General features: G+C 69.0%; 45 protein-coding genes. 30 read left to right on the top strand and 15 right to left on the bottom strand.

All coding sequences use genetic code 11. From position 1 onward, the window contains the following. Positions 1-244: 244 nt before the first annotated feature. Positions 245-712: a MarR family winged helix-turn-helix transcriptional regulator gene (locus B5X82_RS23805; RefSeq protein WP_235862789.1), complete on the bottom strand. Its 468-nt coding sequence runs from the start codon at positions 710-712 to the stop codon at positions 245-247. Positions 713-795: 83 nt separating this feature from the next. Between B5X82_RS23805 and B5X82_RS23800 the strand changes: the two genes are divergently transcribed. From B5X82_RS23800 to B5X82_RS23790, 3 genes are read left to right on the top strand one after another with little or no spacing between them, the layout of a single operon-like run. After that, positions 796-1,599 (top strand): cyclase family protein, encoded by an 804-nt coding sequence (locus B5X82_RS23800; RefSeq protein WP_079650848.1) that lies wholly within the window; start codon positions 796-798, stop codon positions 1,597-1,599. Beyond that, positions 1,592-3,718, top strand: coding sequence for an indolepyruvate ferredoxin oxidoreductase subunit alpha (locus tag B5X82_RS23795; protein ID WP_079650844.1), 2,127 nt, complete (start codon positions 1,592-1,594; stop codon positions 3,716-3,718). The genes B5X82_RS23800 and B5X82_RS23795 overlap by 8 nt, the downstream gene beginning before the upstream one ends. Beyond that, the gene (locus B5X82_RS23790; RefSeq protein WP_079650842.1) at positions 3,718-5,202 is read left to right on the top strand and encodes an indolepyruvate oxidoreductase subunit beta family protein; all 1,485 of its coding nucleotides are present in this window, start codon (positions 3,718-3,720) and stop codon (positions 5,200-5,202) included. Before B5X82_RS23795 ends, B5X82_RS23790 begins: the two co-directional genes overlap by 1 nt. Positions 5,203-5,312: 110 nt before the next feature. On the opposite strand, the gene B5X82_RS23785 is transcribed toward B5X82_RS23790, so the two are convergent. From B5X82_RS23785 to B5X82_RS23765, 5 genes are read right to left on the bottom strand one after another with little or no spacing between them, the layout of a single operon-like run. Beyond that, complete coding sequence (locus B5X82_RS23785; RefSeq protein ID WP_079650841.1) at positions 5,313-6,884, bottom strand: phytoene desaturase family protein; 1,572 nt, start codon at positions 6,882-6,884, stop codon at positions 5,313-5,315. Beyond that, positions 6,881-7,672, bottom strand: coding sequence for an SDR family oxidoreductase (locus B5X82_RS23780; RefSeq protein WP_079650839.1), 792 nt, complete (start codon positions 7,670-7,672; stop codon positions 6,881-6,883). The genes B5X82_RS23785 and B5X82_RS23780 overlap by 4 nt, the downstream gene beginning before the upstream one ends. Continuing rightward, complete coding sequence (locus B5X82_RS23775; RefSeq protein ID WP_079650838.1) at positions 7,669-8,253, bottom strand: cysteine hydrolase family protein; 585 nt, start codon at positions 8,251-8,253, stop codon at positions 7,669-7,671. Before B5X82_RS23775 ends, B5X82_RS23780 begins: the two co-directional genes overlap by 4 nt. Next, positions 8,250-8,738: an aromatic-ring-hydroxylating dioxygenase subunit beta gene (locus B5X82_RS23770; protein ID WP_079650836.1), complete on the bottom strand. Its 489-nt coding sequence runs from the start codon at positions 8,736-8,738 to the stop codon at positions 8,250-8,252. The genes B5X82_RS23775 and B5X82_RS23770 overlap by 4 nt, the downstream gene beginning before the upstream one ends. Beyond that, the gene (locus tag B5X82_RS23765) at positions 8,735-10,030 is read right to left on the bottom strand and encodes an aromatic ring-hydroxylating dioxygenase subunit alpha (protein ID WP_079650835.1); all 1,296 of its coding nucleotides are present in this window, start codon (positions 10,028-10,030) and stop codon (positions 8,735-8,737) included. The genes B5X82_RS23770 and B5X82_RS23765 overlap by 4 nt, the downstream gene beginning before the upstream one ends. 111 nt (positions 10,031-10,141) lie before the next feature. On the opposite strand from B5X82_RS23765, the gene B5X82_RS23760 reads away from it, so the two are divergent. The 11 genes from B5X82_RS23760 (at position 10,142) to B5X82_RS23710 (ending at position 23,496) form a co-directional block, all read left to right on the top strand. Further along, entirely contained in the window at positions 10,142-11,098 is a 957-nt protein-coding gene (locus tag B5X82_RS23760) for an AraC family transcriptional regulator (RefSeq protein ID WP_079650833.1), read from the top strand. Between the two features lie 34 nt (positions 11,099-11,132). Continuing rightward, positions 11,133-12,092: a 2-hydroxyacid dehydrogenase gene (locus tag B5X82_RS23755; protein ID WP_079650832.1), complete on the top strand. Its 960-nt coding sequence runs from the start codon at positions 11,133-11,135 to the stop codon at positions 12,090-12,092. Positions 12,093-12,138: 46 nt separating this feature from the next. Beyond that, positions 12,139-12,909, top strand: coding sequence for a kinase (locus B5X82_RS23750; RefSeq protein WP_079650847.1), 771 nt, complete (start codon positions 12,139-12,141; stop codon positions 12,907-12,909). Positions 12,910-12,982: 73 nt separating this feature from the next. After that, a complete protein-coding gene (locus B5X82_RS23745; RefSeq protein WP_176152686.1) occupies positions 12,983-13,453 on the top strand; it encodes an Lrp/AsnC family transcriptional regulator in 471 nt (156 codons plus the stop codon). A gap of 108 nt (positions 13,454-13,561) precedes the next feature. Then, entirely contained in the window at positions 13,562-14,584 is a 1,023-nt protein-coding gene (locus B5X82_RS23740; protein ID WP_079650829.1) for an alpha/beta hydrolase family protein, read from the top strand. Between the two features lie 214 nt (positions 14,585-14,798). Then, positions 14,799-17,606, top strand: a complete 2,808-nt coding sequence (locus B5X82_RS23735; RefSeq protein WP_079650827.1) for a TonB-dependent receptor domain-containing protein — start codon at positions 14,799-14,801, stop codon at positions 17,604-17,606. 34 nt (positions 17,607-17,640) lie between these two features. Next, positions 17,641-19,083, top strand: coding sequence for a metal-dependent hydrolase family protein (locus B5X82_RS23730; protein ID WP_235862788.1), 1,443 nt, complete (start codon positions 17,641-17,643; stop codon positions 19,081-19,083). Further along, a complete protein-coding gene (locus B5X82_RS23725) occupies positions 19,068-20,396 on the top strand; it encodes a phosphotriesterase family protein (protein ID WP_079650824.1) in 1,329 nt (442 codons plus the stop codon). The genes B5X82_RS23730 and B5X82_RS23725 overlap by 16 nt, the downstream gene beginning before the upstream one ends. After that, positions 20,393-20,920: a GNAT family N-acetyltransferase gene (locus B5X82_RS23720; protein WP_079650823.1), complete on the top strand. Its 528-nt coding sequence runs from the start codon at positions 20,393-20,395 to the stop codon at positions 20,918-20,920. Before B5X82_RS23725 ends, B5X82_RS23720 begins: the two co-directional genes overlap by 4 nt. A gap of 48 nt (positions 20,921-20,968) precedes the next feature. Continuing rightward, positions 20,969-22,198, top strand: a complete 1,230-nt coding sequence (locus tag B5X82_RS23715) for a diaminopropionate ammonia-lyase (RefSeq protein WP_328588206.1) — start codon at positions 20,969-20,971, stop codon at positions 22,196-22,198. Positions 22,199-22,203: 5 nt separating this feature from the next. After that, positions 22,204-23,496, top strand: a complete 1,293-nt coding sequence (locus B5X82_RS23710; RefSeq protein WP_079650819.1) for an MFS transporter — start codon at positions 22,204-22,206, stop codon at positions 23,494-23,496. Positions 23,497-23,521: 25 nt separating this feature from the next. Here B5X82_RS23710 and B5X82_RS23705 read toward each other — a convergent pair whose 3' ends face one another. The 4 genes from B5X82_RS23705 to glpD form a co-directional block, all read right to left on the bottom strand. Then, positions 23,522-24,130 (bottom strand): TetR/AcrR family transcriptional regulator, encoded by a 609-nt coding sequence (locus B5X82_RS23705; RefSeq protein WP_079650818.1) that lies wholly within the window; start codon positions 24,128-24,130, stop codon positions 23,522-23,524. Positions 24,131-24,301: 171 nt separating this feature from the next. Continuing rightward, a complete protein-coding gene (locus tag B5X82_RS23700) occupies positions 24,302-25,027 on the bottom strand; it encodes an MIP/aquaporin family protein (protein ID WP_079650816.1) in 726 nt (241 codons plus the stop codon). Beyond that, positions 25,024-26,553: a glycerol kinase GlpK gene (gene glpK, locus B5X82_RS23695; RefSeq protein WP_079650815.1), complete on the bottom strand. Its 1,530-nt coding sequence runs from the start codon at positions 26,551-26,553 to the stop codon at positions 25,024-25,026. The genes B5X82_RS23700 and glpK overlap by 4 nt, the downstream gene beginning before the upstream one ends. Continuing rightward, the gene (gene glpD, locus B5X82_RS23690) at positions 26,550-28,082 is read right to left on the bottom strand and encodes a glycerol-3-phosphate dehydrogenase (protein WP_079650813.1); all 1,533 of its coding nucleotides are present in this window, start codon (positions 28,080-28,082) and stop codon (positions 26,550-26,552) included. Before glpD ends, glpK begins: the two co-directional genes overlap by 4 nt. 286 nt (positions 28,083-28,368) lie before the next feature. On the opposite strand from glpD, the gene B5X82_RS23685 reads away from it, so the two are divergent. From B5X82_RS23685 to B5X82_RS23640, 10 genes are all read left to right on the top strand, one after another. Further along, the gene (locus tag B5X82_RS23685) at positions 28,369-28,743 is read left to right on the top strand and encodes a nuclear transport factor 2 family protein (protein ID WP_079650812.1); all 375 of its coding nucleotides are present in this window, start codon (positions 28,369-28,371) and stop codon (positions 28,741-28,743) included. 31 nt (positions 28,744-28,774) lie between these two features. Next, a complete protein-coding gene (locus B5X82_RS23680) occupies positions 28,775-30,436 on the top strand; it encodes a carboxylesterase/lipase family protein (RefSeq protein WP_079650810.1) in 1,662 nt (553 codons plus the stop codon). After that, entirely contained in the window at positions 30,433-31,359 is a 927-nt protein-coding gene (locus B5X82_RS23675; RefSeq protein WP_235862786.1) for an SMP-30/gluconolactonase/LRE family protein, read from the top strand. The genes B5X82_RS23680 and B5X82_RS23675 overlap by 4 nt, the downstream gene beginning before the upstream one ends. 97 nt (positions 31,360-31,456) lie before the next feature. After that, the gene (locus B5X82_RS23670) at positions 31,457-33,256 is read left to right on the top strand and encodes a hydantoinase B/oxoprolinase family protein (RefSeq protein WP_235862785.1); all 1,800 of its coding nucleotides are present in this window, start codon (positions 31,457-31,459) and stop codon (positions 33,254-33,256) included. A 12-nt stretch (positions 33,257-33,268) separates the two neighbouring features. Then, on the top strand, positions 33,269-35,341 hold the full coding sequence (locus B5X82_RS23665) for a hydantoinase/oxoprolinase family protein (protein WP_079650807.1): 2,073 nt from the start codon (positions 33,269-33,271) through the stop codon (positions 35,339-35,341). Beyond that, positions 35,322-36,143, top strand: coding sequence for a fumarylacetoacetate hydrolase family protein (locus B5X82_RS23660; protein WP_235862784.1), 822 nt, complete (start codon positions 35,322-35,324; stop codon positions 36,141-36,143). Before B5X82_RS23665 ends, B5X82_RS23660 begins: the two co-directional genes overlap by 20 nt. Positions 36,144-36,156: 13 nt before the next feature. Continuing rightward, entirely contained in the window at positions 36,157-36,960 is an 804-nt protein-coding gene (locus B5X82_RS23655) for an SDR family NAD(P)-dependent oxidoreductase (RefSeq protein ID WP_079650804.1), read from the top strand. Positions 36,961-37,099: 139 nt separating this feature from the next. Continuing rightward, entirely contained in the window at positions 37,100-38,086 is a 987-nt protein-coding gene (locus tag B5X82_RS23650) for an alpha/beta fold hydrolase (protein ID WP_079650802.1), read from the top strand. 30 nt (positions 38,087-38,116) lie between these two features. Next, positions 38,117-39,286, top strand: a complete 1,170-nt coding sequence (locus B5X82_RS23645; protein ID WP_079650800.1) for an alpha-hydroxy acid oxidase — start codon at positions 38,117-38,119, stop codon at positions 39,284-39,286. A gap of 73 nt (positions 39,287-39,359) precedes the next feature. Further along, positions 39,360-41,690: a TonB-dependent receptor gene (locus B5X82_RS23640; RefSeq protein WP_079650798.1), complete on the top strand. Its 2,331-nt coding sequence runs from the start codon at positions 39,360-39,362 to the stop codon at positions 41,688-41,690. A gap of 68 nt (positions 41,691-41,758) precedes the next feature. Here the strand turns inward: B5X82_RS23640 and B5X82_RS23635 are convergent, their stop codons facing one another. The 3 genes from B5X82_RS23635 to B5X82_RS23625 all read right to left on the bottom strand — a co-directional run bounded on the left by B5X82_RS23635 (position 41,759) and on the right by B5X82_RS23625 (position 45,655). Further along, positions 41,759-43,354: a M28 family metallopeptidase gene (locus B5X82_RS23635; RefSeq protein ID WP_079650796.1), complete on the bottom strand. Its 1,596-nt coding sequence runs from the start codon at positions 43,352-43,354 to the stop codon at positions 41,759-41,761. Then, the gene (locus B5X82_RS23630) at positions 43,342-44,421 is read right to left on the bottom strand and encodes a dipeptide epimerase (RefSeq protein WP_079650794.1); all 1,080 of its coding nucleotides are present in this window, start codon (positions 44,419-44,421) and stop codon (positions 43,342-43,344) included. Before B5X82_RS23630 ends, B5X82_RS23635 begins: the two co-directional genes overlap by 13 nt. A 304-nt stretch (positions 44,422-44,725) precedes the next feature. Beyond that, entirely contained in the window at positions 44,726-45,655 is a 930-nt protein-coding gene (locus tag B5X82_RS23625) for a MurR/RpiR family transcriptional regulator (protein ID WP_079650792.1), read from the bottom strand. A 204-nt stretch (positions 45,656-45,859) separates the two neighbouring features. Between B5X82_RS23625 and B5X82_RS23620 the strand changes: the two genes are divergently transcribed. The 6 genes from B5X82_RS23620 to B5X82_RS23595 all read left to right on the top strand — a co-directional run bounded on the left by B5X82_RS23620 (position 45,860) and on the right by B5X82_RS23595 (position 54,254). Then, positions 45,860-47,965, top strand: a complete 2,106-nt coding sequence (locus tag B5X82_RS23620) for a TonB-dependent siderophore receptor (protein WP_235862783.1) — start codon at positions 45,860-45,862, stop codon at positions 47,963-47,965. Further along, complete coding sequence (locus B5X82_RS23615) at positions 47,962-49,455, top strand: amidohydrolase family protein (protein WP_079650788.1); 1,494 nt, start codon at positions 47,962-47,964, stop codon at positions 49,453-49,455. Before B5X82_RS23620 ends, B5X82_RS23615 begins: the two co-directional genes overlap by 4 nt. After that, positions 49,452-50,498, top strand: a complete 1,047-nt coding sequence (locus tag B5X82_RS23610; protein WP_079650786.1) for a DUF1611 domain-containing protein — start codon at positions 49,452-49,454, stop codon at positions 50,496-50,498. Before B5X82_RS23615 ends, B5X82_RS23610 begins: the two co-directional genes overlap by 4 nt. Further along, positions 50,486-52,114, top strand: coding sequence for a serine hydrolase domain-containing protein (locus B5X82_RS23605; RefSeq protein ID WP_079650784.1), 1,629 nt, complete (start codon positions 50,486-50,488; stop codon positions 52,112-52,114). The genes B5X82_RS23610 and B5X82_RS23605 overlap by 13 nt, the downstream gene beginning before the upstream one ends. Then, entirely contained in the window at positions 52,111-53,439 is a 1,329-nt protein-coding gene (locus B5X82_RS23600; protein ID WP_079650782.1) for an erythromycin esterase family protein, read from the top strand. Before B5X82_RS23605 ends, B5X82_RS23600 begins: the two co-directional genes overlap by 4 nt. Before the next feature lie 86 nt (positions 53,440-53,525). Then, positions 53,526-54,254, top strand: a complete 729-nt coding sequence (locus B5X82_RS23595; RefSeq protein ID WP_079650780.1) for an META and DUF4377 domain-containing protein — start codon at positions 53,526-53,528, stop codon at positions 54,252-54,254. Here B5X82_RS23595 and B5X82_RS23590 read toward each other — a convergent pair. Beyond that, positions 54,251-54,997 (bottom strand): 2OG-Fe(II) oxygenase, encoded by a 747-nt coding sequence (locus B5X82_RS23590; RefSeq protein ID WP_079650778.1) that lies wholly within the window; start codon positions 54,995-54,997, stop codon positions 54,251-54,253. The two genes, B5X82_RS23595 and B5X82_RS23590, sit on opposite strands and share 4 nt — an antisense overlap. 105 nt (positions 54,998-55,102) lie before the next feature. Then, positions 55,103-55,279 (bottom strand): enoyl-CoA hydratase-related protein (locus B5X82_RS23585; RefSeq protein ID WP_235862790.1); only part of this gene is annotated, 177 nt, incomplete at its 5' end.

Genomic DNA, 55,279 nt, shown 5'->3' with positions numbered 1-55,279 from the left:
GCTGGATCGTCCCGCCCGGCAAGCCCGACACCGCAGAGATCACACGCCGCGCCAGGGCAGCCGCGAAGCTCGCCGCCTAACCCGTCATCCCGGCGGAGGATCGTAGGCGGACAGCGGACTGCCGGGGGCAGTCCGCAGCCGGAGATCGGCTCGCAAAGCGAGCCGGGGGATCTCGGGAGGCTCCTGCGATAAGCCCATCTCCTCTCTCCTGAGCCCCCGGCCTCCGCCGGGGCGACGGCGGGATTCAATCCAGATTGTCGTGGAGCCGGTTGAGCATGTCGATCAGCAGGCCGAAATCCTCGGCGCCGAAGCCGCGGATCAGCTTGCGGTAGATCGGTGCGGTCACCGCGCGGGCGGCGGTCAGCTTCTCCTGTCCGGTGGCGGTCAGGAAGATCTCGGTCACCCGGCCGTCCTCGCTGCTCGGCCGGCTGTCGATCAGCCCGGCGCGAGACATCCGCTCGACGATCCGCGCCATGGTCGAGATGTTGATCACCGTCGACCGCGCGACCTGCGCGATCGGGCGCGGCGCTTTCTCGCCCAGCACCATCAGCACCCGCCAGGTCGGGATGTCGATGCCGATCGCCCGCAGCTCGGCCTCGATCACGACATTGTAGCGGCTCACCGCCCGGTTGAGCAGGTAGAAGGGATAGGCATCGACCCGGAACTCCTCCGAGCCGGGATCGCCGAGGGGGCGCAGGTCCTTGGTCATCATGTCCTTTTTCAATGGCCTGAAAATACTTGCACATGCAAGTTTATTGATGCAGCATCCGGATATCCGACGAGAGGATGACCCTGATGTCCAATTCCCGCAATGACGTGCTTTCGCAACTGGTGGCCGCGATCGGCTCGGGAGGGGTCGAGGTCGTCGATCTCACCCAGACCCTGTCCGAGGCCACCCCCGTGCTGGTGCTGCCGCCCGAGTTCGGCCAGTGCGCGCCCTTCTCGCGCGAGGTGATCTCACGCTACGACGAGCGTGGCGTCGCCTGGTACTGGAGCAACTTCACGGTCTGCGAGCATACCGGCACCCATTTCGACGCGCCGGTCCACTGGGTCTCGGGCAAGGACCTGCCTGCCAACAGCGTCGACACGATTGCCCCGGCCGATTTCGTCGCGTCCGCGGTCGTGATCGATTGTTCGGCGGAGGCCGAGACCGATCCCGACTTCCTGCTCGACCGCTCGCACATCGAGGCGTGGGAAGCGGCCCACGGCCCGGTTCCCGCGCGGAGCTGGGTGCTGTTCCGCACCGACTGGTCGAAGCGCGACGTCGACGCCTACACCAACCGCCGCGAGGACGGCGCGCATACGCCGGGCCCCAATGCAGAGGCGGTCCGCTACCTGATCGAGGAGCGCGACATCATCGGCTTCGGGGTCGAGACGATCGGCACCGACGCCGGCCAGGCGCACCTGCTGACCCCGCCCTATCCGGCGCACACGCTGCTCCACGGCGCCGGTCGCTACGGCCTGCAATGCCTGGAGAATCTCGATCGCCTGCCGGCGACGGGGACGGTGCTGGTCGCCGCCCCGCTCAAGATCGAGAACGGCTCGGGCAGCCCGCTGCGCGTGCTCGCGCTGGTCGCCAAGACTGGCGGCCATGGCTGAGCGGTCCTTCGCCGCCGAGGTCGAGCTGCTCAAGCTCGGCGAGGGCGAGACCTTCACCGGCGAGGGCATCCTCGCGGTCACCAAGGCGCTGCTCCAGTCGGGCGTCGCCTATGTCGGCGGCTATCAGGGATCGCCGATCAGCCACCTGATGGACGTGTTCGCCGACGCCAACGACCTGCTCGCCAGCCTCGGCGTCCATTTCGAGGCGAGCGCGAGCGAGGCGACCGCGGCGGCGATGCTCGCGGCCTCGGTCAACTATCCCTTGCGCGGCGCGGTCGCGTGGAAATCGGTGGTCGGCACCAACGTCGCGTCGGACGCGCTCTCCAACGTCGCCTCGGGCGGGGTCACCGGCGGCGCGCTGGTGATCGTCGGCGAGGATTATGGCGAAGGCTCCTCGATCATGCAGGAGCGGACCCACGCCTTCGCGATGAAGTCGCAGATGTGGCTGATCGATCCGCGCCCGAACCTGCCGAGCATCGTCGACGCGGTCGAGCAGGCGTTCCGGCTGTCGGAGGCGTCGAACACTCCGGTGATGCTCGAGCTGCGCGTCCGATCCTGCCACATGACCGGCAGCTTCGTCGCCAAGGACAATCGCCGCCCGGCGATGACCGTCGACGAGGCGGCCGCCGCGCCGGTGCGCGACACCAGCCGCATCGTGCTGCCGCCCGCCAATTTCCTCCACGAGGTCGAGAAGGTCGAGAAGCGCTGGCCCGCCGGCATCGCCTTCGTCCAGGAGAACCGACTCAACGAATGGTTCGGCCCCGATGAGGGCGAGGTCGGGTTGATCGTCCAGGGCGGCCTGTTCAACAGCCTCAACCGCGCGATGGAACTGCTCGGCCTGTCGGACGCGTTCGGCGCCGCGCGGCTGCCGGTCTATTGCCTCAACGTCACCTATCCGCTGATCCCCGACGAGGTCGCCGCCTTCTGCCGCGGCAAGCGCGCCGTGCTGGTGCTGGAGGAGGGGCAGCCCGAGTTCATCGAGCATGAGCTGAACACGCTCGTCCGCCGCGCCGACCTGCAGACGCGGATCGTCGGCAAGGAGGTGCTGCCCCGCGCCGGCGACTATACCGCGCACGTCATGGCGCAGGGCCTGCGCACATTCCTGACCGAGTGGCAGCCCGCGCTCGACCTGCCCGACCTGTCGATCGCGCCGCTGCCGGCGCCGGTCGCGGCGCAGATCCCGCAGCGCCCGGCCGGCTTCTGCACCGGCTGTCCCGAGCGCCCGGTGTTCACCTCGATGAAGCTGCTTGAACGCGAACTGGGGCCGACCCATGTCTCGGCCGACATCGGCTGCCACCTCTTCTCGATCCTGCCGCCGTTCAACATCGGCAACACGACGATGGGCTATGGCCTGGGCACGGCCGGCGCCTCCGCCTTCAAGCCGAAGGACAAGCGCGCGATCGCGGTGATGGGCGACGGCGGCTTCTGGCACAACGGCCTGACCTCGGGCATCGGCAACGCCGTCTTCAACAAGGACGACACCGTCACCGTCATCGTCGACAACGGCTATTCGGCCGCGACCGGGGGGCAGGACATATTGTCGTCGCGCGCCGACAACCGGGCGCGCACCACCCGCCATCCGATCGAGACGGCGGTGCGCGGGATCGGCGCGGGCTGGGTCCGCACCATCGACCGCACCTATGACCTCAAGCGGATGATGGCGGCGTTGCGCGAGGCGATGACCAGCCCCGAGCGCGGGCCCAAGATCGTCGTCGCCCAGTCCGAATGCATGCTCAACCGGCAGCGGCGCGAGAAGCCGCGCGTCCGCAAGGCGATGAGCGAGGGCAAGCGCGTTGTGCGCGAGCGCTTCGGTGTCGATCCCGATACCTGCACCGGCGACCATAGCTGCATCCGCCTGTCGGGCTGTCCGTCGCTGTCGATCAAGCCCAACCCCGATCCGCTGCGCCGCGATCCGGTCGCGCATGTCGACAATAGCTGCGTCGGCTGCGGCCTGTGCGGCGAGGTGAGCCATGCCGCGGTGCTGTGCCCGAGCTTCTACCGCGCCAGCATCGTCGCCAATCCGGGGCGGTGGGAAGGCTGGTGGAAGGCGCTGCGGTCGCGGCTGATCCTCGGCCTCCAGAAACGCGATGCGCGCGTCCGCGCGGCGAGGGCCTTCTGATGGCGGCGACGAACGAAACGGCGCGCGATCGCATCGGCATCGCGATCCTCGCGCTCGGCGGGCAGGGCGGCGGTGTCCTCGCCGACTGGATCCAGGAGGTCGCGCGCCACCATGGCTGGCTCGCCCAGGGGACGTCGGTGCCGGGCGTCGCCCAGCGCACCGGATCGACCGTCTATTATGTCGAGCTGGCGCGCGCGGGCGATCGGCTGCCGATCCTCGCGCAAATGCCGACGCCGGGCGATGTCGACATCGTCATCGCCTCCGAGCTGATGGAGACCGGCCGCGCGATGCTGCGCAACTTCTCGACCGCGGATCGCACCACGCTGATCGGGTCGACCCACCGCATCTATGCGATCGCTGAGAAGAGCGGGATGGGCGACGGCCGCGGCAGCGGTGAACGGATCGTCGAGGCGGCGGCGCGGCGGGCGAAGCGCTTCATCGGCTTCGACATGGAGGCGGCGACCGAGCGATCGGGCAGCGTGATCAGCGCGGTGATGTTCGGCGCGCTCGGCGGCAGCGGCGCGCTGCCCTTCCCGCGCGAGGCGTTCGAGCAGGCGATCCGCGACAGCGGCATCGCGGTGGCAAGCAACCTGCGCGGCTTCGACGAAGGCTTCCGCGCCGCACAGGCGCCGGTGGCGATGCCCGACGCGATCGACCACGCCGTCCCGCAGCCGACCACCGACGCCGGCCGCGCCCTGCACGCGCGCATCCTGGGCGAACTGCCCGCCCCCGCCCATGCGGCGGCGCTGCACGGCGTCCAGCGGCTGATGGACTATCAGGACGCTGGCTATGCGACGCTCTATCTCGACCGGCTCCGCGACATCGCCGCGCTCGATGCGGCGCCGTGGGAGACGACGGCCGAGCTGGCGCGGCACCTGGCGCTGTGGATGAGCTATGAGGACATAATCCGCGTCGCCGACCTGAAGAGCCGCGCCACCCGCTTCGATCGGGTCCGTGCCGAGGTCAAGGCGGGCGAAGGGCAGATCGTCGGCATCACCGAGTTCATGCACCCGCGCCTGCGCGAGCTGTGCGAGACGCTGCCCGCGGGGATCGGCCGCTTCATCCTGGGCGCGCCGCGCCTTTCGTCCTGGCTCGACCGCTTCTTCCGCGAGGGCCGCCATGTCGAGACGACCAGCCTGCGCTGGTTCCTGATGCTGCGCCTGCTGGCAGGGCTGAGGCCGATGCGCCGCCGCTCGCTGCGCTATGCCGAGGAGCAGGAGCGGATCGAGGCGTGGCTGGGCGACGTTCGCGCCAGCATCGCGCGCGATCCGGCGCTCGCGCTCGGGATCGTGCGGTCGCAGCGGCTGATCAAGGGCTATGGCGACACTTTCGAACGGGGCCTGCGCAACTTCCAGGCGATCCGCGCCGCCCTGTTCGCCCGCCCGCCGGGGGACCGCCGGGCGCAATGGCTCGACGACGCCTGCACCCAGGCACTCGCCGACGACAGCGGCCGCGCGTTGGAGGATATGCTGGCGGCGGCCTGAGTGCCTTGGCGTCCAATATGACGCCATCTACCTCCGCTCATCCTGAGGAGCCATTTCACCTTCGTTCCGGCCCTCCTCAGGATGTGCGGGTCAAGCGAAGGGGCGAGGTCCTAAAGCCGCGCCGCCACCATATGGCCGGACATGCCGGCGAGCCCCGGCCCGGGATGGGTCGACGCGCCGATATGGAACAGCCGGCGGACCGGCGTGTCGTGGTTGCGGCCGCCGGCGATCGGGCGGAACAGGTGGAACTGGTCGATCGAGCAGGCGCCCGAATAGGGATCGCCGCCGACCAGGTTCATGTTCATCGCCTCCAGATCGGCCGGCGACAGGATCGTCGTCTTGAGCAGCGCGCCGTCGAAATTGGCGATGCAGCCGCGCAGCCGATCGAGGATGCGCGCGGCATAGGCTTCGGCCAGCGCGGGCGACCAGCGGCCGCCGGCGGGCGGCACGATCAGTCCGGCGGCGTCGCCCCGCACCTGGCGCGGCAGTTCCTGGAGCTGGACCCAGAGCAGCCCCTGGCCCGGCGGGACGCGCGACGGGTCGGTCGATGCCGGCTGGCCGACCACGATCGTCCCCTCGACCGGCAGCAGGCCGCGCTCGGCCTCGTTTACCGCGCGCGAGACGCCGTTGAGCCCCGGCGTGACGTGGATCAGCGCGACCCCGTCGAGCGCCGAGTCGCGCCAGCGCGGCGGCTCCGACAGCGCGAGGTGGATCTGCATGTCGGCGCGGCCATAGACGTAGCGGCGCGCGCGCTCCGCCTGCGCCGGCGGGGGATCGGACAGCAGCCGGCCGTAGAGCTGGGTCGGGGTGACGTTGGCGACCACGCCGCGACGCGCCATGATGCGCCGGCCGTCGGCAGTCTCGATCCCGGTCGCCGCGCCGCGCTCGACGAGGATGCGGGTGACGTCGGCGCCGGTCGCGACCTGCCCGCCCTGCGCCTCGATCAGCGCGGTGAAGGCGGCGACGAGCTGCGCGATGCCGCCTTCGACGAAGGGGATGCCGACCGCTTCGAGCGTGAACAGGATCAGCTTGCCCATCAGCGCCGACAATGGTGCGTCGGGGCCGAGCCCGGTGTGGAGGATCCAGGGCGCGATCAGCGCGCGGGCGAGGTCGGATCCGAAATCCTGTTCGAGCCAGGCGCGCATCGGCCGCAGGAAATCGCCGGTCAGCCCGGCGAGACCGTCGATCCGCTCGCGCAGCAGGGTCCGGCCGAGCAGGCCGAGCGTTCCGCGGCTGCGCGGTTCCTGGCGGAGCAGGCCGAAGATCAGCGGCGCGTTGGCCTCGATCTCCCGCATTGCGCGGACATAGGCGGCGCCGTCGCCCGGATGGAGCGAATCGAACAGCGCCGCATTGGCCTCGCGCGACTGGCCGAACACGACCGACCGTCCGTCGCCTAGCACCACCGCGGTCGGCTGCGGCGCGGTCAGCAGGCGCAATCCCTGTTCGGCGAGCTTCGGGCCGAGCAGCGGATAATGGGCGGCGGTGACGAACAGCGGCAGCGACATCGCGAACAGGTCGTGACGGAAGCCGGGCAGGGTCGCCTCGGCGGTGCGCATGCAGCCGCCGGCGACCTCTTCGCGTTCGAGCACCAGCACGCGGCGCCCCTTCAGCGCCAGTTCGGCGGCGCAGACCAGCGAATTGATGCCGCTGCCGATGATGACGACGTCCCACTGGGCGTTCATTGTTCCCCTCCCTCGAACCATGGACGCGGGCCCAGCCCCTGGTCGGGGCCGAGGATCGAATAGCCGCCGTCGACGGGCAGGTCGACGCCGGTCATGAAGCGGGCCATGTCCGAACAGGCGAAGACCACCACGTCGCCGACATCGGCGTCGCGGCCGACCCGGCCGAGCGGATGGGTGCGCGCGCCCACCGTATCCGCGCGCTGCTCGCTGCCCGCCATGCCGGCCAGCGCCGGGGACCAGGTCCAGGCGGGCGAGACGGTGAGCACGCGGATCCCGTGAGGGGCGAGCGTCACTGCCGCGCTCTTGGTGAGCTGCATCAGCGCGGCCTTCGATGCCGGATAGAGCAGCCGCCCGGCCGCGCCGAACTTGCCGCCGACGCTGCCGATGTTGACGATGACGCCGCCAGGCGAGGGCAGGTGGTCCGCCGCCTTGGTGATCAGCAGCGCCGGGCCGACCAGGTTGACGTCGAGCGAGCGGTGCCAATCCTCGCGGCTCGCGTCCAGGCCGGGGTCGGCATAGAGGCAGGCGTTGTTGACGAGGATGTCGAGCCGCCCGAACCGCGCCAGCGCGGCATCGAGGCAGGTCGTGACGCCCTCGTCCTGGGCGATGTCGGCGGCGACGAAGGCGGCTCGTTCGCCCAGCGCCGCAACCACCGCCGCGCCGCGCTCGGCGTCGCGGCCGGTGACGAGCACCGAGGCGCCCGCCGCGTGGAGCGAGGCGGCGATGCCGGCGCCGAGGCCCTGCGTCGCGCCGGTCACGATCGCGACCTTGCCGTCGAGCGATATCATGCGTCCTGCTCCAGCAGCGCCGCGACGGTCGAGACCTCGCCGAGCAGCGCGATATTGTCGAGCGCCGCCTGATGGAGATGCGGTTGCCCCGCCGAGCAGGCGTCCGCCGCCAGCGCCACCGCATAGCCCATGTCGGCGGCGTGGCGGGCGCTGTGCTCGACGACCGAGTTGGTCGCCACCCCGGCGAGGATCAGCCGCTCCGCGCCGATGCCGGCCAGCACCTGTTCGAGGTCCGAAGCATAGAAGGCGTTGACCCGGCCATGGGTGACGACGGCCTCGCCCGGCAGCGGGCCGAGCCCCTCGTGGAAGGCCGCGCCCCAGCTTCCCTCCTCCATCGCGCCCGAGGCGACGACGTTGCGGAAGATCGGCGCGTTCTGGACGACTCCGGCATGACCGGGCGGGAAGGCGATGCGGACATGGACGAGCGGCAGGGCGCGCCGGCGGGCGGCGGCGAGCAGGCGGCCGGCGGCCTCGACCACGGCGTCGCGCCCTGGCGCGCCCTCGGCGACGCCGAGGCGGATGCGGCCGTCGGGGTGCAGCACCTCGTTCTGGTAATGGAGCGCGAGGACGGCGGTGGTCACAGGAACACCTCGTAGCAGTCCTGGATACCGTCGCAGTTGATCAGGTCGACCCGCTTCAGCGCGATCCGCCACTCGCCCGGCGCGGTGCCGACGAGGTCATGGGTGTAATGGCCGGCGAGCTGGCGCTGGTCGCGGCCCTGGCGCCATTCGCTGATCTGGAAGGCCGATCGCACCCGCAGGCCCTCGCCGTCCTGCGCGACGATCCGGACGTTGCCGACGATGCGCGCGGTCCGCGTCACCGGCTGCTGCGACCAGGCATGCTTTTCTTCCAGCCGCCGCCGGCGCACGTCGCGCAGGATCGCGTCCTCGTAGAACAGCGAGGCATGGTTGAGCGGGTCCTGCTGGTCGTGGCGGAGCGGCACCCAGTACATGCCGTCCTCGGCGAACAGCGCGTCCCAGTCCTCCCACCGCCGGCCGTCGAGAAGCTCCGCCTCGCGGAAGAGATAGTCGGCGGCGGCGTGGGTCAGCAGCGGATCGGCGATCATGCGACGGCCTCCCCCATATAGGATGCCCAGGCGCGGAACTGGTTGCGCATCGGCACCTCGCTGATCCCGGCGCCCAGCAGTCCGCCCTCGAACGGCGTGTCATGGCCGGCCATGCGGTGCTGGCTGATCCAGTCGCCGCCGTCCGACGCCATGCCCTCCTGGCAGCGCCGATAGACCTCGACATCGTCGACCATCACCGTCGAGGAGGGCGAGTTGACGATGTTGGTGTAGCTGATCGTCCGCTGAAAGAAGGCGTCGGACGTGCCCTTCAGCCGGAAGGTGAAGATCTCGACCAGCGTCCGGTCGATCGAGATGGGCCGGATCACCCTGAGCTGCTGGAACCCGGTATGGGGTGAGCAGCTCGGATAGATGATCGTGTTGTGGCGGTTCATCGACAGGATCGCCTGCGCCCGTTCGACGCCATAGGCAGCTTCGAGCTGACCGCGATATTCGAGGCTGATTGCGTCGGTCGGCGCGTTGAAGATCGCGTCCATATAGCTGTGGCCATGGTCGTAGCAGCGCAGCTCCAGGCTCTCCCAGAAGCTGTTGGGCTCGCCATTGCCCTCGATGATGTGGAGCTGGAACGGGGTCTTGCCGCCCAGCTTCTCGCGCACCGTCCGCCGCGCGGCGGCGAAGGAGCTTTCGTGGGTCGCCTGCGGATGGCCGGTGTCGTTGAGATTCTCGAAGAATATCTTCCAGTTGCTGTGCTGCATCACGCGCATCACGCCGCCGGCCACCTCGACCTCGCCCTCGGGGGCGCGATCGGCGAAATTGTCGATGCTCGCCAGCGCGCCGCCGAGATACTCCTCCAGCCCCGGCCCGTCCTCGGCCAGCGAGCAGAAGACGAAACCGCGCCGCTCCGCGATTCGCGCGACCGGGCGCATCGAGAACTGGGGATCGTCGAGCGAGAAGCCGGTGTCGGCATAGCCCTGCCGGAACGGCACGCCGCGGAGGCGGCCGTCCAGGGCGAAGGTCCAGGCATGATAGGGGCAGCGGAACAGCGGGCCGGCATGGCCGCAGCCGTCCGCCACCAGCTTGGCGCCCTTGTGCGGGCAGCGATTGTAGAGGACGCGGATCGCGCCGTCCCGGTCGCGCACCATCACCACCGGCTCGCGCCCGATCAGCGTGGTCCAATAGTCGCCGGGCTTCGGGACCTGGCTGGCATGGCCGACATAGATCCAGGCCTGGCCGAAGATGCGCTCCATCTCCAGGTCGAAGATCGCCGGATCGGTATAGACGCGCTTGTGGACCTTGTCGGGTCTCACCAGCGCGGCGAGCATATCGTCGGCCATTCCCGCAACCTCCCTTGCCGTTGGAGGGAGGCTGCGCGATTAATCGCTTCCGCAATATCCGCGATTAGCGGATATCATCCGTATAGTGCGGGAATCAGGTCAGGAGCCGCGATGGGCCAGTTCGCCCTGCTGAAGGATGAGCACCGCGCGCTGCACCGCCTGCGGGCGGCGGAGGAGTCGACCCTGGCGGGGGCCCGTCGGCTCGTCGGCGGTGCGCTGAGCGACCATGACCTCGCGGTGATGGAGGATGCGCCGCTCGCGGTCGAGCTGCGGACCGCCAGCGTCGGGGCCTTGCCGCTGGTGCTGCTGCGCTACGGCGCCGCCGTGTCTATCGCGCCGCGCCGGCTGCCCGCGCACCTGCTGTTCCAGGTGGTGCTGCGCGGCAGGCTGGAGGTCGAGGACGACGATGGCGGCTTCGTTGCGGACGAGGGCGACGCGGTGCTGCTGGAGAACCTCGCCGGGCGCCGTCTCCATTGGTCGGGCGACAGCCGGCAGCTCATCATGCGCATCCCGCGCGCCGCCGTCGCCCGGGTCGCGGGTACCGACAGCGGACCGATCCGCTTCGACCGCACCTTTCGGCTGGATCGGGGCGGTTGCGGGACGCTGGAGCTGGTCCGCTACATCATGACGCAGGCGGCGGCGGGCCGCATGGCGGGGACCGACAGCGCGGTCCTGGACCTGCTGATCCGCCACCTGCTGCTGCACCATTCCGACCATGGCAGCGGCGCGCCGCTGCCCGCCTCGATCCGCCGGGCCGAAGCCCATATGCGACAGAATCTCGGCGAGGCGATCACCCTGACCGATCTGGTCGAGGCGGTGCGGAGCACGCCGCGTACGCTGTCGGCGAACTTCCAGACCTTCCGCGGCGTGTCGCCGATGGCACGATTCCGGGACCTGCGGCTCGACGCCGTCCATGCGGCGCTGAGCAACGGCCAGGCGGACTCGGTGACCGACGCGGCGACCCGCTACGGCTTCTTCCATCTCGGCCGTTTCGCGCAGGCCTATCGGCTGCGTTTCGGCGAGTTCCCCCGCGACACGCTGCTGGCGGCGGGTGGGCGGGACGCCTGATCCCGCGATCGATCGGGCGACGAAAGGAGAGAGGGTGGCGCGGATATTGCTGACCCGGCGTTGGCCGGAGGCCGTCGAGGAGGAACTGGCGGCGCGCCATGAACTGCACCGCAACGAAAGCGACCGGCCGATGAGCCGGCAGCAGCTGGCGGAGGCGATCCGCAGGTTCGACGTCGTCTGCCCCACCGTCTCCGACCGGATCGACGCGGAGGTGATCGGTCGGGGCGGCTGTGCGCGCATCCTCGCCAATTACGGAGCGGGGATCGAGCATATCGACCTGGCGGCGGCGCGCGCGGCCGGGATCGCCGTCACCAACACCCCTGACGTGCTGACCGACGCCACCGCCGAGCTGGCGGTGCTGCTGATGCTGATGGTCGCCCGCCGCGCGGGCGAGGGCGAGCGCGAGCTGCGCTCCGGCGGCTGGACGGGCTGGCGCCCGACCCACCTGCTCGGCCGGTCGATGCAGGGCCGGACGCTGGGCCTGATCGGCTATGGCCGCATCGCGCAGGAGACCGCGCGGCGCGCGCAGGCGGCGCTGGGCGTACGGCTGGCCTATCACAGCCGGCGCCCGGTCGATCCGGCGTCCGACCCGCTTGGCGCGCGCTATTGCGCCTCGGTCGCCGATCTGGTGGCGGAGGCGGACATCGTCTCGCTCCACTGCCCGGGCGGGGTCGAGACTCATCACCTGATCGATGCGGCGATGCTCGCGCGGATGAAGTCCGACGCGGTGCTGATCAACACCGCGCGCGGCACGGTGGTCGACGAGGCCGCGCTCGCCGATGCGCTGATGCAGGGTCGGATCGGCGGCGCCGGGCTCGACGTCTATCAAGGCGAGCCGGTGGTGAACCCGGTGCTGCTGGCGGCCCCCAACCTCGTGCTGCTGCCGCATCTCGGCAGCGCGACGATCGAGACGCGCGAGGCGATGGGGCGCCAGGCGGTCCGCAACCTCGAAGCGCTGCTCGACGGCCGCGAGCCGCCCAACCGTGTCGCCTGAGCCCGGTACCGCGCTCGGCGCCGTCGAGGCGGCGGTGCGACGCGCGATGGCGAAGCAGGCGGCGCGGCGGCCTTTCGTGCTCGGCATTTGCGGCGCGCAGGGCAGCGGCAAGTCGACCCTGTCCGAGGCGCTCGCCGATCGCATGCGCGTGGGAGGCGTGGCGACGGCGGTGCTGTCGATCGACGATCTCTATCGCACCCGGGCGGAGCGCACGGCGCTCGCTCGCGACGTCCACCCGCTGTTCGCGGTGCGCGGCGTTCCCGGCACCCATGACGTGGCGCTGGGTCTCGACATCCTCGCCGCGCTCGACGCGGGGCGGGCGGCGGCGCTGCCTCGCTTCGACAAGGCGCGCGACGATCGGGCTCCCGCCGATGCCTGGGACGTTGTGCCGGGCGATATCGCGCTGCTCATCCTGGAAGGCTGGTGCGTCGGCGCCCGGCCCGAGACGGAGGCCGCACTGGTCGAACCGGTCAACGATCTCGAACGCGAGGAGGATGCGGACGGCCGCTGGCGGCGCGCGGTCAACGTTGCGCTGGCCGGCGACTATCAGGCGCTGTTCGCCCGGATCGACCTGCTCGTCCTGCTCGCGGCACCCGGTTTCGAGGCGGTGCGTGACTGGCGGGTCGAGCAGGAACATGGCCTCGCACGTGCCGCCGGAACGGACACCGAAGGCGTGATGAGCGATGCCGAGGTCGAACGCTTCATCCGCTTCTACGAGCGGCTGACCCGGCACATCCTCGCCGAAATGCCTGATCGCGCCGACCTGATGATCCGCCTCGCCCGCGATCGCACGCCGTTATCGCTCAGTCCTGGATGAATTTCTTTGCGCCGGTACCTGCGATGGCTATGACTATGCTTGTCATAGCGAAAAAAAATTGCGAGAGGTGTTCATGGCCGCTGCCGATCTCGATAGCTTCGATCGCAAGATCCTCCGTATCCTCCAGCGCGACAACATGACGAGCCAGCGGGAGATCGCCTATCAGGTCAATCTCTCGGCGGCGGCGGTCCATCGGCGTATCCACCGGCTGCATGCCGACGGGATCATCACCGCCAACATGGCTGTGCTGTCGCCGTCGAAGATCGGTCGCCCCATCTCGGTGATCGTCGAGCTCGAGGTCGAAAGCGAACGACCCGAGGAACTCGAGCAGGTCAAGCGCTCGCTCGCCGCCGCGCCCGAGATCCAGCAATGCTATTATGTCACGGGGGAGGTCGACTTCATCGTCATCGTCTCGGTTGCGGACATGAGCGAATATGAGGAGATCACCAAGCGGCTGTTCTTCGCCAATCCCAACATCAAGAAGTTCCGTACCTATGTGGCGATGGACCGGGTGAAGACCAGCTTCGAGATGCCGGTGGACTGAGGGGCGCGCCGCCCCGCGCAATTTTGATCGGAATTCCGGCCGAATTAAGAGATTTGGCTTCGCCATCGCCGGTTGAGCGCCGGTCGGTCCCTGGCGCATATCGGTGCGATGGAAGGGGCGGAGCGCCAATCGCGACGGTCGCTGTGGAGGGGAGCGGGCATCGGCCTGGCGATCCTGGCCTGCTCGCACGCCGTGGCGGCGGGCGAGGGCGCATTGCCCGCCATCGCCGCGATCGGTCATTTCTACGTCGCCGGGCGCGAGGCGCCGCACGGAGCGCCCGGCGCGCGGATCGAGACCGGGCAGGTCTATGTCCATTATGTGCGGCTCGCACGGCCGCGCCTGCTCGTGCCGCTGCTGCTGATTCCCGGCGGATCATTGTCGGGCGCGGCCTATGAGACGACGCCCGACGGGCGGCCCGGCTGGCAAAGCGATTTCCTCGCCGCCGGTTATTCGGTGCTGGTCGCCGACAGCGGGCAGACCGGGCGGACGCCGCCCGCGCCGCTCGCCGCCGGGGCCGCGCCGCCGGCGATCCGCGACAAGGCCTTCCTCTGGGAGACGTTCCGCATCGGCCCGCCCGGATCGTGGCGGACGGACCCTGGCGCCCGCCGGCCCTATCCGTCGGGGCGCTTTCCGCTCGCCGGCTTCGACGCCTTCGCGCGGCAAGTCTTTCCCCGCTATCGCCCGCCGCTCGACGAGGAGGTCGCGCGCACCGCGGCGCTCTACGACCGCGCCTGTCCGTGCGTCGTCGTCGCCCACAGCGCGGCGGGGCCGATCGCCGAACGGGCGGCACTGCTTCGCCCGAATCGGGTGGCGGCGCTGGTCCTGGTCGAGCCTTCGGGCGGGATCGCACTGTCGCGCGATCAGGCCGCCCGGTTGCGCGGCATCCCGCACCTTTATCTGTGGGGCGACCATGTCGACCAGGACGCCGGCTGGCGCGACCAATATGCGGGTGCCGCACGCGATTTCGCGATGCTGCGGACGGCGGGGAACGCATCCTCGACCTGGATCGACCTGCCGCGACAGGGCGTCGTCGGCAATTCGCACATGCTGATGATGGACGACAACAGCCGCGCCGTCGCCGGGCGCATCGCCCGCTGGATCGCCCGCCAGCGCATCGATCGGCCGCGATGAAAATTCCTTTCCCAAATTGCATGATGAAGTGAAGTTCGTTCGAAAATGTCGGTGAAACTATCAACACAGATAACTTGATGATAATGTTCGGAAGGTGCGATCAAATAGCCTCGATCGATGCGAAAATAACCGATCCAGAAGATCGGCGGCGCATCTCGATGACGAGAATTGTTCTCGACGGGAGAACAAGGAAGATAATCGATAGGGGCTCGATATGATGATTGCGCGAACGGTTGATCAACGGCGCGGATGGGCGATATTCCTAAGCGCGGCGAGCGCCGTGGCGCTGGCGACGCCAGCCGTCGCGCAGGAGGAGGCGCCGGCTCCGGCCGCCACGGCGGCGTCGGATATCGTGGTGACGGGCACGCGCGTCCGCGATCCGAACCTCAAATCGTCGAGCCCCGTCACGGCGGTGACCAACCAGGCGCTGCTGCTGTCGGGCAGCCCGACCGTGGATCGCCTGCTCAACAACCTGCCGCAGATCGCCCCGTCGCAGAACGCGACGAGCAACCGTGGCGACGGCATCGTCAGCGTCGACCTCCGCAAGCTCGGGCCGAGCCGTACGCTGGTGCTGGTCAACGGTCGCCGCATGGTGCCGTCCTCCGGGCTCGGCATCGTCGACCTCAACAGCATCCCCTCGGCCCTGCTCGAACGGGTCGAGGTCGTCACCGGCGGCGCGTCGGCGGTCTACGGGTCGGACGCGCTGGCCGGCGTCGTCAACTTCATCCTCGACAAGAAATATGAAGGGCTGGGCCTGCGCGCCGAGACCGGCGTCTCCGATCGCGGCGACGGCACCAACCGGCTGATAGAGGGGACGCTGGGGGCGAGCTTCGACGATGGGCGCGGCAACGTCGTGCTGTCCGCGGGCTTCAGCCGGCGCGGCGAGATCCGCGCGGCCGACCGCAAGGGCTTCGGGGTCAGCATCAACGGCGGCTCGGCGACGGCGCCCGCCGGCCGCATCGACAATATCGGCCTCAACCCCAACCCGACCGCCGGCAGCTTCCTCGGCACCGGGGGAACTGCGCGCGACTATGCGTTCACCGCCGACGGCAACGGCATCCGCGGCTTCATCAACAGCCTGCCGACCGCCACGACGCCGGGCGACCGCTATAATTTCTCCAACAAGGAATTCCTGCAGATCCCGCTCGAGCGCCTGTCTATGGCGGCGCTGGGCAGCTACGAGCTCAACTCGTCGATCGAGGCCTTCGCCGAGACCTATTTCACCCATAACGAAGTCAACATGCGCCAGGGCGAGAGCCCGCTGACCGCCGGCACGCTGTCGCCGACCAATCCGCTGCTGCCGCAGGTCGCGCGCGACATGCTGGCGGCGCGACCCGACCCGACCGCCAATGCCAGCTTCCAGCGCCGGCTGACCGAGCTGGGCCCCCGCTTGCAGACTGTCACCACCGATGCGCTCCAGATCAATGCAGGGCTGCGCGGCGAGTTCGGCCGCGACTGGCAGTGGGAGGTCTATTATGGCTATGGCCGGTCGGAACAGACCCGCGTCATCCGTGGCGGCGCGTCGCAGTCGCGGATCAACGCTTCGCTGCTCGGCTGTCCGGCGGGCACGGTGGCGGCGTTCGGCTGCCGGCTGATCGACTTCTTCGGGCCCAATTCGCTGACCGCCGCCGACGTCGCCTATATCAGCGTCGACAATGCCAAGGACAAGACCGTGTTCACCCGCAACGCGGCGAGCGCCTCGATCACCGGCCCGATCTTCGAGCTGCCGGCGGGCGCGGTCAGCGTCGCGGTCGGCGCCGAATATCGCAAGGACAGCTTCCGCTACCAGCCTGACGACATCCGCCGGCGCGGCGACCTGGCGGGCTTCTACCCGTCGCTCCCGACCGCCGGCAGCTACGACGTCAAGGAACTGTTCGGCGAGCTGGTCGTGCCGGTGCTGGCCGATCTGCCGGGCATCCACCGGCTGACGCTGGAAGCCGGCGCGCGCTACGCCGACTATTCGAGCGTCGGCCGGGTCTTCACCTTCAAGGCCGGCGGCAGCTGGGAACCGATCGCCGACCTCCGGCTGCGCGGCCTCTACCAGCGTGCGACCCGCGCGCCGAGCGTGTTCGAGCTGTTCCAGGGCGGCGACATCGCGGCGCAGACCTTCTCCGATCCCTGCGCCACCGTCGCCCCGACCGGCGCGGCGCGCCCGACGCCGACCGCCGCCGTCGCGACGATCTGCCAGCTCCAGGGCCTCGCCGATCCCCGCACCGCCGGCTTCACCCAGATCATCTCGACGCTCGACGTCAACAGCATCGGCAATCCCAAGCTGCGCGAGGAGACATCGAAGACGCTGACCGCGGGCGCGGTGCTGACCCCGCGCTTCGCGCCGGGGCTCAGCCTGTCGGTCGACTATTACCGCATCAAGGTGTCCGACTATATCAACCGCGCCTTCGGCGGCGTGAACGGGGTGATCGCCAACTGCTTCGCCAGCGGCGTGACCACGGCGGCTGCCTATGCCGCGCAGCCGGCCTGCCAGCTGCTCTCGCGCCGTATCTCGGGCGAGCTGATCGCCGAGCTGCCGCTGGCCAACGTCCAGACGCTGAAGACGTCGGGCCTCGACATCCAGGCCAATTACGCGCTGCCGCTCGAACGGCTCGGCCTCGGCGACAGCGGCACGATCGATCTCGCCGGGACCGCGACCTATATCCGCGACTACAAGACGGTCGGTCAGGACTATGTGGGGCGGATCAGCCAGAATTTCGGCGGCATCGCCAAATGGCGCACCTCGGTCGACCTTGGCTGGCGCAACGACGATGCCGGCGTCCGCCTGCAATGGCGGCGCATCGGCGGCATGGTCGAGGACATCAGCCAGCGGCATATTCCGGCGGTGAACTATTTCGACTTGAACGGCCGGCTGGAGGTCGGCGAGCGGATCGAGTTTTATGGCGGCATCAACAACCTGTTCGACCGCAAGGCGCCGCTCGTCCCCAACCAGATCTTCAACAGCGACACCCAGAATTATGACATTGTCGGCCGCTATCTCTTCATCGGTGCCAAGCTGCGCTTCCGGCCCTGACCCCTTCATGACGACCAGAAACAGGATGATCACCATGGCCCGCCGGGCGTCCCTCTTCGCTTCCCTTCGCCGGACGCTTCCGGGCCTCCTCCTGCTCGCGGGGGCCGCAGCCCCCGCGGGCGCCGCGATCCAGCCGCACGTCAACCAGACGCAGGGGCAGCCGGTGTCGGGATGCGTGGCGCGCACCGAGAATCTGAAGCCGCCGCAGGTGCCGTTCGGGCAGCAGAACCCGGTGGCGGAGGACAAGGCCTATGTGCTGCGGGCCGCCCGCATCCTCGAGCCGGCGAGCGGGCAGGTGACCCGGGGCGGCTATGTCGTGGTGCGGGGCAAGTGCATCCTCGGCGTCAACGCGGCGATCCCGGCCGGCGCCGAGACGGTCGAGCTGGGCGACGTCACGCTGATGCCGGGGCTGATCGACCTGCACACCCATCTCTTCCTGCGCGACGAGGATCAGGTCTGGCCCTATTCGATCCTGTGGAAGACGAGCCCCTACCGGACGATCGAGGGCGTCGATGCGGCGATCAAGACGCTCAACATCGGCTTCACCACGGTCCGCGACCTCGACGACGAGGGGGCGCTCGATTCCGACACCGCGCTGCGCGACGCGATCGCGCGGGGCGTCGTGCCGGGGCCGCAGATGGTGGTCGCCGGCGTGCCGCTGACCATCACCGGCGGCGACATGAACCTGCCGCTGGTCAACCCGGAGATCCAGCCGCATGTCCCGCAGCCGGCGGAGATGATCGACAGCGACGCCGCGATCGTCCCGGCGGTGCGCGAGCGGATCAAGCGCGGATCGGACCTGATCAAGGTCTATGTGACGAGCACGCGGCGGCAGACCGATCCGGTGACGATGATGCCGTTCAGCCAGTTCAACGCGCAGCAGATGCGTACGATCGTCGAGGAGGCTCATCGCTACGGTCGCGACGTCGCGGCGCACGGCTATGGCGGCCCGGCCGTCGAGGCGGCGGTCGCGGCCGGCGTGCGGACGATCGAGCATGGTCCGCTGCTCACCGACCAGAACATCGCCTCGCTCGCCAAGTCGGACACCTATTGGGTGCCGACCCTGATCACCTACGCGGTGCGCCAGAACACCGATTTCGAGAAGCGCTTCGTCGCGCACCATCGCGACGCCTTCCGCAAGGCGCTCAAGGCCGGGGTCAAGATCGGCTTCGGCACCGATGTCGGCTCCTTCCCGCACGGCACCCAGAATGGCGAGTTCGACCTGATGGTCGACTATGGGATGAAGCCGCTCGATGCGATCCGCGCGGCGACCTCGGTCGCGGCGACGGTGCTGCGGCTCGACGGCCAGATCGGGACGCTCGCCGCCGGATCGGACGCCGACATCGTCGCGGTGGCGGGCGATCCGCTCCAGGCGATCGCCGACATCCACAAGGTCCGCTTCGTGATGACCGACGGGCGGATCTTCCGCAACGACGTCACCGACCAGCGCTTCGATTGGGAATGGTCGCGCCGATGATCGGCGGCGGGCCGGTGGTGGGGCGGCGCGCCTTCGCGGCGGGGCTGTCCGCCCTGCTGCTGGCCTGCACCTCGGTTGGCGGCGCGGCGGCGTCGACGGTCGGGCAGGTGATGACCGTCACCGGCCCCGTCTCCCCCGATCAGATCGGCCCGGCCCTGATGCACGAGCATCTGTTCGTCGACTGGTTCGAGAACATGCCCGCCGACGCCTCCGCCGACGAGGTGGCCCCGGAGGTACGCCGGCGGATGCAGCAGGCTGGCTGGCCGGTGCCACGCACCGCCGAGCAGGCGCGCTTCTTCAACAGCCCCGATCTGACGCTCGACATGATCGACGATCTGCGCCGCGACTGGCGGCTGCGGACCAATTACCGGATCGACGACGAGGCGCTGGCGCGGCGCGAGGTCGCGGCCTTCGCGGCGGCAGGCGGGCGGACGATCGTCGACCTCACGCCTTATGGGCTGGGGCGCGATCCCGCCCGGCTGAAGCGACTGGCGGCGGCGAGTGGGCTCAATATCGTGATGGGGACGGGCTGGTATCGCTGGCCGTTCCACCCCGACGCGGTCGCCGCCATGTCGGTCGACGACCTCGCCGCGATCATGATCCGTGACGTCGAGCGGGGCGGCGCCGACGGCATCCGCGCCGGCATCATCGGGGAGATACCGGTCGACAGCCGGTCGATCCGGATTCCGGCCGGGAGCGCCCCCTCCGACGAGGAGGTCCGCGCCCGATCGGGCGCCGCGCGCAAGCGCCTGCTGGCGCTGCCGGTGGCCGAGCGCGACGCGGTCGATCCGGGCGATATCTACGACGCGGCCGAGCTGAAGGTGCTGCGCGCTGCCGCGCGGGCGAGCCGGCGGACCGGCGCGGCGCTGAGCCTCCACGGGGTCGATCCCTGGATCGGCTATCTGCGCGTCGTCGCGGAGGAGGGGGCCGATCTCCATAGGGTGATCATCGGTCATGCCGACTATATCCTCGCCGATCGCGCGCTGCTGCAGATGGCGCTGGCGCGGGGCGTGACGCTCCAGGCCGATTACCGGCTGCAATATTATCCGAACCAGTCGCCGGTCGGCGACGTCGGCGCACTCGTCGCCGGGATCGCCTGGGCGGTGGCGCACGGCCATCGCGACCAGATCCTGCTGTCGCTCGACATCTGCAACAAGGTCGGGCTGCGCCATTATGGCGGGGGCGGCTATGCCACGCTCCACAACCATATCCTCCCGAAGCTGCGCGCGGCCGGGGTGGGGGAGGAGGATATCCGCCACATCCTCGTCGACAATCCCCGTCGGCTGCTGACGATGGCGAGCCCGCGATCATGACCGGGCTGCGTCTGCTTTCGTTCGTGCCGGCGGATTTCGACGCGCTGGCGGGCTGGTTCGCGAGCCCGGAGGAGGCGGTGCTGTGGGGCGGCCCGCAGGTCGCCTGGCCGCTCACCGCCGTGCAGTTCACGGCGATGCTCGCCGAAGGCGACATGGTGCCGCCGCAGCGGCGGTGCTGGTCGGCCTGGCGGGGGGACGCGATGGTCGGCCACGGCCAGGCGGTCTATGACTGGGCCGCGGGCCGCGCGCGGCTGGCGCGCATCGCGATCGCACCCGCACGGCGTGGCGAGGGGCTGGGCGGATCGATGCTCGACGCGCTGCTGCGCGAGCTCTTCGCCGATCCGGCGATCGGGCGGGTCGACCTCAACGTCTACACCCACAATCGGCGCGCTATCGCGCTCTACACGCGGCTCGGCTTCGTGCCCGGCGCGATCACGCCCGGTGCCGTGCGGATCGACGGACAGGCATGGGACGGCATGACGATGACGATCTCGCGCGAGGACCATGGTGCGAAATTAATTTGATCAAATGCTTCTAAATTAGAGAGCAAATATATCCGGTAATTATCTAGGATGTCTCAAATAAACAAAGAGATGTCACTAATGATATTGCTGAATGAACTTCCAGAAAAGAATCGATCTATTTCGGAAATGGATCGGTACATGTTGGGGCGGGCGGCGCCCGCGCAGGTCTTGTCCTATCTGCGCCTGTGCCCCGATTATGCACCGACGCCGCTGCGGCGGCTGCCGGCGCTCGCCGCCTCGCTCGGCATCGGCGGGCTGCGGATCAAGGACGAGGGCGCGCGGCTAGGGCTCGGCAGCTTCAAGGCGCTCGGCGGCGCCTATGCCGTGATCCGGATCATCGCCGAGATGGCCGAACGGGCGCTGGGCCGGCCGATCGACCCGGCGATGCTGATGACGCCCGAGGTGCGACGGATCGCGGCGGGCGTCACCGTCGGCTGCGCCACCGACGGCAACCATGGCCGCTCGGTCGCGGCGGGCGCGCGGCTGATCGGCGCGCGGGCGGTCATCTTCCTCCACAGGGGCGTGTCGGCCGAGCGCGAGGCGGCGATCGCCGCGCTCGGCGCGACGACGGTGCGGGTCGAGGGCAGCTACGACGATTCTGTCGCCCATGCGTTGCGCGTCTGTTCGGAGAACGGCTGGCCGGTGGTGTCGGACACCTCCTGGCCCGGCTATGAGGCGACCCCGCTCCGGGTGATGCAGGGCTATACGGCGATGCTGCACGAGGTGCTCGACGCGGCGCCCGCGCCGCCCAGCCATGTCTTCATCCAGGCAGGCGTCGGCGGGGTTGCGGCGGCGATCGCGGCGCATCTGTCCGACGTCTGCGGCGATGCCATGCCCCGGATCGTCGTCGTCGAGCCCGACCGGGCGGCCTGCCTTCTCGAAAGCGCGCGGCGCGGCGTGGCCGGGCCGATCCCCCATGGCGAGCCTACCCTGATGGCGATGCTCGAATGCTACGAACCGTCGCCGGTCGCGTGGCGCATCCTCGCCCGCACGGCCCATGCCTTCATGACCGTCGGGGAGGAGGATGCCGCGGAGGCGATGCGACGCCTCGCGTGTCCGGTCGGTGGCGATCCGGCCATCGTCGCGGGCGAGAGCGGCGGCGTCGGCCTCGCTGCGCTGCTCAGGGTGGCGGACGACGCGGAGGCCCGCCGCCTGCTTGGCCTCGGCGCCGATGCGGACGTGCTGCTGTTCAACACCGAAGGCGCCACCGATCCGGGGATCTACCGGTCGATCACCGGGATCGAGCCGGAAGCGCTGCCGATGGCGGCCCGGCGGTGACCGGGATGCAGGCCCGTTCGGACGCGGGCGACGAGGTCAGGGTTCCGGCGCCGGCATCGCCGCTCAAGTCGATCGTTGGCGGCTCGATCGGCAATCTGGTCGAATGGTACGACTGGTATGTCTATGCGGCGTTCAGCCTCTATTTCGCGGCGCGCTTCTTTCCCGCCGAGGATCGCACGACCGAACTGATGAACGCGGCGGCGGTGTTCGCGGCCGGCTTCCTGATGCGGCCGGTCGGGGGCTGGCTGATGGGACTCTATGCCGACCGGCGCGGGCGCAAGGCGGCGCTGACGACGTCGGTGCTGCTGATGAGCGCCTGTTCCTTCGTCATCGCCGTCCTGCCCGACTATGACCGAATCGGCATCGCGGCGCCGGCGATCCTGCTGCTGATGCGGCTCCTCCAAGGGCTGAGCGTCGGCGGCGAATATGGCGCGAGCGCCACCTATCTGAGCGAGATGGCGCCGCCCGGCCGGCGCGGCTTCTATTCGAGCTTCCAATATGTGACGCTGGTCGGCGGCCAGCTTCTCGCGCTGGCGCTGCTGCTGCTGCTCCAGGCGCTGCTCGACCCCGCCAGCCTCGCGCAATGGGGGTGGCGCATCCCGTTCGCGGTCGGCGGTGTGCTGGCGCTGGTCGCCCTGGCGATGCGGCGCGGGCTGGAGGAGACCGGCGCCTTCGCCCATGCCGATCGCAAGGGCGGGGTGGGGCGGCTGCTGCGCGAGCATCCCCGCGCGGTCGCGATCGTCGTCGGGATGACGGTCGGCGGCACGGTCGCCTTCTACACCTTCACCACCTACCTCCAGAAGTTCCTGGTCAACAGCGCCGGCTGGACGCCCGGCGACGCGACCCTGCTGTGTACGCTCGCGCTGCTGCTGTTCCTGCCGCTCCAGCCGCTGTTCGGGGCGCTGTCGGACCGGATCGGCCGCCGGCCGCTGCTGATCGGCTTTGGCCTGCTCGGCAGCGTGGCGACGATCCCGATCCTGTCGCTGCTCCAGCACGTCCGTGATCCGCTGATCGCCGGTGCGCTCGTGCTGGCGGCGCTGGTGATCGTCAGCGGCTACACCTCGATCAACGCGATCGTGAAGGCCGAGCTGTTTCCGCCGTCGGTGCGGGCGCTGGGCGTCGGCCTGCCCTATGCCGTCACCGTCTCACTGTTCGGCGGCAGCGCGGAGTTCATCGCGCTCGCCGCCCGCGCGCTCGGCCGGGAGGAATTGTTCTATCTCTATGTGACCGGCTGCATCCTGGTTTCGCTGGTCACCTATATCGCCATGGGCCGGCTGGACGCGCCCGATTCCCTGTGATCGGGCCGTATGGCCCGACAAAGGCTCATCCGGGGAAGCGTTCGCCGGTCAGCGCCTGGACATAGAACTTCTTCAGCATGACCAGTATGTTCTTCTTGACCTCCTCGCTGACGTCCTCATGGTCATATCCGAATTCGCCGATCAGCGTTTCGGGGTAGGACAGCGACTTGGACAGGATGAGCGAGGAGAAGCGCAGCTCCTCGTCGGAGCGGAAGGAGCCGCCCAGCTCGGCGATGAGGTCGTAGACGAACTTGAACCAGTTGGCCCGATGCACCTTGTACTGGAAGGTCCGCTTGGCCGAGAGATCGGCGATCGGTCCCGCCTGGAGCAGCGAGAGCTCGGGCCGGTCGAACCATATGTTGAAGACGATCTCGATGAACCGTTCGAGCTTGGCCTTGGGGTCGTCGAATTTGTTGACCTCCTTGATGACCCGCTCGTTCAGTTCCTCGACGAGGTTCTCATAGCAGGACCAGAGGACCTGCTCCTTGTTCTTGAAATGATAATAGATCGCCGCCGGCGTGATGCCGCATTCGCTGGCGATATCCGGCATAGACGTGCCGCGATAGCCCTTGTTGTAGAAGAGCTTGATGGACGCTTCGATGATAGCGGCTTTGGTTCCGTCTTCTACGTCCATTGAACGCTCCATAAGGGGCATGGATTTCGACAATCCATCTCTTCCAGTTCTTCAGGATTCCGCCCGGGCGGATGCCCGTGCCCGAACGCCCATGCGATATCCCGTGGCCCATATGCCAGAGAATAGCGTCGCGTCCATGAGTGATCGTTCATTCAGTAGGTTATACAGCCCTCATGCCCCGATGCGGGACAAGGCGAGACCGGCCAGCGCGGCGCCGATGACGGGGCCGAGCACCGGGACGGGGGCATAGCGCCAGTCGGAGTCGCCCTTGCCCGGAATGGGCAGCAGCGCATGGGCGATGCGCGGGCCGAGGTCGCGCGCCGGATTGATCGCATAGCCGGTGGTTCCGCCCAGGGACAGGCCAATCGCCCAGACGATCACCGCGACCAGATAGGGTGCGACGCCGTCGGCCATGCCGTGCGGCGCGACCGCCGGGGAGAACATCGCGCCGATCGCGAAGGTCAGCGCGAAGGTGCCGATGATCTCGCTCATCAGGTTCGCCTTGACGTCGCGGAGCGCCGGCGCGGTGCAGAAGGCCGCACGCTTGATCGCCGGGTCGGCGGTGCCGCGCCAGTGCGGAAGATAGTGCAGGAAGACGAGCGCGGCGCCGAGCATCGCGCCGAGCAACTCGCCGGCGATCGCCTGCGGGATGCCGGTCCAGTCGCCGTGCCGGATCGCCATGCCGATCGCGAAGGCGGGGTTGAGATAGGCGGCCGCGCTGCCGCACGCCTTGGCGACGACGATGCCGACGAACACGGCGAAGGCCCAGCCGGCGGTGATCACCATCCATCCGGCATTCTCCGCCTTCGACGCCTTGAGCAGCGCCCCGGCGACGACCCCGTTGCCGAACAGGATCAGCGCGGCGGTGCCCAGCAATTCCCCGAGGAATATGTTCACGCGGCGTCGTCCGCTGCGGCCTGCGGCCGATCGATCCAGCCGAGCGACTTGCCGATCGCCTTCTTCCACGAACGCTGGTGGTGTGCGCGCAGCTCGGCCGGCATGGCGGGCCGCCAGGTCGCGTCGACGCCCCAATTGTCGCGCAGCTCCTGCGTGCCCGACCAGTAGCCGACCGCCAGCCCCGCCGCATAGGCGGCGCCGAGCGCGGTCGTCTCGGTGATCCGCGGGCGGACCACCGGCGCGCCGAGCATGTCGGCCTGGAATTGCATCAGCAGCTCGTTGGCGACCATGCCGCCGTCGGTCTTGAGCGTGGCAAGCCGGATGCCGCTGTCGGCTTCCATCGCCGCGACGACGTCGCAGAGCTGATAGGCGGTCGCCTCAAGCGCCGCGCGGGCAATGTGGCCGCGGTTCGAGAAGCGGGTGAGGCCGGCGATCACGCCGCGCGCGCTGTCGTCCCAATAGGGGGCGTAGAGGCCGGAAAAGGCCGGGACGATGTAGACGTCGCCATTGTCTGGGACCGATCGGGCGAGCGCCTCGATCTCGGGCGCGGAGTCGAACAGGCCGAGATTGTCGCGCAGCCACTGGACGAGCGCGCCGGTGATCGCGATCGCCCCCTCCAGCGCATAGCGGGGCGGCTCGTCGCCGAACCGGTAGGCGAGGGTGGTGAGCAGCCCGGCCTTCGAGCGGACGGGCTCGGTGCCGGTGTTCATCAGCAGGAAGGAGCCGGTGCCGTAGGTGTTCTTCGCCTCGCCCGGCGCGAAGCAGGCCTGGCCGACCAGCGCCGCCTGCTGGTCGCCGAGGATGCCGGCGAGGCGGGCGCCGTCGAGCGGCGGCGTCCGGATCGTGCCGTGCAGGGCGGACGAGGCGACGATCCGCGGCAGGCAGGCGCGCGGGATGCCGAAGGTCGCGAGCAGCTCGTCGTCCCAGGCGCAGGTCGCGAGGTCCATCAGCATGGTGCGGCTGGCGTTGGTGACGTCGGTGAGGTGGACGCCGCCCTCGGGGCCGCCGGTGAGGTTCCACGCCAGCCAGCTGTCGATCGTGCCGAACAGCGCCCGGCCCGATTCCGCCTGCGTGCGGGCGCCGTCGACATTGTCGAGGATCCAGCGCAGCTTGAGCGCGGAGAAATAGGTCGCCAGCGGCAGGCCGGTCTTGTCGCGGAACCGGTCCTGCCCGCCGTCGCGACGATAATGCTGCACCAGCTCGTCGGTGCGCGTGTCCATCCAGACCAGCGCATTGCACAGCGGCCGGCCGGTCTCGCGGTCCCACAACAGGCTGGTCTCGCGCTGGTTGGTGATGCCGACGCCGGCGAGGTCCGCCGCGGTCAGGTTGGCGCGGGCCAGCGCGGCGCCGATCACCTCCTGCGTGTTCGCCAATATCTCCAGCGGGTCATGTTCGACCCAGCCCGGCGAGGGATAGATCTGGCGATGCTCCTTCTGCGCGACGGCGAGGATCGCGCCGTGCCGATCGAAGACGATGAAACGCGAGCTGGTCGTGCCCTGGTCGATCGCGCCGACGAACTGGGTCATGGGTTCTTCCCCTGCTGCGGAACCGGCGGCGCGGCTTCGCGGCCCAGCCGCTGCGCGACGCGCGCGGCGGTGCCGGGCGGGACGTGCAGGCCGAGCTTCGAGCGCCGCCAGAGGATGTCGTCGGGCTGCCGCGCCCATTCATGGACGGCGAGATAGTCGACTTCGGCCTCGGTCAGGCCGCCGCCAAGGTCCGCGCCGAGGTCGTCGATCGTCGCGGCACCGCCGAGCAGCGTCTCGACCCGCGTCCCATAGGCCTTGCCGAGGCGGCGCAGCAGCGCGGGCGGCAGTCCGGGGTGGCGCGCGACGAGCTCGTCCGACCAGAGATCGAACCGTCCGTCGCCCATGTCGCCGCCGGGCAGCGGCGCCCGCCCGGACCAGCCCGGTATGAGCGGACGGCCGAGCGCGGGCAGCAGCTTCGCCATCGCATGCTCGGCGAGGCGGCGGTAGGTGGTGATCTTGCCGCCGAACACCGACAGCAGCGGCGGTTCCTCGCCGCCGCCGTCGAGGGTGAGGAGGTAATCGCGCGTGACCGCCGAGGCGTTGGTGGCTCCGTCGTCGTGGAGGGCGCGCAATCCGGAAAAGCTGTGGACGACGTCGGCCGGCGTCACCGGCGTTCGGAAATAGCCCGAGATGTTCGCGCAGAGATAGGCGACCTCCTCTTCCGAGATGGCGACGTCGGCCGGATGCCCGTCATAGGGGATGTCGGTCGTGCCGATCAGGGTGAAGCGGTCCTGATAGGGGATGGCGAACAGGATGCGGCCGTCGGGGTTCTGCAGGATGAAGGCATAGTCGCCCTCGAAGCGGCGCGGGACGATGATGTGGCTGCCCTTGACCAGGCGGATGCGGCCGGCGTCGTGCCGGCCGAGGCGCGCCTCGAGCAGTTCGCTGACCCAGGGCCCGGCGGCGTTGACGATCGCGCGGGCGGCGACGGCCGTCCGTGCGCCCGAGGCGCGATCCTCGATCTCGGCCCGCCAGACCGACCCTGCCCGCCGCGCCGACAGCAGTCGGGTATAGGAGCGGATCGACGCGCCGCGCTCGGCGGCGTCGAGCGCGTTGAGCACGACCAGCCGGCTGTCGTCGACCCGGCAGTCGGCATAGGTGAAGCCGCGGCGATAGCCCGGCTTGAGCACGGCGAAGCCCGGATGGTGCGGGGCGGTGACGGCGCGCGACCCGGGCAGCCGGCGCCGGCGCGCGAGATGATCGTACAAGAACAGCCCGGCGCGGATCATCCAGGCGGGTCGCTGCCCGGCGGCATGCGGCAGGAAGAAGTCGAGCGGCGCGATCAGGTGCGGGGCGATCGCCATCAGCCGCTCGCGCTCCTGCAGCGATTCCCGTACCAGCCGGAACTCGTGATATTCCAGGTAGCGCAGCCCGCCATGGATCAGCTTGGTGCTGGCCGAGGAGGTGTGGGCGGCGAGGTCGTCCTGCTCGACGAGCATCGTCGACAGCCCGCGCCCGGCCGCGTCGCGGGCGATGCCCGCGCCGTTGATGCCGCCGCCGACGATCAGCAGGTCGACCGCCGACGTCATATCGTCTCCTGTTTCAGATGCGTCTCGCTAGATGGGATAAACTGAATGTTCATTTAATAGAATATCTCCTCCATTTCCTGTCAAGAGGCCGAACCGCCGGCGCGCGGTTTTTATCGTACCGGCTTTCCGCTCGCCTTGGTTACGGTCCAGTATGGAGGGGCGGATCGCGATCGTCGTCAAGCATTATTGACTCCGTCGAGATAGCGGATTTATTAAATGATCATTCAGTCAATGATTGGCGACCCGTTGGGGCTCGCGGATCGTGCGGCATCGATGGAGAGTTCCTATGACCGACCTGTCCCACGGCTTTGGCGATTATGCGGAGATCGCGCGTCTGATCGGGCTCTATGTCGACGGCGCGCGGGCCGGCGACAGCGGCCCGATGCGGCAGGTCTTTTCCGAAGAGGCGACGATCTGCGGCTTCCTGGGGCCGGACAAGTTCGCAGGGCCGATCGAGATGCTGTTCGCCTTCGTCGACGGGGCGGGGCCGTCGCCCGACATCGCGGCCTCGATCCGATCGATCCAGCTTCTCGACGGGATCGCCTCGGCGGTGGTCGAGGCGCATCAATGGAGCGGTCACAGCTTCGAGGATATCCTGTCCTTCGTGCGGTTCGGGGCCGAGTGGAAGATCGTCGCCAAGGCGTTCCGTCTGGCGGCCTGAGGCGGTTCGGAACCGGATGAGGAGAGGATCGATGCAGCGGCGGGACTTTCTCTTGGCATCGATCGCCGGACTGGGGTGGATGCACGGATCGGCATCGGCGGGCCGCCGGACGGCGGAGGGCGCTTCGGCCGCGCCGGTCGTGCGGACCAGCGAGGGGCTGGCGCGCGGTGCGCGCGCCGGCGGCGTCGCGACGTTCAAGGGGTTGCGCTACGGCGCGCCGGTCGGCGGGCATGCGCGCTTCAGCCGCGCCGCGCCGCCGCAGCCCTGGCCCGGCGTGCGCGACTTCCGGGACTTCGGTGACCGCGCTCCGCAACCCGGCAAGCATTCGCCGCAGATCGGCCTGCCGGCCCCCGATGCGGGCCCCTGGGCCTCGTTCACCGATCCGGCGCCCGCGGGCGAGGACTGCCTGCGGCTCAACATCTGGACGCCCGAGGCCGATCCCGGCGCGGCGCGGCCGGTGCTGGTCTGGCTGCACGGCGGCGGCTTCCGCGAGGGATCGGGCAGCATCAACGCGAGCGACGGGCAGGTGCTGGCCGCCGAGAACGGCGTCGTGGTGGTGACGGTCAACCATCGCCTCGGCGTGTTCGGCTATCTGTCGCTCGGCCATCTCGATCCGGCCTTCGCCGATTCGGGCAATGTCGGGATGCTCGACATCGTCGATGCGCTGAAGTGGATTCGTCGCAACATCCGAGCGTTCGGCGGCGATCCCGATCGCGTCGCGATCTTCGGCGAGTCCGGCGGCGGGGCGAAGGTCTGCGCGCTGATGGCGATGCCCGAGGCGCGGGGCCTGTTCCATGGCGCGATCGCCCAGAGCGGGGTGCTGGTCTGGGGCATGGAGCGAGCCCAGGCGGCGGAGGCGGCGAACGCGCTGCTCGACACGCTGGGCGTCGGCCGCGATCCGCAGCGGTTGCTCGACCTGCCGACGCAGGCGATCCTCGACGGCGTGTCCGCGCTCGGCGACGGATGGGCGCGCAAATTCCTGCCGGTGATCGGCGGCAGCCTTCCGCACCATCCCTTTGCAGAGGGCGTGCCGGCGGTCAGCCGCGACGTGCCGATGATCATCGGCACCAGCCGCGACGAGGCGACGATCCTGGTCGGTTCCCCGCCGATCTTCGCGCTCGACTGGGACGGGCTGCGGGCCGCGCTGGCGAAGATGTTTCCGGGCGACATGGCGGCGCTGGTGGCCGGTTATCGCCGGCTCTATCCGGCCAAGAGCCCGGCCGACGTGTTCTTCGCGGTGATGAGCGAGTTCCTGATCGTCCGCTCGTCGATCTATGTCGCCAATCTCCGCGCCGCGGGCGCGAGCGCGCCGACCTGGGTGTATAGCCTCGAATGGCCGACGCCGATCATGGGCGGCAGGTTCGGAGTCCCGCACGGGCTGTCGGTGCCGCTGGCGTTCGGGACGATGGCGCGGGTGCCCAGCATGGTCCCGGTCGATGCCGGCTCGACGGCGGTGTCGGCGCTGATCCGCCAAAGCTGGTCGAGCTTCGCGGCCGGCGGTGCGCCCCGGCCCGCATCGATCGCCTGGCCACCCTATGGCGCGGCGGGGCGCGAGGTGCTGGCGATCGATGCGGTGCCGTCGATCGTGCGCGATCCGCGCGCTGCCGAACGCCACCTGCTCGCCGACCTGCCCTGGTTCGACACCAATGGCGACCATCGCGCCGCGCCGCCCCTCGCGAAGGGCATGTGGTGAGCGCTCCGGTTCCGGCCGTCGACGCCCCGCTGGTCCACGACTGGAAGGCGGCGATCGCCGAAGCCCCGGTCTGGGACGAGCGCGGCCAGGTTTTCTGGTGCCTCGACAATGTCAGCGGCGAGATCATCGCGCTCGACGGCGACTGGAGCGTCCGCCGGACGATCCGGCGCGGCCGCCCGACCGCGGCGGCGCTGCCGCGCCGTTCCGGCGGCCTGCTGCTCGCCGAAGGCTGCGCCTTCACGCTGCTCGACGCGGACGGCGGCGAGCGGCCGCTGGCGACGATCGACGCGGACCCGTCGTCGGTCCGCATCAACGAGGCGGCGTGCGATCCCCAGGGCCGCGTCTGGGCCGGGACAGTCGATGCGGCGCTGTCGCTTGGCGGCGGCGCGCTCTACCGGCTCGACGGCGACGGGCGCTGCGCCCGTGTCCTCGAAGGGCTGACGATCGGCAACGGCATCGGCTGGAGCCCCGACGGCGCCATCTTCTACCTAGTCGATTCGCCGACCGGCCGGGTCGACGCGTTCGACTTCGACGGCGCGGCCGGCACCTTGGCCAATCGCCGCACCGTGCTCAACTTCGCGGTGGGCGAGGGGTGGGCCGACGGGCTCTGCGTCGATGCCGAGGGCTGCCTCTGGGTCGCGATCCCGCTGACCTCGGAAGTGCGCCGCTATTCGCCGGGCGGGTCGCTGCTGCTGCGCGTCCGGGTGACGGCGCCGTTCGTCACGAGCTGCGCGTTCGGCGGCGCCGATCATGCGACGCTGCTGATCACGACCGGCGCGGTGGCGCTGCCGCGGCAGATGGTGGCGGCGATCGGCTTCGATCCCGACGCGGCGGAAGGCGCCGCGACCGCGCCGGGCGCCGGCGGCCTGTTCGCGCTGCGACCCGGCGCCACCGGGCTGGCGGAGCCGGCCTGCGGCTTCTGACGACAGGCATAGCGATCGGCTGAAAAAGCGAATTTGACAGCCCGATGGAACTGACATAATTACCTTACTAAATATTCAGTAAGTTTATGAGGCAGGCGTGGACGAGAGGCTGGAAGTGAGCGGGACTGCGGTGAAGATCGAACCCCACATGTTGGCCATCCTCGCCAGGAAGTTCAACGTGATCGTCAATGAGATGAACCACACGCTGGAGAAGGTGTCGCGGTCGGCGGCGCTCAATCTCGCGAAGGATTTCTCGTCGGCGGTGCTGACCAGCGACGGCGACCTGTTCTGCCTGACCCAGGCGATCCCGATCATCGTCGCGTCGTGCAGCATGGCGGCGAAGCAGATGACCGGCCTGTTCGACGATCTCCGCCCCGGCGACTGCTTCCTCAACAACTCGCCCTATTATGGTTCGAGCCACCATGGCGACTTCGCCTATATGGCGCCGGTCTTCTACAAGGGCGAACATATCCTGACGACGCTGAGCGTCGCCCACCAGGCCGACATCGGCAACAGCCAGCCGACCACCTTCATGCCTTTCGCCAAGGACCTCTACGAGGAAGGCGCGCTCGACTTCCCCTGCGTCCGCGTCCAGCGCGACTATGCCGATGTCGACGACGTGGTGCGTATGGCGAAGATCCGCATCCGCAACCCCGAGCAATGGTATGGCGACTATCTGGCGGCGGTCGGCGCTGTGCGGATCGGCGAGAAGCGGATCATCGAGCTGTGCGACAAATATGGCGCCGCGACGATCAAGGCGTTCCTGGCCGAATGGCAGGACTATTCGCGACGCCGCATGGCCGACGAGATCGGCAAGCTGCCGCGCAGGAGCTGGGAAGCGACCAACGCCCACGATCCGATCGAAGGGCTGGCGCCCGACGGCATCCCGCTCAAGGTCAAGCTCTCGATCCTGCCCGAGGAGGGCAAGATCCAGGTCGACCTGCGGGACAATATCCCCTGCATCGAGGCCGGCTATAATCTGAGCGAGGCGACCACCCGGTCGGCGGTCGTCACCGGCATCCTCAACAACCTGTCGTCCGATCTGCCGCGCAACGACGGCGTCTACAACTGCATCGAGATACTGGTGCGCGAGAATGCGATCGTCGGCGGCGTGAAGCCGCCCTACAGCACCTCGATGGCGACGGTCGGGGTCGCCGCGCGGCTGATCAACCTGATCCAGTCGATGTTCGCGGAGCTGGGGCCGGACAAGGGGCTCGCCGAGGGGGCGACCTCGTTCAGTCCCAGCGTCGCCTCGGTCTGCGGCAAGGACTTCCGCTATGACGACCGGCTGTTCGTCAACGCGGTGATCTACGGCTTCGGCGGCGGGCCGGCGCTGCACGGCCATGACGGCTGGCTGACCTATCTGGGGCCGCCCGGCGGCTGCCAGGTCGACTTCATCAGCGCCGAGATCTTCGAACTCAAGATGCCGATCCTGTTCGGCTGCTGCGAGGTCGAGATGGACAGCGGCGGGGCGGGCGAATGGGACGGCGCTCCCGGCATACGCTGCCTGATGCGGCCGCGCGGCAATCCGGCGCTCTGGTCCTATTTCCTCGATTCCAAGGTCTTCCCGCCCAAGGGGCTGCACGGCGGCCATGCCGGCGCGCCGTCGGCCGCCTGGAAGGTCGACGCGGCCGGCAACGAGGTGGCGATCCCCGACATATCGAGCGAGGAGATCCAGCCGACCGAATGGATCGGCAGCCTGTGGCCCGGCGGCGGCGGCTTCGGCGATCCGCTCGACCGAGATCCCGAACGGGTGCGCCACCGGGTGCGCAACGGCTGGGTCTCGCCCGAAAAGGCACGGTCGGTCTACGGCGTCGCGCTCGACCTGTCGGGCGAGGACTATCGCGTCGACCAGGAGCGGACCGCTCAGCTCCGCCTGGCACTCCGGAATAGATAAGGGTCAAGAGAGATGCGTTTCAGGGTGTGCTCCGACGTGGGCGGCACGTTCAGCGATCTGTTCGTGTTCGACGAGAACAATGGCGAGTGGAACATCTTCAAGGCGTTCACCGTCCCGCGCCGGCCGAGCGACGGCATCATGGCCGGGCTGCGCCAGGCGGCCGATCATTATGGCCTGACGCTCGACGGGTTCCTCCGCGACTGCGTGTCGCTGGTGCACGGCTCGACGGTGGCGCTCAACGCGCTGATCGAGGGCAAGGTCGCGAAGGTCGGGCTGATCTGCACCCGCGGCTTCCGCGACATCCTGACGACGCGCGAGCAGGGCCGCAGCGAGCCCTTCCTGTGGAAGACCGACTATCCCGATCCCTTCGTGCCCCGCTACCTGACGCTGCCGGTCACCGAGCGGATCAATTCGGAAGGCGGGGTCGAGGTGCCGCTGGACGAGGACGACGTCCGCGCGGCGGTGCGCCAGCTCAAGGGCCATGGCGTCCAGGCGATCGCGGTGGCGCTGCTCTGGTCGATCACCAACGGTCAGCATGAGCGCCGGATCGAGGCGATCATCCGCGAGGAATGGCCCGAGGTGCCGGTCGTCCTCAGTTCGCAGCTCAACCCGATCCTGCGCGAATATCGGCGCACCTCGTCGACCGTGGTCAACGCGTCGCTGCTCGAGGTGATCCGTACCTATGTCTCCGACCTGCAGGCGCAGCTCAGCGACAACGGTTATGCCCGTCCGCTGTCGCTCGTCACCTCGGCCGGCGGCATCGCCAGCGTCCAGGACATGATGGAACGCCCGATCTACAGCATCAATTCGGGCCCCTCGATGGCGCCGATCGCGGGCCAGACCACGGTCGCGATGGAGCAGGGCATCGACAATGTCCTGGTCGTCGACATGGGCGGCACCAGCTTCGACGTCAGCGTCGTGCAGGACGGCAAGATCAACCTGTCGCGCGAGATCGTGATGGGCGGCTGCTTCCTCGGCGTCGACCTGGTCGACAGCCGCAGCGTCGGATCGGGCGGCGGCAGCATCGCCCGGGTCGACGCGGGCGGACTGGTCCATGTCGGGCCGGAGAGCGCGGGCGCCAATCCGGGGCCGGCCTTCTACGGCCGCGGCGGCACCCGCCCGACCGTCAGCGACGCCGACCTCGTCCTCGGCTATCTCAACACCGAGGCGTTCGCCAAGGGTGGCACTCCGCTCGACCCGGCGCTCTCCTCCGCGGCGATCGAGGAGCATGTCGCGAAGCCGCTCGGCATCGACGTGGCGCAGGCCGCCTTCACCATGTGGAGCACCGTCAACAACGACATGCAGGCGGCGATGCAGGACCTCGCCATCTCGCGCGGGATCGACCTGCGCGACTTCGTGGTCGTCTCGGGCGGCGGCGCGGCCGGCATGCACATCCAGGCGATGGCGATGGAGCTCGGCATCAGGGAGCTGATCATCCCCAAGGCGGCCGGCGTGCTCAGCGCCTATGGCGGCGCCTTCGCCGACCTGGTGAAGGAATATAGCGCGATCGCCTTCGCCGAGAGCAACCGCTTCGACTTCGCGGGCGTCAACGCCCTGCTGGCGTCGCTGGAGGAGCGCGCCGTCGCCTTCCTCGACGGCCATGGCATCGACGCCGCCGACCGGCGCCTCGAATTCTATGCCGAGGCCCGCTATCCCGAGCAGATCTGGGAGCTGCCCGTTCCCCTGCGGACCGGCCGGATCGCCGATCAGGCCCAGCTCGACGCGATGGTCGGCGATTTCCACGACATCCATGAGCGGATGTACGCGGTGAAGGACCCGTCGCAGCCGATCGAATGCCTGCACTGGAAGGTCCGCGCGATCGGCACGACGCCGAAGCCGGCGATCCGCAAGCTGCCGTTCGGCGGCGAGGGCGCCGGTCACGCGCTGAAGGGGACGCGCAAGGCCTTCTTCAAGGAACTTGGCGGCTTCGTCGACACGGCGGTCTACGACGGCACCCGGCTGACCTGCGGCAACCGGATCGAGGGGCCGGCGGTGATCGAGGAGCCGACCACGACGGTGGTGGTCATGCCGGGCACGGCGATGACCGTCAGCGAATATGGCAGCTATGTCTCGCGTTTCGCCTGATCGCGCGATGCGGATCGTCCGCTTCCGTTATCTGGGCCGCCGCCGCTACGGCCTGCTCGACAGCGAGGGCGTGCGGCCGCTGTCGACCAGCCCGTTCCGCGTGTTCCAGCAGGGGCGCGACCTGGCCGATTGCGTCGAGGACGGGGTCGTCTTCGGCCGCGACGAGGTCGTCCTGCTGCCGCCGTGCGCGCCTGGCAAATATGTCGGGATCGGGATCAACTATCGCGCCACCGCCGAGGCGCTCGGCATGGCCGTGTCCGAGGAACCGGTCGTCTATGTCCGCCCGCCGAACTGCATCATCGGCGACGGCGACCGGATCGAGCTGCCCGTCGACGGCGAGGTGGTGTGCGAGGGCGAACTGGCGGCGGTTATCGGCCGGCGGGGACGGGACATCGCCGAGGGTGACGTCGCCGCGCACGTGATCGGCTACACGTTGACCAACGATCTGATGGACGTTGCCCAGTTCCACCGGGACAAGGGCAATCCGAGCCTGGCCAAGGGGCGCGACGGCTTCGCCCCGCTCGGCCCGTGCATCGCCACAGGGCTGGACCTCGCCACGGCCGAGCTGGCGACCTTCGTCAACGGGACGCGGGTGCAGGCCGGCTTCGCGCGCGACATGCTGTTCGGCGTCGAGCGCTGCGTCAGCCACGTCTCGCGCTTCATGACGCTGGAGCCGGGCGACGTCGTCGCGCTGGGATGCCCGCCCACGCCCGCGCGGATCGCGCCGGGCGATCGCATCGAAATAGGCTGCGCGCCGATCGGGACGCTCGCGAACGAGGTCGCGGGCGCGCCACGGACATAAGGGAGAGACGGGAATGTATTATCCGGGACTTGAGGGAAAGAATGTCCTGCTGATCGGCGGCCATTCGAACCTGGGCCAGCATGTCACCTGGCATTTCGCGGAATCCGGCGCGAACATCGTCATCGGCGCCCGCGACCTCGACCGTGCCGAGAAGGTCGCCGAGCGCGCCCGCCAACTGGGCCCGGGCAAGGTCTCGGTCGTGTCGGTCGACGCGACCGACTGGTCGTCGGTCGCGGAGGCGATCGAGGCCACGCGGGCGATGGGAAGCATCGACATCCTCTATCATGGCGTCGCCTGGGACATCCTCAGCCATTTCCTCGATCTCGACCCGCAGCTCTGGGACAAGATCTACGAGCAGAATTTCAAGAGCGTGCTGACCGCATACAAGATCGTGCTGCCGATCATGATCGAGCAGAAGGGCGGTTGCGTCATCACGATGAGCAGCGTGATGGGCCGCAAGCCGACCCCGATCGAGCCGGTCTACGGCGCGCTCAAGGCCGGGCTGATCCATCTCGCGCAGACGCTGGCGCTCGACGTCGGCAAGCATGGCGTTCGCATCAACGTGGTCGCCCCCGGCGGCACGCCGCCCGCCGATCTCAGCGAGGTCAGCGCCAATAGCTGCTTCCGCGGATTCATGGGCGACATGGAGCAGTTCAAGGCGGTCGAGCAGGAGCTGGCGGCGGAGGTTCCGCTGCGGCGGCTAGGCCGGCCGGAGGATGTTTCGCACGCCGTGCTCTACCTCGCCTCGCCGGTGACGGGCGGGATGCAGACCGGCCAGGTGATCGGAGTCGACGGCGGCGTTTGGATGCCGAAATAGATTTCGAACCAACATATTGAATATCAAAGATATTTCGTTGAAATGCTGCCGCGGAACGCTCTTGACAACCAGATTGTTCGGAATAAACTTACTAAACATTCAGTTAATAGATGCGGGTGAGGACGAAGGGAGGTCGGCTATGGCGGGCAAGGATGTTTCCCGGACGGGATGGATGGGCCGTTGTCTCGCCTATGCCGCCGTCCTGCTCGGCCTGGCCGGCGCGTCCCCGCCGGCGCGCGCGGCGGAGGCCGCGGCCCCACCGACCGTCGAGACGATCGCCGCCCGCGACATGCATTGGCGGGTGCTGCGCTGGGGGCCGCGTGACGGCGTCGGCGTACTGCTGCTGCACGGCTTCCCGCAGGATGCCGATAGCTGGCAGCCGGTGGCGTCGACCCTCGCCGCCGCCGGCTACAACGTCGTCGCCTTCGACCAGCGCGGCGCGTCCGCCGCGACGCTGTCGCGTCCCGGCGACTATGTCTTCGACAATTTCATGGCCGACGCGCTGGCGGTCGCCGACGCGACCGGGCTGCGCCGCTTCCACGTCGCCGGCTTCGGCTGGGGCGGGGCGATGGCGTGGATGCTGGCGGCCTATCATCCCGATCGGGTGCGCTCGATGACGACGCTGCGCTATCCGCATCCCGCCGCCTTCGTCGACGGGATCGAGCATGATCCCGAGCAGCGGGCGTCGTGGGAGGCGGTGCGCAAGGAGATCGGCCCCGACAATATCGACAAGCGCGCCGCCGCGCTGCTCGCCGACGATGCGACCGGGCTGCGCGCTTTCCTGCGCAAGAGCGGCCTGCCAGAGGACGCGAGCGACCGCTATGTCGCGCGCCTCTCGCAGCCGGGCGTGCTGGTCGGCGGGCTGTCCTGGGGGACCGCGCTGGTGCCGGCGCAGTTCGCCGCGGTGCCGCCGGTGCGGGTGCCCGCGCTGTTCGTATGGAGCAAGGGGCCGGCCGTCTCGGAAAGCACGGTCCAGGCGTCGGCGCGCTATGCGAAGGGACCCTATCGCGTCGTCGAGCTGAAGGACGTCGGTCATTTCATGATCGAGACCGCGCCGCAGATCGTCGCCGCGCCGATCCTCGACTTTCTCCGCGAGACCGACGCTCCGCCCGCCGCGCGGAAGTGACCGGCCCGGCCGATTTCAAGGAACACCGACATGGCCTTGCTTGATGCCCTGTGCCGCCGGCGCCTGCGCGCGGCCCATTCGATCGACGACCTGCGCGATGCCGCGCGCCGGACGCTGCCGCGGATGGTGTTCGACTATGTCGACGGCGGCGCGCAATCCGAAAGCACGATGCGCCAGAACCGCGCCGCGTTCGAGCGCCATCGCCTGCTATCGGCCGCGCCGGTCGACGTCAGCCGGCGGAGCACCGCGACCACCCTGTTCGGGCAGTCGCTGGCGATGCCGCTGATCATCGGCCCGACCGGCTATGCGTCGGCCTTCTGGCCGAAGGGCGATCTGGCGCTGGCGCGCGCGGCGGCCGCAGCGGGAGTTCCGTTCGTCGTCAGCAACGGCGCCAATTCGCGGCTGAAGGACATCGCCGAGGCCTCGGGCGGCCAGGCCTGGCTCCAGCTCTACATCGCTCATGACAAGCAGGCGACCCTCGGCCTGATCGGCGAAGCGCGGGCATTGGGCTTCGAGACGCTCGAGGTGACGGTCGACACCGCGCTGCCGGGCCGGCGTATCCGCGACATCCGCAACGGCTTCACCGTGCCCTATAGCTGGACGCCGGCGAAGGTCGCCGACGTGCTCCGTCATCCGGGATGGATGCTGCGGGCGCTGCCGCATGGCGCGCCCCGGCCGGGCCTGATGCCGATGGAGCAGGGGCGGAGCTGGGCGACGGTCTCCGAATTCGTCCGCTCGCAGATCAATCCCGCGATCGGGTGGGACGACCTCAAATGGCTGCGCGACCAGTGGCCGGGCACGCTGATCGTCAAGGGCCTGCTCGACCCGGGGCAGGTGGAGCCGGCGATCGGCGCCGGATATGACGGCATCGTCATCTCCAACCATGGCGGCCGGCAGCTCGACGGGGCGGTGTCGACGCTCGACGTCCTTCCCGATTTCGCTGCCGCCGCCAAGCGGCGGATCCCGCTGCTCATCGACAGCGGCGTCCGCACCGGCACCGACATATTGAAGGCGATCGCGCTGGGGGCGAACGCCGTCCAGGTCGGCCGCGCCACGCTCTACGGCTTGTCGACCGCCGGCGAGGCCGGGGTCGGCCATGCGCTCGGCATCTTCCGCACCGAACTCGACATGGCGATGGCGCTGGTCGGCCTCAACCGGGTCGCCGACGCGACCCCGGCGATCGTCCGCACGATCGCGTGATCCGCAGGCCTTTGGGCCGTCCACACAGCTATCACCCTATTTGTATAGACATTATAGAAGGGGAGTGTCCAAGATGAAGAAGAAGTCGATCCAGGGAGCGTCGTTGGCCGCCGTTCTGGCGGGCGTCCTGTTGCAGGCCCCGGCATGGGCGGCCGACCGCGAGGCCGATGCCGCCGCCGACAGCGGAGAGATCATCGTCACCGCGCAGAAGCGCGCCGAGCCGCTCCAGAAGGTCCCCGTCTCCGCCGCGGTCGTCTCGGGCATCACGCTGCAGAAGCAGGGCGTCGCCTCGATCCAGGACGCCGTGCAGCATGTGCCGGCAGTCTATGTGTCGCAGGCCGGCCCCGCCAACCTGTTGTTCATCCGCGGCGTCGGCTCGGGCGACAACAACCCGCTGTTCGAGCAGTCGGTCGCGACCTTCGTCGACGGCATCTATCGCGGCCGCTCGCGCTCGACCCAGTCGTCCTTCCTCGACATCGAGCGGGTCGAGGTGCTGAAGGGGCCGCAGAGCGTCTATTTCGGCAACAACTCGATCGCGGGCGTGTTCAACATCGCCACCAAGAATCCCGGCGACCATTGGGAGGGCTATGTCCGCGGCCTGTATAACTTCAACTTCGATAATGCGACGATCGAGGGCGCGGTCGGCGGGCCGGTCACCGACACGCTCGGCATCCGCGTCGCCGGCCTGGTCCAGCGCGGCGACGGCTGGCTGCTCGACAAGAGCAGCGGCATCCACATCCCGCGCGTCCGCAACTATGCGGGCCGGGTCACGCTGCTGTGGAAGCCGACCGACCGGCTGTCGGTGAACCTGAAGGCCCATGCCGAGCGCGGGCGCCAGAAGGGCGGCCTCGCCGCCAAGCTGACCAACTGCCCGCCGCTGCCGATCTTCACCAACGTCAACTTCGGCTGCACTGCGGCGATCGCCGCCGGCGACGACACCCGTCCCAACTATGTCCGCAGCCAGAATCCGGACCAGGGCATCGACTTCGACGCGCAGTCGGCGATCTCGACGATCAGCTATGAGGCCGATCCGTTCACGCTGACCTCGGTCACCGGCTATTATCACCACAAATATAATCTGAAGCTCGACGTCGACGCGGCGAGCCCCGACCTGGCGAACTTCACCGTTCCCGAGCGGTTCAGCCAGTTCAGCCAGGAATTCCGCGTGGCGTCGAACGGCACTGGCCCGTTCGACTATATGTTCGGCGCCTATTATGAGCACGACAAGCTGCGCGGTCAGATCTACGCCAATTACGGCCTGTTCACGCCGATCCTGCCCAACCTCGTGCCGCCGCTGGCGCCCTATCTGCCGTTTGGCCAGGCCGACGATTTCCGCCAGGTCTCCGACATTTACGGCCTGTTCGCGAGCGTCGTCGTCCGCCCGACCGACAAGCTCGACATCACGCTGGCCGCGCGCCAGTCGTGGGTCGACAAGCATTTCGGCATCAACCAGTATTTCGGCATGGCGACGCAGCCCTTCGGCCCGATCGTCCCGCTGCCGGCGGCGCTGGCGCCGGTTGCCGCCGCAGTCGGCAAGCAGCTCGGCCTCGGTGTCGCCGGCTATCGTGCCGAGAACCGCTCGGACGCGCATTTCAGCCCGTCGATCACGATCGGCTACGACTTCACGCCCGACATCCGCGGCTATGCCAAATATGTGAACGGCTTCAAGGCGGGCGGTTATAACGGCCTCGAACATACCGGCCTGCCCGGCACGCTGTCCTTCGGGCCCGAATATGTCGACTCCTACGAAGTCGGTCTGAAAACCCAATGGTTCAACCGCCGCCTGACCTTCAACATCGCGGCCTTCCGCAGCGATTTCGAAGGGCTCCAGCAGTCGGCGATCGGCACCAACGGCGTGCAGGGTGGCATCTTCCCGGTCGTCCGCAACGCCAAGGGCGCAAGGTCGCAGGGGATCGAGACCGACATGGCCTGGCGCGTGAACGAGCATTGGAACACCAGCCTCAGCCTCACCTGGCTGGACTCCAAGTTCACCGACTTCAAGAATGCCGGCGGCTCGCCGACCGACATCGCGCTCGGCCATCCGACGATCGACCTGTCGGGCAAGCGCGGGCGCTACGCTCCCGAGCTGAGCGGCAACTTCAACGTCGAATATATGTTCGACCTCGGGCAGTCGCTGCAGGTCAAGCTGCGGCCGGAGGCGATGTTCACCACCCGCTACAACATCTCGCCGAACAACGATCCGCTGCTGTGGCAGGAGGGCTTCGTGAAGCTCGGCGCGACCGTCTCGGTGGCCAACCCGTCGCAGGGCTGGGAGTTCTCCGTCATCGGCAAGAACCTGACCGATCGCCGGATCATGAACTTCGAAGCGGGGAGCAACGGCTCCTACATCATCGGCACCGAGGAGCCGTGGAGCATCTCCGCCCAGCTCCGCTACGACTTCTAGGCCGGACGGACAGTCTGACGCTGATCGGCGGAGTCGCAGGACGCGGCTCCGCCGATTGCGTCGGGCTATCAGTGCGCCGGAGCGAAATGTTTGAAGACGCTCCCGTCGAGCCAGCGCGGCCGCGACGGCGCATTGGCGACGGCGATCGCGACCTCGGCGGCATAATCGTCGAACCTGACCATCTCCTCCGGCAGGAGGCCTGGCTGGTCGATATCGTCGTTCGGAGCATGATAGCGGGTCGCGCGCCACTCGCCCTCCAGCCGGAAGGCTTCGGTGCCTGGCGTGAAGCCGAATTTGAACGCGAGCGCCGGGATGCCGACGCGCACGAAGCTGTACTGGTCGGTGCGGACGAAGCTGTTCCGGTTGGGTAGCGGATCGGGGACCAGCGTCAGGCTGTGCCGCGCCGCGACGTCGCGCGCCTGGTCGCCGAGGCTGCTTTCCCCGTCGCCTTGGGCGAGGATGGAGGTCAATGGCCAGAGCGGCAGCAGCACGTCGAAATTGAGGTCGGCGACCAGGCCCCTGGCGGGCACTGTCGGCTTCCTGGCGAAATAGGTCGAGCCGAGAAGGCCCGGCTCCTCCGCGGTCACGATCAGGAACAGCATCGACCGCTTCGGCCGCGTGCCGGCGGCGATGCGCCCGGCGATGTCGAGCACCGTCGCCACGCCCGAGCCGTCGTCGATCGCGCCGTTGTAGATGGCATCGCCGTCGATCGCGGGACCGATGCCGACATGGTCGAGATGTGCCGAGACGACGACATGTTCGTCCCTCAGCACCGGATCGGCGCCGTCAAGCCGCGCGACGAGATTGGGCGAGACCAGCTGGCGTCGCTCGGCGGCGATCGTCGCCTTGAACCGAACGGGCAGGGCGAAGGTCGGGACGGCCGCCGATGCGTCGGACGCGGCGGCGAGTTCGGCGAAGCTGTGGCCGCTGCCGGCGAACAGCATCTCGGCGGCGGCGGGGTCGACGCTCGCCAGGAAGAAATCATCGGGCACGGTCCGCAAGGCGGAGTCGGCGAGATACATGTCCCCTTGTCGCGCCAGCAGCTTCTGGCGCTCCCACGGTATCTCGATCTGCCGGGGCGGGGTGAGCGTGATGACGCCGACCGCGCCCGCCGCCGCGAGCAGCCTGCTGCGGTCCGACCGGTTGCTCGCCTTGATCGGGCCGGCGATGCGGGCGGGGCCGCCGCCGATGACGACCGCGATCTTGCCCTTCAGGTCGACACCGGCGAAATCGTCATGTCCCTGCTCGGGCAGGTGCAAGCCATAGCCGAGGAATATGAGCGGCGCGTCGACGCGGGCGGGGCGCGGCCCTGCCCAGGCCGCGATCAGCATGTCGCTGCCGAGCGCGATCGGAACGGTCTTGCCTCGGCCGTCCGCCAGTTCGGCGCGCGACCGGGCATAGTCGATGCGCTGCTCCTCCAGCGCGACCTGCTGGCGGAAGCCGCCATGCTCGCCGGCCGGCGCGAGGCCGATCTCGCGGAAGCGGCGCTCGACATGATCGGCGGCGCGCAGATGGCCCGGCGATCCGGTCGCGCGGCCCTCATTGGCATCGTCGGCGATCGCCCCGACGTCGGCCAGCCATTGGGCCGCGCGTGGGGACGGCGCCGCGCCGGCCGGCAGCGGCAGCAGGGCGAGCAGGGCCAGCGAGAACCTCAGATCGAGCATGACGATGGTCCCGAAGTCGGTTGCTCGATGGCGGCGCCCCCGCCCCAGACCGCTTCGGAACAGTCGACGAAGCCATCGCGGTAGCGGACGGAAGGGGACGGATCGGTCTGGAGGAAGATCGGGCCGTCGAGGTCGACGACGGCACAATATTGGCCGACCAGATAGGCGGGGCCCATCGCCAGCGAGCTGCCGATCATGTTGCCGACCATCACCGACAGGCCGAGGACACGGGCGCGTTCGGCCATCCGCAGCGCCTCGGTCAGGCCCCCGCACTTGTCGAGCTTGATGTTGACGACCTGGTAGAAGCGGGCGAGCCGGTCGAGGTCGGCGAGCGTCTGGATGCTCTCGTCGGCGGCAACGGGGCAGGGGAGGTCGAACCCCGCGAGCTGCGCGTCCTCCCCGACCGGGAAGGGCTGCTCGACGAGCTGGACCTCGGCGTCGGCCAGCGCGGGGAGCAGCCGCTCCAGCCGATCGGGCGTCAGGCCGCGATTGGCGTCGACGCCCAGCCAGACGTCGCGCCGGGCCGCGCGCACCGCCCGGATGCGATCTTCATCCTCGCCATCGCCACCCAGCTTGATCTTGATCGCGCGCGCGTCGGCATAGGCCAGTGCCCCGGCGGCCACCGCGGCGGGTGCGGCCTTGCCGACGGTGAAGGTCGTGAGCAGCGGGCGCGGCGGTTCCATGCCGAGGAGGCGCCAGACCGGGCGCCCGGCGCGCCGTGCCTGGAGGTCCCACAGCGCGCAGTCGAGCGCGTTGCGCGCGCCGCCCGGCGGCAGGCGATCCGTGATCGCGGCATGGTCGAGTCCCTGCTCGATCCAGCCGCGCGCCTCGGCGAGCGTGCGCAGCATCTCCGCCGGTTCGTCGCCCAGATAGAAGACACCCGCCGCCTCGCCCTGCCCGGCATGGCCGTCGGCTTCGAGCCGGACGACGACCGTCTCGACCTCGTGGAAGACATGGTCGCTGATCCGGAACGGCGCGCGCAGCGGCAGCTTCACGCACTGTGCGTCCAGGGTGGGGCGGCAGGGTTGGAGCGCGGCCAGCGCGGAATCGAGGTCGATTGGCATCATCGCCGGAAATTATCAAAGACGGGATTTCTGTCTATTGATAGATTATGACAAAAAACTAGCAAAGAGGACGTCGAGCCTTTTATCTGACCCGTTCGTCCTCAGAGTCTGACTCAAAGGTCCCCGCTCGCCCTGAGGAAGCCATTGAGCCTAGTCGAAATGCTGTCTCGAAGGGGCGTTCGAGGCTGGAAATATCCTTCGATATGGGCCTTCGCCAAAGCTCAGTCCCTCCTCAGGATGAGCGGTAAGGCACTTTCCGGTCAGCCTCTCAGGAGAGACTGAGCGGAGAGGGACCGACTTTGCCGCTTCAGGGCAGCTTCGGCCTCGGCGGCTGGTGGCCGACATAGCCGGTGAAGCTCTGGTGGAGACGGGTGAGCTGTTCCAGTCGCTGCTCGACCCCCGGGCCGATCAGCTTGATGACGTCGTTGACGAGCAGGTTGGCGGCGCAGACCAGCGCCACCGGCGAACTCCAGAACAGCCCCGTCTGGGTCGGCACCGCCAGCACATGCGGGGTGAAACGCTGCGCCCAGTCGCAGAACAGGTCGGTCAGCACGATCAGCGGAATGCCCTGCTGGCTGGCCTGCTCGGCGACCAGATAGGACTGACGCGAATAGCGGCGGATGTCGATCACCACCAGGCAGCTGTCGCTGGTGTCGGTCGCGAATATGTCGGCATAATTGCCCGCGCCGAGATCGACCAGCCGCACCCCGTCGCGCATGAACTGGAGGTGGTTCGCCAGCAGCATGGCGATCCCCCGTTCGGTCTGGAAGCCGGCGATCTGGACGGTCTGCGCCTGGGCGAGCAGCCTCGCCGCCGCCGCCCAGCCCGGCGTCTCGGCAAGGCGGTAGACCGCGAGCAGCGCGTTCATCTCGCGCTGGCGGTTGCCGTCGCGGTCGCTCGGCTCGCCCGGCGATTCGACGAACTCGACCAGTTCCTCGCCGATCAGCCAGGGCATCGCCTGGACGGTCGCGTCCTTGAGCTCGTTCTTGAGCGCCTTGAAATTGCGGAAGCCGAGCTTGCGGGCGAAGCGGCCGATGGTGATCTCGCTCACTCCCACCTTCTTCGCGAGCGACTCCGCCGTCTCGAAGGCGAGCGTCCCGTAATGGGCGACGATGTGCCCGGCCACCGCGCGCTCGGCCGCCGTATAGCCATCGAGCCCGGCTTGCAGCCGCCGCAGCAGCGGCACGTTCGGGATCGTCGGGGCCTGCTCGCCCGACTTCCTCGCATCGTCTGTCATGGCATCGCTCCTTCGGTCGAAGGATAGCCTGTGGTATGACAGTTTTCTAGTAAAAACTATCAATTGACAGAAATATGTCATAGCGACCTAATGAGCCGTTCGCGAGACGCCGGAAGGGTGCACGCGAAGGCCGGAAGGCTTCCGGATCGAATCCAACAATGGGGGTGTGCGATGAAGACGCTCAGGCGGTGTGGCGGCATAGGGATGGGGAAGCGGGCCGCGTGGTCGGCCTCGCTGCTGGCGATCGGCGGGATCGGCCTCTGGGCCGGCGCGGCGCAAGCGGAGACGGCGGCCGAGCCCGCCGATGCGGCGGACGGCGACATCGTCGTCACCGGCTATCGCTATCTCAGCGAGGACACCAGCGGCACCACCGGCTTGCCGCTGTCGATCGAGGCGGTGCCGCAGTCGATCAGCCTAGTGAATCAGGACTTCCTGAAGGCGACCGACATCAAGACGCTGGGCGAGGTCGCCCAATATACGCCGGGCGCGCTGTTCGACGGCAATCCCGGCGGCTTCGGATCGGTGGTCAAGCTGCGCGGCTTCACCTCGGGCAATGCGATCGACGGCCTGAACGTCGGCCTGCTCGACTTCGAGCCCGACTTCGCGACGCTCGAACGGCTGGAGATCGTCAAGGGCCCGACCTCGGTGGTCTATGGCGCCGCCAATCCGGGCGGCATCATCAACCAGGTGACCAAGAGCGCGCGGGCCGACACGCCGTCCTACGTCCAGGTGCTGGGCGGATCATGGGGCCGCTGGCGCGCCGAGGGGCAGGTCGCGGGCGCACTCGACGAGGCGGGGACGATCCGCGCGATCGGCGTCGCCGCGCATGAGGAAGCGGGCAGCTTCATGAAGCGCGTCGATTCGGCCAAGACGGTCGCCTATCTCGGGCTCGACGCCGACCTGACCGATACGCTGAGCGGCTATCTCCACGGCGGCTACGAACATTACCGGCGCACGCCGTTCGACGGCATCCCGACCCTGCCCGACGGATCGCCGGCGCCGGTCGGCCGCTCCTTCTTCATCGGATCGGGCGATTTCAACATCGTCACCCGCGTCAAGCGGATCAATGGGGGGCTGAACTGGGAGCCGTCATCGGCCTGGTCGGTCAGCCTCAAGCTCAACTATCTCTACTACAACACCACCGGCCAGTCGGGCTTCGGCTTCGACCTGCAACCGAATGGCGACTTCTTCCTCGCGGCGCAGCGCTACACGAAGAACGACCAGGAATCGTTCAGCGCCGGGCTGTCGAGCCTCTACAAGCTCGACGATCTCGGCCTCGCCGACAGCTTCGTCACCGTCGCCGCCAATTATCAGGACTATCGGACCCAGTCGAACGGGCTGGTGCCCGACCTGCCCAACGACATGGTCAACATCTTCGACGGCATCCCGGCGATCGAGGCGGCGCTCAACGCCGCGCAATATCCGGGCTTCGACTATGCGCTGGGGCGGCGGCTGCGTTACCTGACCCTCTCGGGCCAGGCCGACATCAAGGTGGCGGAGCCGCTCACCCTGCTCGGCGGTATCTCCTGGTCCAAGCCCGACGTCACCAAGCGATCGGGCACCGGCCCCCGCCAGGACTTCAGCGGCGACAGCCAGACCAGCCTGCGCCTCGCCGCGACGCTGGAGCCGGTCAAGGGGCTCAACATCTATGCCTCCTACAGCGAATCCTTCCAGCCGCAGCTGTTCATCGACACCGCCGGCAACGTGCTCGCGCCGTTGTCGGGCGAGCAATATGAGCTGGGCGTCAAATATGTCTCGTCCGACCGCCGCCTGTTGCTCAGTGGCGCGCTGTTCGACGTGCGCCAGGCGAACCAGGCGCGCTACGACCAGACCGTCAACCTGATCGATCGCTACAAGGCGATCGGCGAGGTGCGCCATCGCGGCCTCGAGTTGCAGGCGGTGGGCGAGATCGTCCGCGGCTGGCAGGTCAATGCCGGCCTCAGCATCCTCGATCCGAAGATTCGCAAGGACGACGATCCAACGCTGATCGGCACCACCGTCACCTTCCTGCCGAAGACGACGGCGAGCCTGTTCACCAGCTATATGTTCGACAACGGCCTGCTGCTCGGCGGCGGCGCCCGCTATGTCGGTTCGGTCAACACCGCCTATGACGGATCGACCCGCGACATCGGCTCCTACACGCTGGTCGACGCCTCGGCCGGCTACAGCTTCGACGGATGGAGGTTGCAGCTCAACCTCAAGAACCTGTTCGACAAGAAATATTACATCAACAACTATCAGACGCTGTTCTACGGCAATGTCGTCGGCGAGCCGCGCAGCTTCACCATCTCGGTGCGGAGGGATTTTTGAGGCTTATCCCTGGAAGGACGATCGCCCTGGCGGCCGTGGCGGCGCTGTCGCTTGCCGGCCGGCCGGCGGCGGCGGCCGTCTACGACGTCGTCTATATCGGCGCGCGGGCGATCGATCCCGAAAGCGGGCTCGACGCGGTGCGCAACATTGCGATCGACGGCGACCGGATCACCGCCGTCACCGCCGCGCCGATCGAGGGGCGGCGGACGATCGACGCGCGCGGGCTGATCGCGGCGCCGGGCTTCATCGACCTCCATTCGCACGCGACCAACCAGGAGACGGCGGGCTACCAGGCGCGGGACGGCGTCACCACACGGCTGGAGCTGGAGATCGGCGCCTATCCGGTCGACCGCTGGTATGCGAAGCGCCAGGGGCGCGAACTGCTCAACTACGGCACCAGCGTCGGCCATACCCCGATTCGCTATTTCCTGCAGAAGGGGGGCGGCGCCGAGGCGCTCGCCGCGCTCGACAAGCCCGAGGCCTTCTTCGCCGGGGAGGAGATCGACCTTCCGATCCCCGACGCCCAATATGACCGCCTCGCGCCCTTGCTGGAGGAAGGACTGCGCGCCGGGGCGATCGGCATCGGCAGCGGCACCCAATATGCGCCGGGCATCACCCATAAGGAGATGCTCGACGTCACCCGCGTCGCCGGGCGGATGCGGACATGCGTCTTCACCCATGTCCGCTACGGCAGCCTCATCGAGCCCGACAGCACGTTGGAGTCGGTGCAGGAAAGCATCGCCAACGCCGCGATCACCGGCGCCTGCGTCCATGTCGTCCACATCAACAGCATGGCGATGTCCGACGCGCCGCTGATGACGCGACTGATGCGCGAGGCGAAGGCCCATGGCGCCGACGTGTCGACCGAGGCCTATCCGTGGGACGGGTCGGTCGACTCGATCCGCAGCGTGATCTTCGATCCCGGCTGGGAAAAGCGTTGGGGCGTCGGGGTCGGCGACCTCCAGTCGCGCAGCACCGGCAAGCGGCTGACCCAGACCGAGTTCGACGCGCTCCGCACCGGCACCGGTGACGACGGCGTGATCATGCACATGAACAGCGAGGCCACCATCGCCACGCTGCTGCGCGACCCGCTGGTGCTCGTCGCCAGCGACGGCGGCAATATCGCGGGGCCCAACAGCCACCCCCGATCGGCCGGCACCTTCGCGCGGGTGCTGGGCCATTATGTCCGCGAAACAGGCGCGCTGGGCTGGAGCGAGGCGATCCGCAAGATGGCGCTGATGCCGGCGCAGCGGCTCGAGGCGTTCGTGCCGGCGATGCGCCGCAAGGGCCGGCTCCAGGCGGGGGCCGATGCCGACATCGTCCTTTTCGACCCGGCCACCGTCGGCGCCAGGGCCGCTTATGGCGACGCCGCCCGCCCGTCGGAGGGTTTCCGCTACGTGATGGTCAACGGCGTGCTCGTCGTCGACCGGGGCGCGCTCGTGCCCGACGTGCGGCCGGGCCGGCCGGTCCGTTCGGAGTTCCGCAAGTGAACGCCGCCGCGATCGCCCCGCGCCCGGCGCAGGGGCTCGACCTGCCGCGCCCCTATCTGCTGTTCCTCGGCGACGCCGACGACACCGGCTTCCTCAAGACCGGGCTCGGCCTGCGCGACTGGGCGCCCGACCTGTGCGTCGCCGAATATAAATGCGACGGCGCGCGGGCGTCGCTCGGCCTTCCCGTCCTGCGGCCGGCCGATGCCTATCGCGCCGGCGCCCGCGCGCTGGTGCTGTCGGTAGCGTCGATCGGCGGTGCGATCGCGCCGCCCTGGATCCCGTACATCGTCGAGGCGCTCGAAGCGGGGCTCGATATCATCAGCGGTGCGCACGACCGGCTCGCCGAGGAGCCGTGCCTGCGGGCGGCGGCGGAGCGGCTCGGCCGCCGTCTGATCGACGTGCGCGTTCCGCCCCCCGGCCTGCCGATCGCAAGTGGCAAGCCCCGGACGGGCAAGCGCCTGCTGACCGTCGGCACCGATTGCGCGCTGGGCAAGAAATATACCGCGCTCGCGCTCGCGGCGGCGTTCCGGGGGCGCGGGCTGGCGGCGGATTTCCGCGCGACCGGCCAAACCGGGATCATGATCGCGGGGTCGGGCATCCCGATCGATTCGGTGGTCAGCGATTTCGTGGCCGGCGCCGCCGAGAAGCTCAGCCCCGATGCCGATCCCGGCCATTGGGACGTGATCGAGGGTCAGGGGTCGATCTTCCACCCGTCTTATGCCGGCGTGTCGCTGGGGTTGCTGCACGGATCGCAGCCCGACATATTGGTGCTGTGCCACGCGCATGGCCGCGACCGGATCATGGGCCTGCCCGACTATCCGCTGCCGTCGATCGGCGAGGCGGTCGACCTGTCGCTGCAACTGGCGCGGCGGACCAATGCGGCGGTGCGCTGCGCCGGGGTATCGCTCAACACCGCCGGGCTGTCGGCTGACGAGGCGGAGGCGCTGATCGCCCGCCGCAGCCGCGAGTGGCAACTGCCGGTGGCCGATCCGATGCGCGGCGGCCCGAGCTTCGAACGGCTGGTGGACGCATGTCTCGGCTGAGCCGCCTCGGCCTCGCCCTCGCGCTGTCGCTGGGCCTGGCCGTCGCGGCACCGGTTTCGGCCGCGGGCCCGGTGTCCCAGGCGGCGATCGCCGAGGTCCGGGCGATGGTCGCCGCCGCGCCAGATCCCTGGGGGCTCGCCGTCGCGGTCACCGATCGCGACCGGACCTTGCTGGTCGCGATGCACGGCTATGCCGACATCGCCGCCCGGACGCCAGTGGCGGCCGACACCCGCTTCGCGATCGGTTCGATCTCCAAGTCGTTCACCGCGATCACGCTGATGCAGCTCGCCGACGAGGGACGCTTCGATCCCGATGCACCGATCGCGCGCTATCTTCCCGATTTCCATCCGCGCGGCGCCTTTCCCGCGATTACCGGCGACGCGCTGCTCACCCACACCGCCGGCCTGCCCAATTACCTGGCCGACGTCGCGTCGATGCGCTTTGCCATCGCCGCGACGAACGCGCTCGAGCCGCGTTATGCGCCGGGCGCGCATTTCTGGTATTCGAACCTGGGCTATCAACTGCTCGGCTATGCCGCCGAGCGGATCGAGGGGCAGCCCTTCGCGCTGGTGCTGAAGCGGCGGGTGCTCGACCGGCTCGGCATGGCCGCCACCGTGCCGCAGATCGACGACCGGCTGCGCGGGCGGATCGCGACCAGCTATGCGCGCTCGCCCGACGGCAGCTATCATGCGGCGCCCTGGTTTCCCTATCTGGCGGCGGACGGCGCGATCGTCTCGACCGCGGGTGACATGGCCGCCTATGCCCGCATGCTGCTCGCACGCGGCGACGCACCGGGCGGGCGACTGATCTCCGAACGGGCCTTCGCGCGCCTCGCGACCGCGCGGCTCGACGACTACGGCTATGGCTTCGACGTGCTCGATGGGGGCCGGGTGCTCGCGCACAGCGGATCGATCGCTGGCTTCCAGGCCTATCTTCACGCCGACCTGGGGCAGGGGGTGGCGGTGGTGCTGCTCGGCAACGGTCCGATCGACCCGGGCTTGCGCGGCCGCATCATCGCGCGCCTGTCGGGCAAGGCGCCGGACAAGGCGAGCGGCGCGCCGAAGCCCTTCGCCGAACCGTCGAGCTTCGCCGGCCATTTCATTGGCCCGCGCGGCGAGCGGCTGGACATTGTCGTCGATGCGTCGGGACAGCTCGCCGCCACCCGCGACGGCGCGACGGTGCCGCTGGTGCGGCTGACGCGCGACGGCTGGGGCGCCTATCTGACGCCGCAGGGGCCGCGCAGCTTGATCTTCTTCCGCGACGCGGCCGGTGCGGTGACCGATGTCTCCGACGGCGCGACCGGCTATGCCAAGGCGGGCAGCGGCCCGCCGCCCCCCGAGACGTCCGCCGCCTATCGCGCGCTTGTCGGCCGCTACATGGCGCATGGCGAGGAGGGGCCGGGTGTGCGCATCTTCGTCCGCAACGGGCGGCTGATGATGGCCTATGCCGATTCCAACGCGCCGCCCGATATGCTGGCCGAGGACGGCCCGGGCCGCTTCCGCCTCGCCGAGCCGGCCTATGCGCCCGAGGAGCTGGTGTTCGACACCTCGATCGACGGCCGCGCGCAGCGGTTGAGGCTGAGCGGGGTGCCGCTCTACCGGGTCGACCTGCCATGATCCGGTTCGGCGCGGTCATGGCCACGCTCGGCCTGCTCCTGTCCGCGTCGGCTGCCGCCGAGGCCGATCCTGCGGCGGCGTTCTTGGCGTGGGCGCGCGATCATGCCGTGCCGTTGCCGGCTTGCGACGATCCGTCGATGGCGGCGGTCGGCCGGGCGGCGGGCACGGCCCGGATGATCGCGCTGGGCGAACCGGCGCATGGCGCGCACGAGCCGCTGGCCTTTCGCAACTGCCTGTTCCGCCATCTCGTCGAGCAGCAGGGCTTCACCGCGATCGCGATCGAAAGCGGCACCAGCGAGGCGCGGCGGCTGCACGACTATGTCGCGGGTGGACCGGGCGATGTGCGCCAACTGGTCCGGGAGAGTCTGAGCTGGGGCTTCGGGCGGTTCGCCGAGAATGTCGCGCTGGTCGAGTGGATGCGCGCCTATAATGCCGATCCCGCGCATGCGCGGAAGATCGCCTTCTACGGCATCGACATGAGCGGCGGCGACAGCAGCGGCGCCTGGGCGAACGCGCGGATCACGCTCGACGCCGCGCTCGCCTATCTCGCGCGCTTCGATGCTACGGACTCGCGCGCCGTGCGGGGGGCGGTCGAGCCCTTCCTCGGGCGCTTCACCCATCCCGCTCATGCCGCGCTGAGCCGGGCCGAGCGCCGCCGCCTGCGCGCGGCGGTCGACGGGCTGGCCCGCTATCTCGATCGCCATGGCGATCGCCTCGCGGCGCGATCGGGGCGTGACGAGTTCGACTGGGCTCGCCGCAACGCGGCGCTCGCCCGCCAACTCGACCATATGTTCCGGACCTCCGCTCCCTCCGGTGAGGAGCTGTCGCCAGAGGATTACCGCGCCGACGCCGCCCGCGACGCGGCGATGGCCGACAATGCCCATTGGGTGCTCGATCGCGAGGGGCCGGACGGGCGCGTGCTGCTGTTCGCGCATGACGGGCATGTGATGAACGCGGCGACGCGCGGCGGCATATGGTCGGTCTACCGGCGTGCGCCGAAGGCGATGGGCCAGCATCTGCGCGCGGCACTCGGCGACCAGCTGTTCATCGTGCCGATCGCATCGGGATTGAACGGCGCCGGCCTGCCCCCGGTCGCGCCCGGCAGCGGCAGTCTCGACGTCGCCCTGGCACGGGTCGGGTATGAGCGCTTCCTGCTTGACCTGCGCCCCGCCCGCACGGCCGGTCCGGCGGCCGGCTGGCTGCGGCGGACCCAGTCGATCCGCGCCAACCATGTGACCCAGGCCGAGATATCCCCCGCGACCGCGATGGACGCGGTGGTCTTCATCGCCACGCTGACCGCCGCGCACGTTCCCGAGGCGCGGTGAATCCTTTCGCGATCACAACGGCGGCGTCACGACCGGTTCAGCCGCGATCGTCCAGAGGCGGCGCGACATCGAAAGGGAGTTTCCAGATGATTTCCGAACGCCGGCTCGGCCGGATGGCCATCGCCCTGGCCGTTGCGCTGACCGCGACCACCGCCGTCACCGCGGCAAAGCCCGTCGCGCAGCCGCAGGGCCCCGCGAGGCTCGCCGCGCAGCATTGGGACCTGGTCGACTGGACCGGACGGCAGGTGCCGCAGGGCAAGCGGCTGCGGCTCGACTTCGACGCCAGGCGGGGCAGCTTCTCCACCGACACGATGTGCAACCGCGCGGGCGGCTCCTATCGCGTCAAGGGCGCGTCGATCCGCCTCGGCGACGGCAAGGGACGGTTCGTGAGCACGCAGATGGCCTGTCCCGAACCGGCGATGACGTTCGAGCGCCGCTATGTCGCGAGCCTGGGCGCGGTGCGGAGCTGGCGGATCGACGGCGACCGGCTCGTCCTGCGCACGGCGAAGGGCGAGCGGCTGACCTACCAGGCGGCCCACAAGCCCGCCGCCGACGCGCCGCGCCGCTTCATCTACGTCTCGGCCGAGACCAGGCCCTGCCATGGCGTCGCGCCGATGACCTGCCTCCAGATCCGGGAGAAGCCGGGCGATCCCTGGCAGCTCCATTATGGCGGGATCGTCGACTTCGACCCGCAGCCCGGCATCGAATATCGGCTGCGCATCATCGAGGAGAAGGTCCCGAACCCGCCGGCGGACGCCTCCTCGCTGCGCTGGACCCTCGACCAGGTGATCGAGCAGCGGGTCGTCGATCGCTAGGGCGCGTCGTGGAAGATGATGCCGAGGGTGTGGCGCTCGCCCGAGCGCAGTCGGCTCACCCCGTGGCGCATCGTCACGCGATAGGTGCCGCGCGTTCCCTGGACGGGGCGATGATGGACCGCGAAGGCGACGGCGTCACCCCGTCGTAGCGGCACGACCTCGACCCGGCTCTGCATCCGCGGGCGCTGTTCGGTCAGGACGAACTCGCCGCCGGTGAAGTCCTCCCCTGGTTCCGACAGAAGGACCGCGATCTGGATCGGGAAGACGAGCTCGCCATAGATGTCCTGGTGCAGGCAATTATGGTCGCCCGACCCATAGCGGAGCAGCAGGGGCGTGGGCCGCACCTGTCCGGCTTCGCGACATCGCGCGAGATAGGCGGCATGATCAGCCGGATAGCGCTGGTCGATCCCCATCCGCGCGTTCCAGCGATCGGCGAGCCCGGCGAGATGCGGATAGATCGCCGTCCGCAACGCCTCGACCGGATCGGGGAGGGGGTAGCTGAAATAGCGATATTCGCCCCGGCCGAAGCCGTGACGAGCCATCACGACCCGGCTGCGGAAATGCCCCTCGTCCGGATAGAGTGCCGCGAGCGCACGGCACTGGTCGGCGGAGAGCAACGCCGGCAGGATCGTGCAGCCGAAGCCGTCCAGCTCGCCCGCGATCGCTTGCCAGTCATAGCCGGCGACCCGGGCCTCCGCCGATGTCCCCGCGGAAACCGGAAGCCGGAGGGCCGAACCGTTCATACCGGAAACTCCTCGCCATTTCGTCTTGCGGGGAGATAGCGCCGGAGCGAATGGCCCGAACCCCGATCCTTGCCGCGCAATTGCGAGGCCGGTCGGCTCCCGCCCTTATCGTCCTTTCCAGAGGCCGGGGCGTTTCTCGACGAAGGCGGTCATGCCCTCGGCCTTGTCGTCGGTGGCGCACAGGCCATTGAAGGTGCGGCGCTCGAACAGCAGGCCGTGGTGGAGGCCGGTCTCGAAGGCGGCGTTGACGGCCTCCTTGTTGGCGATGGCGGCGAGCGGCGG

The organism is Rhizorhabdus histidinilytica (genome assembly GCF_900167915.1).
Taxonomy (GTDB): domain Bacteria; phylum Pseudomonadota; class Alphaproteobacteria; order Sphingomonadales; family Sphingomonadaceae; genus Rhizorhabdus; species Rhizorhabdus histidinilytica.
This window is presented reverse-complemented; position numbering and strand designations above follow the sequence as displayed.

What these genes read in the sequence shown, in the direction of transcription:
- B5X82_RS23805 (WP_235862789.1), bottom strand. Translation starts at nt 712, where the DNA reads ATGATGACCAAGGACCTGCGCCCCCTCGGCGATCCCGGCTCGGAGGAG.
- B5X82_RS23800 (WP_079650848.1), top strand. Translation starts at nt 796, where the DNA reads ATGTCCAATTCCCGCAATGACGTGCTTTCGCAACTGGTGGCCGCGATC.
- B5X82_RS23795 (WP_079650844.1), top strand. Translation starts at nt 1,592, where the DNA reads ATGGCTGAGCGGTCCTTCGCCGCCGAGGTCGAGCTGCTCAAGCTCGGC.
- B5X82_RS23790 (WP_079650842.1), top strand. Translation starts at nt 3,718, where the DNA reads ATGGCGGCGACGAACGAAACGGCGCGCGATCGCATCGGCATCGCGATC.
- B5X82_RS23785 (WP_079650841.1), bottom strand. Translation starts at nt 6,884, where the DNA reads ATGAACGCCCAGTGGGACGTCGTCATCATCGGCAGCGGCATCAATTCG.
- B5X82_RS23780 (WP_079650839.1), bottom strand. Translation starts at nt 7,672, where the DNA reads ATGATATCGCTCGACGGCAAGGTCGCGATCGTGACCGGCGCGACGCAG.
- B5X82_RS23770 (WP_079650836.1), bottom strand. Translation starts at nt 8,738, where the DNA reads ATGATCGCCGATCCGCTGCTGACCCACGCCGCCGCCGACTATCTCTTC.
- B5X82_RS23765 (WP_079650835.1), bottom strand. Translation starts at nt 10,030, where the DNA reads ATGGCCGACGATATGCTCGCCGCGCTGGTGAGACCCGACAAGGTCCAC.
- B5X82_RS23760 (WP_079650833.1), top strand. Translation starts at nt 10,142, where the DNA reads ATGGGCCAGTTCGCCCTGCTGAAGGATGAGCACCGCGCGCTGCACCGC.
- B5X82_RS23750 (WP_079650847.1), top strand. Translation starts at nt 12,139, where the DNA reads ATGGCGAAGCAGGCGGCGCGGCGGCCTTTCGTGCTCGGCATTTGCGGC.
- B5X82_RS23745 (WP_176152686.1), top strand. Translation starts at nt 12,983, where the DNA reads ATGGCCGCTGCCGATCTCGATAGCTTCGATCGCAAGATCCTCCGTATC.
- B5X82_RS23740 (WP_079650829.1), top strand. Translation starts at nt 13,562, where the DNA reads ATGGAAGGGGCGGAGCGCCAATCGCGACGGTCGCTGTGGAGGGGAGCG.
- B5X82_RS23735 (WP_079650827.1), top strand. Translation starts at nt 14,799, where the DNA reads ATGATGATTGCGCGAACGGTTGATCAACGGCGCGGATGGGCGATATTC.
- B5X82_RS23730 (WP_235862788.1), top strand. Translation starts at nt 17,641, where the DNA reads ATGGCCCGCCGGGCGTCCCTCTTCGCTTCCCTTCGCCGGACGCTTCCG.
- B5X82_RS23725 (WP_079650824.1), top strand. Translation starts at nt 19,068, where the DNA reads ATGGTCGCGCCGATGATCGGCGGCGGGCCGGTGGTGGGGCGGCGCGCC.
- B5X82_RS23720 (WP_079650823.1), top strand. Translation starts at nt 20,393, where the DNA reads ATGACCGGGCTGCGTCTGCTTTCGTTCGTGCCGGCGGATTTCGACGCG.
- B5X82_RS23715 (WP_328588206.1), top strand. Translation starts at nt 20,969, where the DNA reads ATGTCTCAAATAAACAAAGAGATGTCACTAATGATATTGCTGAATGAA.
- B5X82_RS23710 (WP_079650819.1), top strand. Translation starts at nt 22,204, where the DNA reads ATGCAGGCCCGTTCGGACGCGGGCGACGAGGTCAGGGTTCCGGCGCCG.
- B5X82_RS23705 (WP_079650818.1), bottom strand. Translation starts at nt 24,130, where the DNA reads ATGGACGTAGAAGACGGAACCAAAGCCGCTATCATCGAAGCGTCCATC.
- glpK (WP_079650815.1), bottom strand. Translation starts at nt 26,553, where the DNA reads ATGACCCAGTTCGTCGGCGCGATCGACCAGGGCACGACCAGCTCGCGT.
- glpD (WP_079650813.1), bottom strand. Translation starts at nt 28,082, where the DNA reads ATGACGTCGGCGGTCGACCTGCTGATCGTCGGCGGCGGCATCAACGGC.
- B5X82_RS23685 (WP_079650812.1), top strand. Translation starts at nt 28,369, where the DNA reads ATGACCGACCTGTCCCACGGCTTTGGCGATTATGCGGAGATCGCGCGT.
- B5X82_RS23680 (WP_079650810.1), top strand. Translation starts at nt 28,775, where the DNA reads ATGCAGCGGCGGGACTTTCTCTTGGCATCGATCGCCGGACTGGGGTGG.
- B5X82_RS23665 (WP_079650807.1), top strand. Translation starts at nt 33,269, where the DNA reads ATGCGTTTCAGGGTGTGCTCCGACGTGGGCGGCACGTTCAGCGATCTG.
- B5X82_RS23660 (WP_235862784.1), top strand. Translation starts at nt 35,322, where the DNA reads ATGTCTCGCGTTTCGCCTGATCGCGCGATGCGGATCGTCCGCTTCCGT.
- B5X82_RS23655 (WP_079650804.1), top strand. Translation starts at nt 36,157, where the DNA reads ATGTATTATCCGGGACTTGAGGGAAAGAATGTCCTGCTGATCGGCGGC.
- B5X82_RS23650 (WP_079650802.1), top strand. Translation starts at nt 37,100, where the DNA reads ATGGCGGGCAAGGATGTTTCCCGGACGGGATGGATGGGCCGTTGTCTC.
- B5X82_RS23645 (WP_079650800.1), top strand. Translation starts at nt 38,117, where the DNA reads ATGGCCTTGCTTGATGCCCTGTGCCGCCGGCGCCTGCGCGCGGCCCAT.
- B5X82_RS23640 (WP_079650798.1), top strand. Translation starts at nt 39,360, where the DNA reads ATGAAGAAGAAGTCGATCCAGGGAGCGTCGTTGGCCGCCGTTCTGGCG.
- B5X82_RS23635 (WP_079650796.1), bottom strand. Translation starts at nt 43,354, where the DNA reads ATGCTCGATCTGAGGTTCTCGCTGGCCCTGCTCGCCCTGCTGCCGCTG.
- B5X82_RS23630 (WP_079650794.1), bottom strand. Translation starts at nt 44,421, where the DNA reads ATGATGCCAATCGACCTCGATTCCGCGCTGGCCGCGCTCCAACCCTGC.
- B5X82_RS23625 (WP_079650792.1), bottom strand. Translation starts at nt 45,655, where the DNA reads ATGACAGACGATGCGAGGAAGTCGGGCGAGCAGGCCCCGACGATCCCG.
- B5X82_RS23620 (WP_235862783.1), top strand. Translation starts at nt 45,860, where the DNA reads ATGGGGAAGCGGGCCGCGTGGTCGGCCTCGCTGCTGGCGATCGGCGGG.
- B5X82_RS23605 (WP_079650784.1), top strand. Translation starts at nt 50,486, where the DNA reads ATGTCTCGGCTGAGCCGCCTCGGCCTCGCCCTCGCGCTGTCGCTGGGC.
- B5X82_RS23600 (WP_079650782.1), top strand. Translation starts at nt 52,111, where the DNA reads ATGATCCGGTTCGGCGCGGTCATGGCCACGCTCGGCCTGCTCCTGTCC.
- B5X82_RS23595 (WP_079650780.1), top strand. Translation starts at nt 53,526, where the DNA reads ATGATTTCCGAACGCCGGCTCGGCCGGATGGCCATCGCCCTGGCCGTT.
- B5X82_RS23590 (WP_079650778.1), bottom strand. Translation starts at nt 54,997, where the DNA reads ATGAACGGTTCGGCCCTCCGGCTTCCGGTTTCCGCGGGGACATCGGCG.